General features: G+C 61.7%; 56 protein-coding genes and 4 pseudogenes. 18 read left to right on the top strand and 42 right to left on the bottom strand.

The annotated features are described in order from the left end of the window. Positions 1-142 precede the first annotated feature (142 nt). The 5 genes from NMB96_RS17935 to NMB96_RS17915 all read left to right on the top strand — a co-directional run bounded on the left by NMB96_RS17935 (position 143) and on the right by NMB96_RS17915 (position 3,921). Positions 143-418, top strand: a complete 276-nt coding sequence (locus NMB96_RS17935; protein WP_180334230.1) for a hypothetical protein — start codon at positions 143-145, stop codon at positions 416-418. 209 nt (positions 419-627) lie between these two features. Next, positions 628-1,158 (top strand): hypothetical protein, encoded by a 531-nt coding sequence (locus NMB96_RS17930; RefSeq protein ID WP_046833648.1) that lies wholly within the window; start codon positions 628-630, stop codon positions 1,156-1,158. Next, positions 1,155-1,814 carry a hypothetical protein gene (locus NMB96_RS17925; protein WP_046833647.1) on the top strand — a complete coding sequence of 220 codons (660 nt, stop codon included), beginning with the start codon at positions 1,155-1,157 and terminating at the stop codon, positions 1,812-1,814. The genes NMB96_RS17930 and NMB96_RS17925 overlap by 4 nt, the downstream gene beginning before the upstream one ends. Next, positions 1,811-3,193 (top strand): Tle-like phospholipase domain-containing protein, encoded by a 1,383-nt coding sequence (locus NMB96_RS17920; protein ID WP_180313557.1) that lies wholly within the window; start codon positions 1,811-1,813, stop codon positions 3,191-3,193. Before NMB96_RS17925 ends, NMB96_RS17920 begins: the two co-directional genes overlap by 4 nt. A gap of 206 nt (positions 3,194-3,399) precedes the next feature. Then, the gene (locus tag NMB96_RS17915; RefSeq protein ID WP_053054025.1) at positions 3,400-3,921 is read left to right on the top strand and encodes a DUF4189 domain-containing protein; all 522 of its coding nucleotides are present in this window, start codon (positions 3,400-3,402) and stop codon (positions 3,919-3,921) included. Between the two features lie 71 nt (positions 3,922-3,992). Here NMB96_RS17915 and mobH read toward each other — a convergent pair whose 3' ends face one another. Next, positions 3,993-5,921, bottom strand: a complete 1,929-nt coding sequence (mobH, locus tag NMB96_RS17910; protein WP_011269693.1) for a MobH family relaxase — start codon at positions 5,919-5,921, stop codon at positions 3,993-3,995. A gap of 315 nt (positions 5,922-6,236) precedes the next feature. Here mobH and NMB96_RS17905 point away from each other — a divergent pair, with 315 nt between their 5' ends. From NMB96_RS17905 to NMB96_RS17895, 3 genes are all read left to right on the top strand, one after another. Then, positions 6,237-6,863 (top strand): hypothetical protein, encoded by a 627-nt coding sequence (locus NMB96_RS17905; RefSeq protein ID WP_011269694.1) that lies wholly within the window; start codon positions 6,237-6,239, stop codon positions 6,861-6,863. 12 nt (positions 6,864-6,875) lie between these two features. Next, positions 6,876-7,508 carry an RES family NAD+ phosphorylase gene (locus NMB96_RS17900; protein ID WP_033836533.1) on the top strand — a complete coding sequence of 211 codons (633 nt, stop codon included), beginning with the start codon at positions 6,876-6,878 and terminating at the stop codon, positions 7,506-7,508. An 85-nt stretch (positions 7,509-7,593) separates the two neighbouring features. Further along, positions 7,594-7,971, top strand: coding sequence for a DUF3742 family protein (locus tag NMB96_RS17895; RefSeq protein WP_039588074.1), 378 nt, complete (start codon positions 7,594-7,596; stop codon positions 7,969-7,971). On the opposite strand, the pseudogene NMB96_RS17890 reads toward NMB96_RS17895, so the two are convergent. Beyond that, a pseudogene (locus NMB96_RS17890) lies at positions 7,941-8,506 on the bottom strand (conjugal transfer protein TraG N-terminal domain-containing protein); the annotation flags it as partial. The gene NMB96_RS17895 and the pseudogene NMB96_RS17890 overlap by 31 nt on opposite strands. A gap of 288 nt (positions 8,507-8,794) precedes the next feature. Here NMB96_RS17890 and NMB96_RS17885 point away from each other — a divergent pair. Then, on the top strand, positions 8,795-9,793 hold the full coding sequence (locus tag NMB96_RS17885) for a LysR substrate-binding domain-containing protein (RefSeq protein WP_057417709.1): 999 nt from the start codon (positions 8,795-8,797) through the stop codon (positions 9,791-9,793). Here the strand turns inward: NMB96_RS17885 and NMB96_RS17880 are convergent. Continuing rightward, positions 9,751-10,497, bottom strand: a complete 747-nt coding sequence (locus NMB96_RS17880; RefSeq protein ID WP_039433051.1) for an SDR family oxidoreductase — start codon at positions 10,495-10,497, stop codon at positions 9,751-9,753. The two genes, NMB96_RS17885 and NMB96_RS17880, sit on opposite strands and share 43 nt — an antisense overlap. A 228-nt stretch (positions 10,498-10,725) precedes the next feature. On the opposite strand from NMB96_RS17880, the pseudogene NMB96_RS17875 reads away from it, so the two are divergent. Further along, positions 10,726-14,358: pseudogene (locus NMB96_RS17875) on the top strand (AMP-binding protein); the annotation flags it as partial. A 178-nt stretch (positions 14,359-14,536) separates the two neighbouring features. Here the strand turns inward: NMB96_RS17875 and NMB96_RS17870 are convergent. After that, complete coding sequence (locus tag NMB96_RS17870; protein WP_183086593.1) at positions 14,537-15,517, bottom strand: IS5 family transposase; 981 nt, start codon at positions 15,515-15,517, stop codon at positions 14,537-14,539. A gap of 145 nt (positions 15,518-15,662) precedes the next feature. On the opposite strand from NMB96_RS17870, the gene NMB96_RS17865 reads away from it, so the two are divergent. From NMB96_RS17865 to NMB96_RS17845, 5 genes are read left to right on the top strand one after another with little or no spacing between them, the layout of a single operon-like run. Beyond that, entirely contained in the window at positions 15,663-16,157 is a 495-nt protein-coding gene (locus NMB96_RS17865) for a hypothetical protein (RefSeq protein ID WP_255085357.1), read from the top strand. Beyond that, positions 16,154-16,906 carry an SDR family oxidoreductase gene (locus tag NMB96_RS17860; RefSeq protein WP_024420815.1) on the top strand — a complete coding sequence of 251 codons (753 nt, stop codon included), beginning with the start codon at positions 16,154-16,156 and terminating at the stop codon, positions 16,904-16,906. The genes NMB96_RS17865 and NMB96_RS17860 overlap by 4 nt, the downstream gene beginning before the upstream one ends. 35 nt (positions 16,907-16,941) lie before the next feature. Then, complete coding sequence (locus NMB96_RS17855; RefSeq protein WP_039588099.1) at positions 16,942-17,757, top strand: 2OG-Fe(II)-dependent halogenase WelO5 family protein; 816 nt, start codon at positions 16,942-16,944, stop codon at positions 17,755-17,757. Between the two features lie 55 nt (positions 17,758-17,812). Next, the gene (gene serB, locus NMB96_RS17850) at positions 17,813-18,724 is read left to right on the top strand and encodes a phosphoserine phosphatase SerB (RefSeq protein ID WP_081025316.1); all 912 of its coding nucleotides are present in this window, start codon (positions 17,813-17,815) and stop codon (positions 18,722-18,724) included. Next, positions 18,721-19,623, top strand: coding sequence for a DMT family transporter (locus NMB96_RS17845; protein WP_218974180.1), 903 nt, complete (start codon positions 18,721-18,723; stop codon positions 19,621-19,623). Before serB ends, NMB96_RS17845 begins: the two co-directional genes overlap by 4 nt. Before the next feature lie 266 nt (positions 19,624-19,889). On the opposite strand, the gene NMB96_RS17840 is transcribed toward NMB96_RS17845, so the two are convergent. The 31 genes from NMB96_RS17840 to NMB96_RS17690 form a co-directional block, all read right to left on the bottom strand. Further along, on the bottom strand, positions 19,890-21,407 hold the full coding sequence (locus tag NMB96_RS17840) for a conjugal transfer protein TraG N-terminal domain-containing protein (RefSeq protein ID WP_046833643.1): 1,518 nt from the start codon (positions 21,405-21,407) through the stop codon (positions 19,890-19,892). 15 nt (positions 21,408-21,422) lie between these two features. After that, the gene (locus tag NMB96_RS17835) at positions 21,423-21,770 is read right to left on the bottom strand and encodes a hypothetical protein (protein ID WP_011269698.1); all 348 of its coding nucleotides are present in this window, start codon (positions 21,768-21,770) and stop codon (positions 21,423-21,425) included. After that, positions 21,767-23,161: an integrating conjugative element protein gene (locus NMB96_RS17830; RefSeq protein ID WP_011269699.1), complete on the bottom strand. Its 1,395-nt coding sequence runs from the start codon at positions 23,159-23,161 to the stop codon at positions 21,767-21,769. Before NMB96_RS17830 ends, NMB96_RS17835 begins: the two co-directional genes overlap by 4 nt. 10 nt (positions 23,162-23,171) lie before the next feature. Continuing rightward, positions 23,172-24,137: a TIGR03756 family integrating conjugative element protein gene (locus NMB96_RS17825; RefSeq protein WP_168952372.1), complete on the bottom strand. Its 966-nt coding sequence runs from the start codon at positions 24,135-24,137 to the stop codon at positions 23,172-23,174. Further along, positions 24,134-24,580 (bottom strand): TIGR03757 family integrating conjugative element protein, encoded by a 447-nt coding sequence (locus tag NMB96_RS17820; RefSeq protein ID WP_255085356.1) that lies wholly within the window; start codon positions 24,578-24,580, stop codon positions 24,134-24,136. Before NMB96_RS17820 ends, NMB96_RS17825 begins: the two co-directional genes overlap by 4 nt. 160 nt (positions 24,581-24,740) lie before the next feature. Then, positions 24,741-25,235 (bottom strand): JAB domain-containing protein, encoded by a 495-nt coding sequence (locus NMB96_RS17815; RefSeq protein WP_011269702.1) that lies wholly within the window; start codon positions 25,233-25,235, stop codon positions 24,741-24,743. Between the two features lie 184 nt (positions 25,236-25,419). Next, the gene (locus tag NMB96_RS17810; RefSeq protein ID WP_011269703.1) at positions 25,420-26,184 is read right to left on the bottom strand and encodes a DsbA family protein; all 765 of its coding nucleotides are present in this window, start codon (positions 26,182-26,184) and stop codon (positions 25,420-25,422) included. A gap of 15 nt (positions 26,185-26,199) precedes the next feature. Then, positions 26,200-29,064 (bottom strand): conjugative transfer ATPase, encoded by a 2,865-nt coding sequence (locus tag NMB96_RS17805; RefSeq protein WP_012438505.1) that lies wholly within the window; start codon positions 29,062-29,064, stop codon positions 26,200-26,202. Continuing rightward, the gene (locus NMB96_RS17800; protein WP_011269705.1) at positions 29,064-29,507 is read right to left on the bottom strand and encodes a TIGR03751 family conjugal transfer lipoprotein; all 444 of its coding nucleotides are present in this window, start codon (positions 29,505-29,507) and stop codon (positions 29,064-29,066) included. The genes NMB96_RS17805 and NMB96_RS17800 overlap by 1 nt, the downstream gene beginning before the upstream one ends. Beyond that, positions 29,488-30,918, bottom strand: coding sequence for a TIGR03752 family integrating conjugative element protein (locus tag NMB96_RS17795; protein WP_011269706.1), 1,431 nt, complete (start codon positions 30,916-30,918; stop codon positions 29,488-29,490). The genes NMB96_RS17800 and NMB96_RS17795 overlap by 20 nt, the downstream gene beginning before the upstream one ends. After that, positions 30,908-31,834, bottom strand: a complete 927-nt coding sequence (locus tag NMB96_RS17790; protein ID WP_011269707.1) for a TIGR03749 family integrating conjugative element protein — start codon at positions 31,832-31,834, stop codon at positions 30,908-30,910. The genes NMB96_RS17795 and NMB96_RS17790 overlap by 11 nt, the downstream gene beginning before the upstream one ends. Continuing rightward, positions 31,831-32,520, bottom strand: coding sequence for a PFL_4703 family integrating conjugative element protein (locus NMB96_RS17785; protein ID WP_012438503.1), 690 nt, complete (start codon positions 32,518-32,520; stop codon positions 31,831-31,833). Before NMB96_RS17785 ends, NMB96_RS17790 begins: the two co-directional genes overlap by 4 nt. Continuing rightward, positions 32,517-32,927, bottom strand: coding sequence for a TIGR03750 family conjugal transfer protein (locus tag NMB96_RS17780; RefSeq protein WP_012438502.1), 411 nt, complete (start codon positions 32,925-32,927; stop codon positions 32,517-32,519). The genes NMB96_RS17785 and NMB96_RS17780 overlap by 4 nt, the downstream gene beginning before the upstream one ends. Positions 32,928-32,937: 10 nt before the next feature. After that, positions 32,938-33,297, bottom strand: coding sequence for a TIGR03745 family integrating conjugative element membrane protein (locus NMB96_RS17775; RefSeq protein ID WP_015471975.1), 360 nt, complete (start codon positions 33,295-33,297; stop codon positions 32,938-32,940). Between the two features lie 16 nt (positions 33,298-33,313). Beyond that, positions 33,314-33,547: a TIGR03758 family integrating conjugative element protein gene (locus NMB96_RS17770; RefSeq protein WP_168952371.1), complete on the bottom strand. Its 234-nt coding sequence runs from the start codon at positions 33,545-33,547 to the stop codon at positions 33,314-33,316. Continuing rightward, positions 33,544-33,924: an integrative conjugative element protein, RAQPRD family gene (locus NMB96_RS17765; protein WP_011269711.1), complete on the bottom strand. Its 381-nt coding sequence runs from the start codon at positions 33,922-33,924 to the stop codon at positions 33,544-33,546. Before NMB96_RS17765 ends, NMB96_RS17770 begins: the two co-directional genes overlap by 4 nt. 98 nt (positions 33,925-34,022) lie before the next feature. Continuing rightward, positions 34,023-34,772 carry a TIGR03747 family integrating conjugative element membrane protein gene (locus NMB96_RS17760; RefSeq protein WP_011269712.1) on the bottom strand — a complete coding sequence of 250 codons (750 nt, stop codon included), beginning with the start codon at positions 34,770-34,772 and terminating at the stop codon, positions 34,023-34,025. Further along, positions 34,769-36,958, bottom strand: a complete 2,190-nt coding sequence (traD, locus tag NMB96_RS17755; protein ID WP_011269713.1) for a type IV conjugative transfer system coupling protein TraD — start codon at positions 36,956-36,958, stop codon at positions 34,769-34,771. Before traD ends, NMB96_RS17760 begins: the two co-directional genes overlap by 4 nt. Before the next feature lie 4 nt (positions 36,959-36,962). Then, on the bottom strand, positions 36,963-37,511 hold the full coding sequence (locus tag NMB96_RS17750; RefSeq protein ID WP_011269714.1) for an integrating conjugative element protein: 549 nt from the start codon (positions 37,509-37,511) through the stop codon (positions 36,963-36,965). After that, complete coding sequence (locus tag NMB96_RS17745; RefSeq protein ID WP_011269715.1) at positions 37,508-38,089, bottom strand: transglycosylase SLT domain-containing protein; 582 nt, start codon at positions 38,087-38,089, stop codon at positions 37,508-37,510. The genes NMB96_RS17750 and NMB96_RS17745 overlap by 4 nt, the downstream gene beginning before the upstream one ends. Positions 38,090-38,094: 5 nt before the next feature. Continuing rightward, positions 38,095-38,817: a TIGR03759 family integrating conjugative element protein gene (locus NMB96_RS17740; protein WP_011269716.1), complete on the bottom strand. Its 723-nt coding sequence runs from the start codon at positions 38,815-38,817 to the stop codon at positions 38,095-38,097. 15 nt (positions 38,818-38,832) lie between these two features. After that, positions 38,833-39,480, bottom strand: a complete 648-nt coding sequence (locus NMB96_RS17735; protein WP_011269717.1) for a hypothetical protein — start codon at positions 39,478-39,480, stop codon at positions 38,833-38,835. Next, positions 39,477-40,061, bottom strand: coding sequence for a PFGI-1 class ICE element type IV pilus protein PilL2 (gene pilL2 / locus NMB96_RS17730; RefSeq protein ID WP_011269718.1), 585 nt, complete (start codon positions 40,059-40,061; stop codon positions 39,477-39,479). The genes NMB96_RS17735 and pilL2 overlap by 4 nt, the downstream gene beginning before the upstream one ends. Positions 40,062-40,200: 139 nt before the next feature. Then, the gene (locus NMB96_RS17725) at positions 40,201-42,480 is read right to left on the bottom strand and encodes a helicase-related protein (protein ID WP_043877897.1); all 2,280 of its coding nucleotides are present in this window, start codon (positions 42,478-42,480) and stop codon (positions 40,201-40,203) included. Positions 42,481-42,621: 141 nt separating this feature from the next. Further along, positions 42,622-42,927: a hypothetical protein gene (locus NMB96_RS17720; RefSeq protein WP_033482588.1), complete on the bottom strand. Its 306-nt coding sequence runs from the start codon at positions 42,925-42,927 to the stop codon at positions 42,622-42,624. An 88-nt stretch (positions 42,928-43,015) separates the two neighbouring features. Next, a complete protein-coding gene (locus NMB96_RS23610) occupies positions 43,016-43,198 on the bottom strand; it encodes a hypothetical protein (protein ID WP_011269721.1) in 183 nt (60 codons plus the stop codon). 181 nt (positions 43,199-43,379) lie between these two features. Further along, positions 43,380-44,489 carry a DUF6094 domain-containing protein gene (locus NMB96_RS17710; protein ID WP_011269722.1) on the bottom strand — a complete coding sequence of 370 codons (1,110 nt, stop codon included), beginning with the start codon at positions 44,487-44,489 and terminating at the stop codon, positions 43,380-43,382. A 63-nt stretch (positions 44,490-44,552) separates the two neighbouring features. Then, positions 44,553-45,203 carry a hypothetical protein gene (locus NMB96_RS17705; protein WP_011269723.1) on the bottom strand — a complete coding sequence of 217 codons (651 nt, stop codon included), beginning with the start codon at positions 45,201-45,203 and terminating at the stop codon, positions 44,553-44,555. Between the two features lie 127 nt (positions 45,204-45,330). Beyond that, positions 45,331-45,654 (bottom strand): hypothetical protein, encoded by a 324-nt coding sequence (locus NMB96_RS17700; protein WP_011269724.1) that lies wholly within the window; start codon positions 45,652-45,654, stop codon positions 45,331-45,333. 92 nt (positions 45,655-45,746) lie between these two features. After that, positions 45,747-46,427 carry a DUF3275 family protein gene (locus NMB96_RS17695; protein ID WP_011269725.1) on the bottom strand — a complete coding sequence of 227 codons (681 nt, stop codon included), beginning with the start codon at positions 46,425-46,427 and terminating at the stop codon, positions 45,747-45,749. 61 nt (positions 46,428-46,488) lie between these two features. After that, a complete protein-coding gene (locus NMB96_RS17690) occupies positions 46,489-47,418 on the bottom strand; it encodes a DUF3577 domain-containing protein (protein WP_011269726.1) in 930 nt (309 codons plus the stop codon). A 186-nt stretch (positions 47,419-47,604) separates the two neighbouring features. Between NMB96_RS17690 and NMB96_RS23435 the strand changes: the two are divergent. The 3 genes and pseudogenes from NMB96_RS23435 to NMB96_RS17680 form a co-directional block, all read left to right on the top strand. After that, positions 47,605-47,949: pseudogene (locus NMB96_RS23435) on the top strand (hypothetical protein); the annotation flags it as partial. 65 nt (positions 47,950-48,014) lie between these two features. Then, a pseudogene (locus tag NMB96_RS17685) lies at positions 48,015-48,248 on the top strand (IS30 family transposase); the annotation flags it as partial. A gap of 304 nt (positions 48,249-48,552) precedes the next feature. Beyond that, complete coding sequence (locus tag NMB96_RS17680; protein ID WP_015471960.1) at positions 48,553-49,179, top strand: hypothetical protein; 627 nt, start codon at positions 48,553-48,555, stop codon at positions 49,177-49,179. A gap of 158 nt (positions 49,180-49,337) precedes the next feature. Here NMB96_RS17680 and NMB96_RS17675 read toward each other — a convergent pair whose 3' ends face one another. The 7 genes from NMB96_RS17675 to NMB96_RS17645 form a co-directional block, all read right to left on the bottom strand. Beyond that, positions 49,338-49,691, bottom strand: a complete 354-nt coding sequence (locus tag NMB96_RS17675; RefSeq protein WP_011269728.1) for a DUF3085 domain-containing protein — start codon at positions 49,689-49,691, stop codon at positions 49,338-49,340. Positions 49,692-49,834: 143 nt separating this feature from the next. Continuing rightward, a complete protein-coding gene (locus tag NMB96_RS17670; protein ID WP_024420136.1) occupies positions 49,835-50,647 on the bottom strand; it encodes a hypothetical protein in 813 nt (270 codons plus the stop codon). Positions 50,648-50,944: 297 nt separating this feature from the next. Further along, positions 50,945-51,151 (bottom strand): hypothetical protein, encoded by a 207-nt coding sequence (locus NMB96_RS17665; protein ID WP_011269730.1) that lies wholly within the window; start codon positions 51,149-51,151, stop codon positions 50,945-50,947. A gap of 221 nt (positions 51,152-51,372) precedes the next feature. Then, complete coding sequence (locus NMB96_RS17660) at positions 51,373-52,299, bottom strand: hypothetical protein (RefSeq protein WP_011269731.1); 927 nt, start codon at positions 52,297-52,299, stop codon at positions 51,373-51,375. Next, positions 52,299-54,419: an XVIPCD domain-containing protein gene (locus NMB96_RS17655; RefSeq protein ID WP_011269732.1), complete on the bottom strand. Its 2,121-nt coding sequence runs from the start codon at positions 54,417-54,419 to the stop codon at positions 52,299-52,301. The genes NMB96_RS17660 and NMB96_RS17655 overlap by 1 nt, the downstream gene beginning before the upstream one ends. Positions 54,420-54,660: 241 nt before the next feature. After that, a complete protein-coding gene (locus tag NMB96_RS17650; protein ID WP_011269733.1) occupies positions 54,661-55,053 on the bottom strand; it encodes a hypothetical protein in 393 nt (130 codons plus the stop codon). Between the two features lie 21 nt (positions 55,054-55,074). Continuing rightward, the gene (locus tag NMB96_RS17645) at positions 55,075-55,287 is read right to left on the bottom strand and encodes a hypothetical protein (RefSeq protein ID WP_015471956.1); all 213 of its coding nucleotides are present in this window, start codon (positions 55,285-55,287) and stop codon (positions 55,075-55,077) included. Positions 55,288-55,513: the final 226 nt, after the last annotated feature.

Below are 55,513 nucleotides of genomic sequence, written 5' to 3'. Positions count from 1 at the left end.
GCGCACAGGCATGGCACGCCCCAGGGTACTTCAGGTTCTACGAAGTAGGTAACTCGCACGTCATAGGAGCGATGCAGTGGATAGAGCGCTCTTCCCTCATGAGGCACGTTGGTATCGGTCTGCCGAGAGCCTTCGAAATCTGATGATCGTTGTTGTCTTGATGCTCGCCCTTACCATCACCCTGATCGCATTGGCCTATCGCACGACGTTTAATGTCCTGCTCGGGCTTGCGCACTATGTGGCCATTGTCGGTGCAATGCTGCACGTTGCCGTTGTCCTGCTGCTGACAGTGCGGATTGCACATGCTGCAATCGTCTGTAAAAACCTGTGCAGCCAAGGCAAACACACTGCGGGGGCGGCACTTGAGAAAGTTACAGCCCAGGCAGAAAAAGACTGTACCTCTGTAAATAATATTTAGTGCAGATTTATTTATTCCAACTGCTCGGATCCAATCTTTGAAAAGTTCTGATACATGCCTGAATGCACTGCCAGGTTCATCATCAAGCGAAGCTTAGATACGCAAGAGCCGCGTGGCCAATAAGACTTCCAACTGGTATCCCTAAAAGTTCATCCCGTGCCCCTGATCACGTTCGCCGTTAGTTAAATAGAGCTCGTAGGAGCGATGTAATGTATAGCGTATTTCCCTCCCCAAATGCACATTGGTACCGGTCACCCAAGGGCGTTCAGTGCATGTGGACTATCCTGCTGATGTCAACCTTACTGACCGCAAGCTTGGTTGTTCTGGCCTATCGAACTTCGCTCATAGTCCTGCTGGACCTTGCACAGTATGCGGCCACCATCTGTGCTGTATTGCACTTCGCTGTAGTGTCGATGCTGCTGAGTCTCATTGCAGGTGCTCTGAAAGTTTGGAAAAAGCTGCAAGCAAACGGGAAAAATACCTGTGAATTGAAACAGCTGCGTCGGGGCATCGTTAATGCAACTGCCATGACGGGTTTGATGTTTCTGCTAGCAGTGGGAGCGGCGTGTGTCCCCGTAGTGATGAAGATAATCAGACAAATCCCAGAGTTTGGGGTGGTGTTCGCTCTTATGATCATTGCCTTGCTGATACATGGCATCAACATCAACCGTGCCTGTCGGCGACTTACCGACTCAGTGACGGCCGCAAAGCATGCTGCCCATCGCACGATGGCGGCATGAACGGATATCTGAGAGTCAAGATTGTCGGCGGGTTTTTCCTATTTTTCCTGGCAGGATGCAATCCCATGAATGCTGCCTCTGAAAGACATGACAGCGGTGAGACCATGGCTGACGGCGACCCGATCTACCAGAAAAACCCGCATCCGACGCAAGCGTATCGGATCACAATGACAATCGAGGATGCGCCGGGTCCGTTTGAGTGGGTGACGGGGACTGCGTTCTACGAAATGACCAACCACAAGCAATGCACGCCAATCGAGCCGATTGCAGGTGTCTGGAGCAAATCTAAAGAAGATGGAATCCCCATCCATTTTAAGAAAATAAACGAATCTACATATGTGGCGACGATCTACGCAGATGGAATGGTGGATTCGGACTACTACGGCAAGGGCGTCTGCCGATGGGAGCTAACTAGCGCAGATGTTTCGTTAAGAGCTACCGGCAAGCATGAAGAAACACGATTTCAGCCAGGGATTTATAAAGATAAATTGCTTAGTGGCGAGCCGGTGGTGACATATTTCTGGTCTGGTGGATATCCGAAAGATGAAATGGATAACTATCCCGACTCTGGCCATTCGGACCCCACTCAGTTCAAGGAAAGTTTGCGCAACCAGTTGTTCAAAGTGACCCTGCTTTCCACTAAGGAAACGCCATGACTCTGACTGCGCAACAATATGCTGCTTTGGCGAGCGATGTTTATGACGAGCCACGCGAAACTGGTGAAAATAGTCGAACGGTAGATATCGGTGGTGCTCCATACAAGCGGCTTGAATACGTTGATAGGCCTTCTGGCTATCAGGGCATGATCTACAGGAGGGTCGACACAGGCGAACTTGTTGTAGCCCATCGCGGCACCGAGTTTGAGCGGCAACTCCAGCAGGATGGTGTGTCCGCGGATGGCGGGATGGTTGCAGCACGTCACAACAACCAGTCAGACGATGCAATTGAATTGACCCGCCATGCAATGGAGACAGCTGAGCGACTAGGCAAGCGTGACGGGCACAAACCCGACGTCTTTGTCACCGGCCATTCCCTCGGTGGCAACCTGGCCCAGGTCACCGCCCACCACTTCGGGCTCAGGGGCGAGACCTTCAACGCCTACGGCGCGGTCAGCCTGGATCGGCGGATTCCAGAAGGCGGCACCGACGTGATCAACCACGTGATGGCCGGCGATGCCGTCAGCGCTGCCAGCAAGCACTATGGCCAGGTGAAGGTGTATGCCACACCACATGAGGTTGCCACCCTGGAACAGGCTGGTTACGCCAATACCGCCAGTGTGCTGGATGCGCGCAATCCGTTTGTTGCCATCCCCCTGGGCGATTCGCACCGCATCCACAACTTCCTCCCAGTGGACGGCAACGGCAATCCAGATCGCTCGGTATTGGAAGACCCTAAAGCGCAGCAGTTGGCGCAAAAGTACTCACCGATGATCGACAAGTACCGCGACGACATAGCGTCGATGCGCCTCGGTGCCACGCTCGGTACACGTAGCATGCAGGCAATGACCATGGCCGATGGCATCGATCAGTTGCGCGGCACGCTCGCACCCGGCGCAGGGCGCGCGGACATGGCAGCGGCACGCTGGGAGGAGGTACAGCAGCGCATGCAGAGCGAGCATGCGCCGACATATGTCCCGCTAGGCTGGAAGATGCCTTTGGGCCCATCTGGCGGCGAAGTGGGTGCTCCGGCAGCACCGCGTGGTCGGTTCGACGAGCCTGCATCTGCATCGGTTCCCAACGATCCGCTTTACCAAGCCATCCACAGCAAACTCCCCGCCGGCACCTCTCCAGCCGAAGCGATGCACGCCACTGTCGAGGCCAAACGCGTGGGTATCCTGCGTGTCGATCAGTTGCAAAGCGTGACCTCGCATCAGGACGCGGTTTGGATCGTTGGCCAGACACCGGGCTTCCGGGTCAAGGTGGATCTGTCCGAGACCGTGCCTCCACTGCAGGAAAGCATCCGCCAGTCACAGGCCTTGGATGCTCAGCGGTCCCAGCCGGACATCGCTCAGCAGTCGCCGATGCGGGCGCTGTAAAGATCATTTAATAGAGCGCTATCACGTCAGTCGTAATGAAACAGGGTAGCCGCGTGTTCGCCGTTTTCGGCTTCAAGCTCATCAGATTGGGTAACCACCATCACTTTATCAGTAGCGTTACTGCAGATATGGACGAGACTGACGTTTGTGTGTTAATGAAACCGATGTACTTCAGATGAATTAATTTATATTTGGGTAATGCATCTATGAGGCTTTGTGTTCTTTTGGCTTTTCCAATTTTATATCTTCCTGTAATTGCTTGGGCTCAAGGCTGTCCGCCAGGGCAGTATCAAATTGGTGGGCAGGGAGCTATCGCATGTGCGCCTATTCCCCAAGGAAGCTCTCAAGAGACTGCACCAGCACCTCGGCCGCTAGGAAAATGGATCAAAACTTGGGGGGCTGTGTCGCTTGATAAATCTGATGTGGGAGCTTTAGGCGTTTCAGTAGGGAAACTTTCTAAGCGCGAAGCTCAGCGAGATGCGATAGCTGGGTGCATCAAGGCGGGAGGAAAGAACTGTAAAGATTGGGCGGCATATGAAAACCAGTGTGCTGCAGTTGCAGAGCCTTATAAAGATGGACGTTCTTCAGCAGGAAGCTTGCATTTCAGAACGGGAGCTTCAGCTGAGGATATTCAGCGCGAGGTCAGAGACATTTGCTCATCAGAGAACAACGGGGAATGTCGAGTTATTTACACTGCGTGCTCCGAGCCAATCTTTCAGAGGTATTAATTACATGTATCTTATTTTTGGGCATGCACCGATCAAATTTCAAATATTTTTGAGGCCTGCCCTTATCTGACTCAGTTATGCGTTGCGCGCGGATGATCATCCGCTTCTATCGTGGCTTCTGAGGCAACTTCCCGAAGTTTTAGGTAAGGGTTGTTTGGCGGAAGCTCGCCAAATACACCCTGCCAACGCTCAAGCAGGTAGCCGTGAAGCCGGCGCGATTTGCGAGGTCCGGTTACTTCGCACGTCCAGATGTTCAGGCCATTGGCTTGCTTACGGTGTAGATGCAATTTCTCAAATCTCTTTTGCGCCCACTGCCAATCTGCCATCTCCTCACGCTTGGCATAGTCAGCGATTTGAGGATGTTCTTGCGCATAGCGCTGAAACACACCTGGGCTTACCAGATAGACGGCATCCGCCACGATATGCACCAGCGCCTTAGCGTCGTTGATGACGAGTCGGCGCGATGCAATCGCCTGCTGCAGCCATGTCACAAAATGATCAGCTGACATTTGAGTTGAGGTGCCATTCGACTCGTCCCTGGATGGTTGGGTACTGGTCGACATTGGATTTTTTTTCGCTGGGACGGACTCGCTCACCTGGTGTGGCTTTCCGGGAGCTTCAGGCATTGGCTGAGACGATGAACTTCCTTGGTCATCGGCCTTCGGCGGATCTGGTGCCCCAATCATTGCCAGCAGTTCATCCATCATGTCCGGCGCGTTTTTCGCTACGGGTTGTGTGCTCAACGAAGGCTTCGATTCCAACGGCGGATTGGCTCGATCATCGGCGGTGTCCTGCATGGCCGAGTCAAGCAAGTCCGGCGCACTCTCGCCGGTTGTCTCGGCACCTTGGGCTGCTTCAACAAGCACCGTCCCCGCGTAGGCGGCCGGCCGCTCACCAGCCTCCCAGATCAGGGCCGGCGAGAGCCGCAGTAACGTAAAGGCATGTGACCAGCCGCTTGAGCTGGTCACCGTTGCGCGCCAGATCGCTTTGCCGTCCGGTGCGGGCTGGAGCATGCTGTGCTCTTGAAGAACGTTGAACACAGCTGAGTTGTTCGCTGGGATGCCGTCTATGCCTTGCGATAACAGGTGGGCACGCAACTTGTCCGAGACGGTCTTGCTGACGAGCCAGAGCGCATCGTGCGTCAGCCAGCCATCGGACGCCTGGGGCTGATTTAGTTTCAACTCTTCCTTGAGCAGATAGCGCAGGCCGTCAAGCAGCTTGCGCTGCAGAGCATGCTTCGGTGCGGCCATCGCCTTTGCCGGATCGCCTCCCAGTTCTTGGGCGACGGACGCACGGTCAGCCTTGATCACCAGTTCCCCGAGCACCCCGGCATGCTCGTACTGTCCTGCCATGATGTACAGCAGCGCCGCCCACAGCGATGGGAAGCCGCTGAGCCAGTCAAGGATGAAGCGATCGATCACCTGGTGGTACAGCAGGCCGGTAGCTGCACTGTGCAGGCGGTACTCGCGATCCTCTCGATAGCGGAATCGGTAGGGTTGCTTCAGCTGGCCATGCCAGGGGTGCCAGACACTGCCGTCGGCCTGCTCGACATGCAGATCAACAGCGATCTTGCCGATGTCGTGAAGCAGGGCGGCGTAGGCGGTGGCGGCGGTCCAGGCTTCGGCTTGTGCGGCCTGGTCTTCGGGTGTTGCGCCAGCGGGCAGCAGATAGGACTGCCGCAGCTTGAGCGCGTAGGCAACGATTTCAAGACCATGGTCGAGCATGCCGCCGTGGTAGGCATGGTGGTGGCTCTCTGAGGCGGAAAATTGCTGCACAAGCGCGGCGTAGCGCTCCAAGGGCGTGCGGTACAGCGTGTCGAACTGCTGGCGAGACAGCGACGTGCGCTGCCAAATGTGTTCCAGCAGCTTCTGACGGCGTGGGGTGGCGAGCAAGGACGCGGCCGTCTCCGGCCGCGTCAGCCCTTTCGGGAGGTCGGTGGTGGGTCCTGGCGACGCAGCGGCAGCGACCGAAGCCCTTTTTCGCTGGAACAGGGAGAGCATGTAGGTGTCCTGATAGCGGGCCGTGCGGGAGGCCTTTTAGCCTTTTCGGGGTAGGGCCTTTCCCCTTGCACCCCATTCCCTTGCCATTTCTGCCCTTTGGTCTTTAGCCGTTTCGGTATAGCGAGGCTCAGATTGCGGTTCCAGCGTCAATGTGGAATCCGCTTGTGTGGATTGGGCGGCGACCCTCTGTGCTAGCTCTGCCTATGCTGCGCGGACGCCGTTTCAGCCAAGAGGGTTTTATCAGGCGACAAAGTTGACAAAGACGACAGGGGAGACTAGGGTGATTCCTGTCTTAAACCTGCCTGGGAGATGATCATGTCCAATTCCACTGAGTTAATTGCCGACCGTTTGCCGCGCGTCACGGTGGAGGATGTGCGTCGCTTCGCCGCCATTGTTGATATCCGAGATGCCGGGGCTTTCGCGGCCGAGCTGCAGGCGTTCGTCCACGAGCGTGTAGAGGCGGTGGAGCTTCCCGCCCGCCTGGAAATGGAGACGATGGAGCAGACCTTGGCACGCAAGGCGGCCGCGCTGCGCGCCGAGACGCGCTGGGCACCGAATGAAACCGAAGTCCAGCGTGGCCGCACCGCGTTGCTGAAAACCTTTAACCAGCCGCATAACCTGCCGATCCCCGAATTCGCCAAGTTGGCGGACAAGTCGCGTCAGCAGATCTACAAGGACATCCTCGCCCGTCGGTTGCTGGCACTGAACGTGGGGCCGCGCGGCCAGAAGCTGCCCGACTGGCAACTCGACCCGGTGAAACAGCAGTTGACCCAAGCCGTCCTCCAGGAGGTCGAGGGCATCGACAACTGGACGATTTACGGTGCGCTTTCCGAACCGCTCGAAGGCTTGGGCGGGCGTTCGCCGGTAGATGCGGTGACGCCAGACTCGATCGACAAGGTGAGCGAGGCCGTGTTCAACGTGCTGGGCGTTCAGGTGCATTGAGGTGAAACTGCCATGAGTCGTGAGCTGCCGTCGTTCCTGATCGATGCGGGTGAACTGCTCCAGCATGTGAGCCGCGTCGTCTATCGAGGCAGTCCGCTGCACTATGGCCGCAGCAGCACCAACCGCTACGACGACCCGACGGGGGCCTACGGCGTGCTCTACCTGGGGCCCGACCTACCTACGGCGCTGATGGAATCGGTGTTTCACAAGCACCAGTGGCTTGCGGACACCACGCGCTCGATCGCGCTGCAAGAAGTCCAGGGTCGGATGGTGCGCGCCGTGGGCGTTTTGTGCGACTTGCGCCTAGCCGATCTCACGGCACCGGGCGTCATGGCGGGCTACTTCGGCTTGAACCTGGAGCAATTGGCCAGCCGCGACTACACGCACACACAGCAGGTGTCCACCCAGGTGCATGCGATGCTCGGCGACGACGGCCTGCCGCTGTTCGACGGGGTACTCTATCCGTCGCGCAACAACTATCCCGCCAAGAGCATTGCCCTGTTCGAGCGTGCGGAAGCGAAAGTCAGGGTCATCAAGGACATCGACCTGGTTGACCACGTGGACTGGCCGGGTTTCGTTGCTACCTATCGCATCGGTGTGGAGCCCGACCCTGGGCCGGTGGAACCGGATGACGAAGCGTCCTAAAGCAGCAAAAGAGTACATTGATGCCCCAAGCAGAGTGAATTGGACCAGACTGGAATAGGAATTCCTCGTGTAGCAGGAGACGATCATGAACACGACAACCCGCATCAGTACCGCAGAACGTCTCGGCCGCAGCGTTGGCCGTGGATGGCGCGCCTATGCGCGCGGCGAGCGAAGGTTGGCGAGCTGGCTCGCCTCTAAAGGCGTGCCTGTCGTTGGTGCCGCGTTGGCGTTGTGGGTGGTCAAGCTAGCTGTGCTGGGACTTCTGCTCTACGTTGCTTCCTGGCTGGCGGTTTTGCTGCTGTCGGGAGTTGCGGCGGCATGGATGGCAGGTAGTTTGGCTAGAAGGGACGACCGCTGGGCACAACAGGACGAACTGCGCAATGGGGAGGCGGGCTTCGGACTGTATTCGTCTTCCGGTCAAAGGATCGACCCTCACGACCCGAACGACCCGTTTGATGGCTGAGGTTTGGCTGGCCCGTCACAGCGCCTTCCGGCTACCTTGTTTACACCTGCCCCGGCGGTATCACGCGCTTCCTTGAAGCCGACGGCAAGGTTCTGCGCTATCACTCCAACCTTGACTCGGCCACCCCAAGGGCGCGACCCAAAGGTCGGTAGGATCAAGAACATCTTCCCGTGACGAAGTTCAGCAGCATGTCGCCGAATGCGTTGTTCAAGCCAATCATCGGATTGAAATTGTTGTGTGGCCGGTTCCAGCCCCATCGTAGAGCGCGTCCAAGATTGTGCTGTCGATCCAACGGGCCAACTGGAACTAGAAATCCAAGAGGAACAACCCGAACTGCGCCACGCTGACGGTGACGACTGTCTTGAGGTCGTAGGTGCCGACGACCAATACCAGCGAAATGCAATCACCAACGCCATCTTGAGCAGCACGAGCACCATGGGTAGGGCCAGGCGCGCTACGTGCATGGCCGGGAATATTGCGAGTTTCCAACGGCCATTCCCATGTCGTCTGCCGCGCGCGTCACGATGTTCGGCAAGATGAATAGCCCCGGAGGGATTCAGTGCTGCGTAGCTCAAGGACATAGAGTTCAAGAGGCGTGTTTGCATGACCTACGATCAGGAAGAAACCGGGTTTGCGAGACCACGCTGGACTATCGCGCAGACGTAACGACTGCCGAGTGTCCGAATGACGTGGTCGCAGGGAGGCAAGTTGTCTACTTTTAGGCAAGCACTCCGATATGGATTGTTGCGTATGGTAATAATGAGGTGGAATTTATAATTGCTAAAAAATATGAATTAAGCACTAATAAAAAGGATGTTTTTATATGTCAGAGCCTAGTCGTCATTCCCTCAAAGCCGTGTCAACCCTGCCTATCTCTGAACATCGACTGGAAATTCGCCATTTACGATATTTCAAGGCGGTCGCAGAAGAGTTGAGTTTTACCCGTGCAGCCGAAAAGCTGCATATGGCCCAGCCACCGTTGAGTCAGCAGATCAAACAACTCGAAGATGAGCTGAATGTGAAACTGCTTGAGCGCGACACTCGGCCCATCCGTCTGACCGAAGCGGGGGAGCAGTTTCTGCTCAGGGTCAATTCCATTCTGGCGGATATCCATAACAGCATTCGCGACGTAAAGGGCATCGCCGAAGGGCGCAGTGGGCGTCTGGTGATAGGGTTCGCGGGCTCGGCCATGTACAACGGTTTACCCGAAGTGCTGGGTCTGTTTCAGCAATGCTGTCCGGGGGTGGAGTTGGCATTCAAAGAAATGCTTGCCGCCGAGATATCCCCTGCGCTCCTGACGCGCAGCATCGACATAGGCTTCGCCCGCCCCCCTATTAACGAGAACCCGGCGATCCATCAAAAACTGCTGTTGAACGAACCTTTGGTCGCGGCCGTCCCGGCATGGCACCGACTGGCCGGGCGCGAGCGCATCAGCGTGACGGACCTGCACGGCGAAAAAGTCGTGCTCTACCCCCGTTATCCTCTTCCCAGCCTGACCGATCTGATCCTGAACACGCTCGACGCAGCGTCGGTCAGGGTGCACATCGTGCAGCCGATCGAGAACCTGCAAGCGGCCCTGGGGCTTACGCGAGCCGGAGTGGGGTTGACATTCGTGCCTCAGAGTGTGGGCGCCGAGCAGCGCCAAGGCATTGTGTTCTTGCCCATTGAGGGGGATCTACTGCGCTCGCCAATGAGCGCCGCCTGGCTAACCGAAAACTGCACGGCTGCGGTACACAATTTGTTACCGATGCTCGACCTGGCCGGTACATGGCTGCAGGCTCAACGCCCCCCAGCAACGGGAACAATAGCGCCGGTTACGTAAGTTGCTGCAGATGAGGCAAGCCAGGCAACGCAGTCTGCAACCTCTTCGGGTTGACCGGCCCTCTCCATGGGCACCGCCGTCGCCAGGGTGGCCGCCCGGTCGGGCTTGCCGGCGGCGGCGTGCAGGTCTGTCTCAATGAGCCCCGGCGCCACGGCGTTGACTCGAATACCATCGCCGGCTACTTCTTTAGCCAAGCCATGGGTGAGGCTATCGATCGCGCCCTTGGTGGCGGCGTAATGGATCCACTCGCCGCCGCCACCCAACTGTGCAGCACGCGAAGAAACGTTGATGATTGACCCCCCATGCCCGCCTCGGGAATAGCCCATGCGCCGGACGGCTTCACGTGCACACAGGAACGCGCCAAACACATTCACCTGGAAAACCCGCTGCAACTGTTCGAAGGTCAGCGCTTCGAGCCGGCAAAAGCCTTCAGTGATTCCAGCGTTGTTGACCAGCAGCGTCAACTGCTCGCCCTGTTGATCCAGCATATTGAACAGGGTAAGTACCTGTTGTTCGCAGGCGATGTCCAGTTGCATTGCCTGCGCCTTACCGCCTGCCGCAACGATGGTTTGGATGACTCGCTCGGCGGCGGTGGCGTCCCGGGTGTATGTCAGGACCACGTGATAACCGAGCCCCCCAAGCTTCAAGGCAATGGCAGCGCCGATACCGCGACTGCCACCAGTCACCACTGCAAGTTCTGCCATAAAAGACCTCTTCTACTGTAGGTAAGTTAATTAACTTCCACATATATAAGCGATTTGTTCTGGCTGTCAATAGGTCGCATACAGTATATGCCGGTTCTATAAAAACATACTTCATCAGTATTGGACGATCGCCTCGGCCCTGCCTAGCCTTTGTTGCCAGTTCGTTGCGTAGTTGCTTCCGCGCCCCGTTATTAGATCAATGGGGAAGTATTATTACAGGGAATAAATATGTCGGGACTACTAATTACTAAGTTAGCCAATTGGATAAACCGCACGCCTGAGCAAGTCGCCTTGTGTGATGCTTACCGGCAGATTAGTTGGGAAGTACTGGGCCTTGAGGCTAGGGCATTGGCCCATAGACTGGTCGAGTGCGGGGCAGGGCACGGCAAACTGGTGGCCGTGGTCGGGCCCAGAAACCTGGAGATCGTGATTGGGTTGGTGGCTGTCATGTTCAGCGGCGCGACCTACACGATAATCGAGGTGGCTGACCAGCAGGAGGAGGCCACCGCCCGGCTGGCGCAGATTGGAGCCGACCTCGTTATTGCGACCGGAGGCTATGGCCTGGAGTGTGACAACGTTGTGCGTTATCACTTTAGCGCAAGCCAGGCCCCTGTACCCTCCATCACGCTGCCTTGTACCGCAGACGCTGCCGCCTACGTGCTGTACACCTCGGGTTCCACCGGTACCCCTAAGGGCGTCGCGGTATCCCATGACAACATTGCGCATTATTGCCGCGGTATTACTCAGGTGTTGGGAATCCGCGATGGGCTGCGTTATGCCCACGTGAGCACGCTGGCGGCGGACTTGGGCAATACCGGGCTGTTTTTGGCGCTGTGGACCGGTGGCAGCCTCTATGTGGCAGACGACGCCGAACGCAAAGACCCGCAAGCGTTGTGCCGGCTATTGAGCGAGCGCAACATCGATATGCTGAAAATCACGCCTACCCATTGGCGCACAGTGCTTGAGCAAGCCGGGGGCGGTACAACCCGGCGCCCGGAATTGGGCTGGTTGTTGCTCGGGGGAGAACCGCTGAGCGCGGCGCTTGCGCGGGCCACGTTGGCCAGTGGCGCGGTAACCCAACTTTTTAATCACTATGGCCCGACTGAGGCCACCATCGGTATCAGTGTTCAAGCCGTGGAGCCGGGTGCCTGGCTCGATAGTCTCAAGGGCAGTGTGCCCATGGGGCGGCCTCTGGGTGAAACAGAGATCCGCATTTACAACCGTGAAGGCGTTCACTGTGCGCCTGGGGAAGTTGGCGAACTATTTATCGGTGGGCCGCAGGTGGCACTTGGTTACTGGAAGCGCTCAGACTTGGATGCCGGACGCTTCGTCGAGCTTGACGGTCGCCGATTCTACCGCTCCGGAGACCAAGTGCGATTGGACGCCCAGGGCCAGTTGCAATTTGTTGGCCGGGCAGATCGGCAAGTCAAGGTCAATGGTTATCGGGTCGAGCTGGGCCATGTCGAAGTGGTCCTGCAACGCATTCTGGACGCGCGCGCTGTGGTGGTTCATCACCGCTACGATGAGCGCGATTACCTGCTGTGTGCCTACGAAGGCGTGCACCAAAGTGCCGCGCAATTGCGTAGCGAACTTTCCAAGACCCTGCCCGGATATATGGTGCCGTTTCGCTTCGATCACTTGGCAAAGTTGCCGATGAACGCCAACGGTAAACTCGACATCGTCGCGGTAGAACACCAGTTACTCGCCAGCTTCACGGCGGCGCTGGCGGACGCAGCCCAAGCCCAGCCCGTTGGCGATAACCCGTCTGACAAGGTGAGGGGGATTTTTCAGCGCCACTGCCGGGCGATGACCGTGGATGCTACGAGCGATTTCTTCGATTTAGGCGGTGACTCTCTGGATGCCGTGCGGCTGATCTCTGAGTTACAACTCGAGGGGTTCGATGTCACCGCCCGCGCGTTTCTGGGCAACCCGACCCTCAACGGGCTGTTGGACCAATTACGCTGCGCCACGCAGCAAACGACCGACGACACTGGGAGCGAGCGTGAGACCAACCCCTGCAAGGCCGGCCCGGCACAAGAATGGTTCCTGCAGCAGGACTTTCGCGAACCGAATCGGTGGAGCCAGTCCATGCTGGTCGAAGCCGGCGTGCGGCTCTATGCAGACCGGCTGCAGCGTGCCTGCCTGCAAACGCTTCAAGCACATGAACTGCTGCGATCTCGCTTTTGCTATGACAGCATTGAACACGCCTGGGTGTTCGAGGCTGTGCCGGCTTACGAACATGTGTTTTCCTGCTGGGAAGCAGATGCAGCCGTGGACGACCTCGCTGCACTGCTGAATCAGCGCTATGCCGCCCTCGAACAGAAGTTGAATGTCAGCGCAGGTACGCTGTTTTTTGTAGAACTGATTCGTGCAGGGGGTAAGCAGTACCTGCTACTTGTGGCACATCACTTGGCGGTCGATGTAGTGTCCTGGAGTTTGATCCTGGATGAGCTGACGGTGCGTTATGTCAACGATGGCCAGGCGTGTCCGCTTCGCTCGTTGAGCTACGCCAATTGGACACGGCATTTGCACGAGCACCAGGCTCAGTGGGCCGCAGATGCAGGCTGGTGGCATCAGCGCCTGTCCGTCACGCAGCCGCAAGCCTTCGAGGCGGGTACAGAAGCGGATGCACACACCGCTTGGGTTTCGTTCAGCCGTAGCGAAACCGCACACATTATTGAACGTGCAGCCGCAGCGGGCATTTCGATCGACCAATACTTACTGGGCACCTACCTGCAATTGGCCAGCCTTCATTGGCCGGAGCCGGTTCTCAACGTCACAGTGGAAAGCCATGGGCGGCTCAGCCTGAGCGACGAGGTGGATGTATCACGCACGGTTGGCTGGTTTACTGCAGCCTTTCCAGTCGCGGTGCCAGCAAGCGATCTGCTACACGCACCGGCGCTGGTGGTCGGTCGAGCCTTGGCACAGGTTCCCAACCTAGGTCATTCCTATGCCTTGTCCGGGTTGCCGTCCACCGCCACCCGTCATTGCTTCAACTATCTGGGCAGAGCCCGGTTGGGCCTGCGCGACGATCTGCAACTGCGTCCTGCTGCCGTGGCCTACCAAGGGGTGCGCGGGCGCGATAACCATCGCGTGAATCAGTTCAAGCTGACCGGCAGGCTGCTGGAAGAACAGTTGATCCTGGACTTGAACTTCAATGCACGGATGAGCAGTCCCGCCCAAATGCAGGCGTTCGCGCAGGGGTTGCGGCATGCGCTGCTCGGGGCGGACGCCCAGCCAGCCGGCATTTATCTGAGTTCAAGCAGCTCCAGCGGCGCTTTATGGAACATTCCCGCGCAGGCGTTGCCAGCAACCACAGGCTTTGCGACCGATACGCCCGTCAATGCGCCCGGCACTATTTTGTTGACCGGCGCCACCGGCTTCATTGGGGTGCACATACTGCGCGAGCTGCTCGAGCAGAGTTGCGCGACCGTGCACTGTCTGGTGCGGGCTCCTTCGCAAGCGGATGCCCAGCAGCGGCTTACGGAAGTCTGGGCACACTTCTTCGGTCACAGCCAGCCGCTCTCTGCTATCGAGCGCGTGCGAGTGATTGTTGGTGACATGCGTCAGCCTCGTCTCGGTTTGGCGCAGATCGATTGGGACCATTTGGCCTCCACTGTGGACGCGGTCTATCACTTTGCAGCCGACACGCGCCTGGTGGGCAGCCGCGTGGACATGCAACGCAGCATCGTTGCACCCGCCTATGAGCTCATCCGCTTTGTGGAGGCCGGCAAGAGCAAGGTGCTACATTTTATGTCTACGTTGGCCGTGGGCGGTTGTTACCGAGGCAAGCTGGCGGCGCGATTCGATGAAGATGCCCTCGATGTCGGTCAAGACTTTCTGAATGAGTACGAGCGCAGCAAATTCTTGACCGAAGGCATTGTTCGGGAACTGGCCTATCGCGGGCACAGCGCGTTCATCTATGGATGGTCTGATCAACGGCATCGGAGGATGAGCCTAACCACATCGACCAGGCTGACGGCGCTCAGATCCTCGATTTTTTTGCCGTTTCCGGCGCGTTTGCAGGGTGTTGCCCGGGTTACAGGCGCACGTTCCCCATCGTCGGCAGTAACTGCTTTCGCTTCATCCACAGGTTCGATAGCGCAAACAAGGTCAGCACCTGCGCGGTGTTCTTGGCCAGGCCGCGATAGCGGACCTTGGTGTAGCCGAACTGGCGCTTGATCACCCGGAATGGATGCTCCACCTTCGCGCGCACGCTGGCCTTGAAGTGTTCCCAACGTCTTTCCCGAGCACGCTCGCGTTTGTTGCCGAGGGCTTGCATCGTCGAGGGCCTGGCGGCGATGAAGAATGCAGCCTTGCAGGCCTGCAGTTCTTCGCGTTTGTCCGCACCGGTGTAGCCGCTATCGCCGAACACGCTGTCTTCTTTGCCATGCAGCAACGTGTGCATCACCGTGACATCGGCGACGTTGGCGGCTGTGCAATGGACGTGGTGCACCAACCCGGAAAATTCATCCACGCCGATGTGCGCCTTCATCCCGAAATACCACTGATTGCCCTTCTTGGTCTGATGCATCTCAGGGTCGCGCGCGTTGTCGGCATTCTTGGTCGAACTGGGCGCCGCGATCAGCGTCGCATCGACGATCGTGCCCGACCGCAGGCTCTGGCCCTTGCGCGCCAGATGCGCGTTGACCGCTTCCAGCATCCGCGCGGCAAGGCCATGGGTCTCCAGCAGGCGCCGAAAGTTGAGAATCGTGGTCTCGTCCGGAACGTTGTCCAAGCCACCGAGCTGGGCAAACCGCCGCAAGGTCGGGATCTCGTGCAGTGCTTCTTCCATCGCCGGATCGCTCAGCGCATACCACTGCTGCAGCAGATGAATCCGCAACATCGTCGCCAGTGCGTACGGCTGCCGACCTGGCCGGCCCGATACCGGATAGTGCGGCGCGATCAGACCGAGCAGTTGCTGCCACGGAACCACCTGCTCCATCTCGGCCAGAAAGATCTCGCGCCGGGTCTGCTTGCGCTTGCCCAGGCCCTCAGCGTCACCGAACGTCAGTTGCATGGATCACTCCTCAACATCAGGCGGGTAGTGTCGCGTATCTGTGGTGCGTTGTTCAGAGGTTCCCTATCGCTCCGGGAATGTGACAGGGCATTCACAAACTGCTCTGTTCCAGCGCAATGCCGATGCCAACCGCTGGGTGCAGTGCGTGAATGCGATCGCCCATGCGGGAATGGTACCGGTCAACTACAACGAGCCTTTAGTGCTTAGTCCGGTCGATACCGTTGCCCGTGGCATCGTGGTGCTCTCGCTGGACAGCAGCCTTCCCAGCGGCACCTATCACGTCGAGTCACCCTTATCGATATCGCCCGGCCTATTCGTAGACGCGCTTCAAAAGCTGGGTATTCCCGTGGCACGCACCGTTGCAGGCAGCCTCAAGGAGGCGCTGGAACGGTCCGGGAAAACCGCTTTGGCGCCGGTCGCGCTCGGCTTGTTTTGGGCATCGCGAGAGCCCCGCAACATTATCTACGACCATTCCCGAACGCTGTCACGGCTGTCAGCCCACGGAGTGGAATTCACTGAGCTGTCGCACGACTGGGTATTGAGGTTCGTGAAGCGCCTGAGCGATCTGGGCCTATTCCGTCAGGCGCAGCCGGCAGCATTTAATGCAAGTGTTCAACGCAAGGAGTACAGCAGGACATGACTAACCACATGACAGTCGCGGTATCAGGCGGCACCTCTGGCATCGGCCGAGCGATAGCGCAAAACCTCGCGCAATCAGGTATTCAGGTGGCCATCAGCGGGCGTAATCAGGACAGCCTGGAGCAGATCTGCGCGGCTTCCCAGCAGCCCGGAGGCATCATCGGCGTAGCGGCAGACGTACGCGATGTCACCCACGTGGAGCAACTGTGGCGCGCGAGTGAACACAACTTCGGCGAGCCGCCGAGTGCCTTTGTGCTCTGCGCAGGTAGGGGCTTGCCCGGCTCGCTGCTCACCTCGGACCAGGCGCAATGGGAGGAGCTGATTGCTATCAATGTGCTTGGCGCGATGCAGCAATTACGCGCCGTGGCCAAAGCGTTCAGCGAGCGCGAGCGCAGCAGCGATACGGTGCAGGACATCGTCGTGATCGGCTCCACCGTTGGCCGCACGTTGTCCGCGGGCAACCCCGTCTATGGGGCCACCAAGTTCGCCCTGCATTCTCTGGTGGAGTCGCTGCGCCAGGAACTGGCCAGCAGCCTGATCCGCGTCACTCTGATTGAGCCTGGTTTCGTGCGCAGCGGGTTCCAGCAGTCCGCAGGTTACGACATGAACGCCTTCGACACGCTGGAACGTGACCTCGGCCCGTTCCTGAGCGCTGAGGATGTAGCCCGCTCCATCCGTTTCGTGCTTGATCAGCCGCCCCACGTGCATATCGATGACATCCGTCTGCGTCCCACCCGCCAGCGGGTTTGATCCTACGTATTTTTTTCCCAATGAGGACTAAAGGCATGAACGTACAAGTAAAACCGGCAAGAAGAGAAATCGCTCCGGCCATCGTCGCCACGGAATTAACGACCGACACGCTTCTCGAACTGTCGATGCGCGAGATCGGTGCCATTCATGTCAAGGGCTATTACCCGGTAGACGTTGCTGATCGGGCAGCGTCCCGGTGTATCGACCACCCGAAACTGGGCCACTACAACAAAAAGTACACCAGCAGCGTGGGACGCATCTGTACACCTCATATCGACTCGGAATGGGATCCGTTGGCAGCGCGCAAGTATCACGATGAAGCAGTGGAAAACATTCAGGACCTACGCACGCTGTTTGCTCCGCATCTGACGCCGGCCGACAAAATTCGCCTGCAATTGCAGGAGTTCTGGCCGGGCGGTGCAAACATTCAGCGCTTGCACGGACATAGCTGCTTTGTGGGAGCCATCCGGGTATTCAGGCCTTCCTCATCGCGCTTTTATCCGCATAACGACACCATCATCGAAGAGTCGGATGCGCCTGAACTGGCCGGTATTGAAGAGCAGATGGTCGCTAATATGTACTTACGCACCCCCAAGCAGGGCGGCGACCTGCAACTCTGGTTGCGCGACCCGACCCCCGAGGAAATGGTTAAAATCCGCGACGTTGAAGGCCTGCTGCCAGATGAGGTCGAGCAAGCTCCGCTGGTGATCCATCCCGATGCTGGCGATTTGATCATTTTTAGCTCGCGCATGCTGCACGCCGTTACGCCCAGCGATGAGAGTTATCGTATTGGCATGGCAGCGTTTATCGGTTGCTATGGCAGTGATCGACCGTTGACTTATTGGAGCTGAGTTTTCAGCAACGGCAGGGCGCCGCTACACCGCGCGCGTCACCTCGGCGACACTTATGAAACGATACCTGATCTTGTTTGGCTCAGATCTGCAATCACGTAGTGGCCTTGTGCGATGGATGAAAGAGGTCGGTTTCGCGGGGCCACGTGTTGGCCCCGGGTTTCTGTTCACTCCTTGGCTTGACCGCCATGAGGGGGGACGCGGGGATCTTTTCTTCGCGTTGCGCCAGCACGAAATCGACTTTGCGGTGGTACCGGGGGGCCTGACCTTGAGGCGCTTTCGCCTGTTAGCTTGCGACATGGATTCCACCCTCATCGAGAGCGAAACCATGGTGGAACTGGCCAACCTTGCCGGGGTAGGGCAGCAAGTCAGCGCACTCACCCTCCAGGCGATTACGGATCCTGGGCACGACTACGCCGCCAGCATGCGCTATCGAATCGGCCTGCTGCGCGGAACGGCGTTAAGCGATGTACACGAATTGATAGAACATTCCTGCCCGCTCGCTCCTGGTGCACGCGAGTTGATCCACGCAGCGGCAGCGGCCGGCCTTCGCAGCGCTATCGTCAGCGGCGGCTTTCAGTTGGTTGCGCAGCCGCTTCGCCAGGCACTGGGAATTGACGAGGCGTTTGCACATGAGTTGGAGATCGCCCATGAGACCCTTACCGGCACGCTACTCGGCGAGGTGATCGACGCCCAGGGCAAAGCTGACATCCTGGCCAGTCTTTGCAAGCGCAACGGCTTTTCGCCGCAGCAGGTAATTGCCGTGGGGGATGGTGCCAACGATCTGGAAATGGCCAGGTTCTGCGGCCTGTTTGTAGGTTTTCGGCCACAGGCAGCGCTGCTGCCGGCGTGCGATATCGTGCTGGACCACACTGGGCTCGACGGCATAATCCATGCCTTGGCGTGTAGCGAGCAGATTGGCAGTGAGGCGTTCCCTCACAGCCTGCATAATGAGGGTGTTGAGTGAGGAAATGCCTGAAGGCGTTACGCAAGCGTGCGGATCTGCTGATCTGCTTAGTGTTCTTGCTGCTGTGGTCGTCCGGGTTTTCCATTGTCAAAGTGGGACTGAACTACAGCAGTCCATTATTGTTTCTATGGTTGCGCTATGTGCTGGTGGTACTGGTGCTGTTGCCGCTGGTGTTCCTGCAAAAGCCCCCCTTGCCTAAAGGCCGGCAATGGCTTGGCCTTATCGCCATCGGCATGCTCATGCAGTGCGTTTACTTTGCCGGGACTTACCTGGCGATAAGTGCGGGAATTTCCGCAGGCCTTTTGGCGCTGATCGTATCGATGCAGCCGGTGCTGGTCGGTGTGGCCTCGCCGCTGCTGCGTACACCGCTGGCTCGTCCTCAATGGATGGGCATGTTGTTGGGGTTCGCTGGCGCAGCGGTGGTCATCCTGAGCAAGTCGCAAGTGGAGCGCTTCACCGCGTTGGGCATGGGCTTGGCGTGGCTGTCGTTGCTGGGTCTTTGTGGCGCCGTGCTCCTGGAGAAAACCCTGGAGCCGCAGCCGGTGCTGGTGTCGTTGACCGTTCAGTATGTGTTTGGCCTTGTGGTGGTAGTGCCATTGGTGCTGAGCCTGGAAACCACGCACCTCGTTTGGACTTGGCCGCTGCTCGGGGCGCTCGGTTATCTGGCGTTATGCAACTCGCTGCTGGCTGTGGCGCTGCTGATGTTGATGATCCGGCGCAACGAGGCGGCTAAAGTATCAGCGGTGTTTTTTTTGGTGCCTCCCTGCGCCGCGCTTTTCGCTCTCGTACTGCTGAATGAACCGATGCCAGCGCTGGCTTGGGCCGGCGTGGTGCTAGCAGCGGCTGGCGTGCGGCTGTGCACTAAGCCAACGGATGTGCAGCCCCAGGAACGGGCCTGATGATCACAAAGCCATCAATAAAAACAGAGGGTGCTGAGACGACGCTTACACACCGAAGAACAAATCGGCCTTGAATTCCTCTATGAAGATGTGCTTGCCAATGCTAAGCACAGCTAGGCTGTAAATGTCCCATTGGCTCTCCCTTTATCAGGTCTTCCATTTTGCGCCCATTACTCAATGCAATGGGCAAAAGCTTGCCCTCACGACGCATGTCGATCAGGGATGTGTTGGGATGACGCCTCGATGACTGAGGTTTGGCCTATCAGTCACAGCACTTTGCCAGCTACCTTGTTTACACCCACCCCTGCGCTATCACGAGCTTCCTTGGAGCCTACGGCAAGGTTCTGAGCGATCACCCCGGCCTTGATCCCGACCCACCCCAACGCTGCGACCCAAAAAGTCGGCAGGACCAAGAACATCGTCCCGGTGACGAAGTTCAGAAGCATGTCGCCGAAGGCATTGTTCAATCCGACCATCGGATCGAAGTTATTGTGCGGCCGGTTCCATCCCCAGCCCCATCCATAGAGCGCATCAAGGATGGTGCTGTCGATCCAGCGGGCCAACTGGAGCCAAAAATCGACGAAGAACAGCGCGAACTGCACGACGCTGACCGTGACGACCATCTTGAGGTCGTAGGTGCCCACGACCAATACCAGAGGAATGCAAATCACCAACGCCATCTTGAGGAGCGCGAGCACCATGGGCAGGGCCTGGCGCACCACGTCCATTGCGGGGAATGCTGCCAGTCCCCCAACGGCCATTCCCACGTCACCTGCCGCGCGCGTCACGATGTTCGGCAAGGTTTTGTCGATCTGGCCACCGTAGTCTGTATAGACCGAGCCTTGGTTGAGTTTCTGCTGACGCGGCGAGGCGATCGCGCGAATCACCGAATCATCCACGTCGGCGCGGCTCAGGAACCCAGCCCAGCCCGCCAGCCGCGTGAGCAGGTTTGGGTCCACCTGGCCCAGCAGCCGTGCCCGCAGGCCGTTGCTGCCATCGGCCCACCATTGCCGACAGTTCGGGTATCCGCCGCCGCTGGACACCTGCGCAAGCCCTGCATCTCGGTTGCTGTCGTAGGGCCAGTCCTCGCGCGGCGTGCTGGAGCGATAGCTGTCGTAGTAGCCGGCCGTGTCCGTCAAGAAGCGCGAGCCGATCCAGGTGACATCGTGCATCTGGTCTTCATCAAGTTGCGGGCGCTGCATGAACAGCTTGGCACGGGCCGGCCCGTAGCAATCGTGGCTGAAATCCGCCACTTCCTGGGCCAGCATTGGATCGTCGATGCGCGTGGCGTCAATCTCCATCCGCATCTGCCGCAGGTCGGTGCCGCAGGGGATTGCCGCGACAGAAGCGCCCGTGACAGCGCGCGAGAGCGCGTGGATGAAGGCCCACCACACCGGCAACTTTGCGCTTTGATTGTTGAGGGTCGAGAAGGACTGCGACCAACCTGTGTCGGCCGGCTGCGGCACGCTGACCTGGCACTGCGCGGAGCGTGAGCTGTCGTACTGGATGGTGTTGAGGTCGACGTCGATGAAAGGGATGCCAGCAAACATCACTACCACGATGGCGACGAACACTCGGTTCTCGATGCGCGCAGCCGAGAGCACGCCCTTGTTGCCTTCGTCGGCACCTTCCGTGCGGGCCTTGAGCCATTCCTGCACGATGATCGCCACAAAGGGCAGCGCAAATACCCCGCTGGATACCAACACGGCCCAGATGCCGTTATTGACGATCCAGGAGACAAGGGTGAGGTAGTACTCCAGGTAGTCGGTGGTGAAAAGCGTCATTGCCTGACTCTCCCCTTAGCCCTGTATCAGCAGACTGGTTTCCAGCGCCACGATGGCGAGGACGCCGGCGATCTCACTGCGCCCCAAGCGGCGTCGCGCCTGCGCATCGGCCTCGCGCGCCAGCAGCCGGCGGCGCATCCAGATCCATCCATAGGCCGTCGTCCCGTACAGGCAGAGCCTCCACACCAGGAAATAGCCTTCCGCGGCCGCCAGCCAGCGCTCCCAACCGGTAACGCTGCCGACCATGTAGATGCCAGCAATGTTGGTGCCCACGGCAGCGGCAATGATCACCACCGTCCACATCAGCGCCTTCGCCGCGCGCCTGCTGAACAGCCAGCGCGGCCGCAGCCCAGTCATGCTCATGGCCGGACTCCCGGATTGCCCTTCTGCAACTGGTCGAGACGGTCAGGCACCGGATCACCCTCGTAGATGCCACGCGAACCCGCCGCACGCGTGCCGTGGCGCTGGATGATGGCCATCGGCGAGTTGTTGGCCAGCTCGCGGCGCAGTTCCAGCTCGGTCTTCAGGTTCTGGATCTCGCGGTCGAGCGTGTCGCTCTCGTGGTTCACGGCCTCCACCGCGAGTTCATTGGCGGCGACGTTGGGCTCCTTCTTGCCCGTCAGCAGGGTCCGCTGGAGCAGCAGAGCTTTCTCCAGCACGGACGACAGCGCCACCTCGGACGCCAGCCGCCGCGCCAGCAGGTCTTGATCGGGCTCGTCGCGTAGCGCCTCGATGACGCCGCGCGTGATGGGCAGCGAGGTGCTGCCAGCCACGCGCAGGTTCTCGAACGTCGTGTTGCGCGTCCCCGAGATCAGCTCCTGCAAGGCTTCCAACTTCGCCTCGTACTCCTCCTGGATCAGCGGCGTGAGCCCCACACCGGGCACTGTCTCGGTCTTGGTGCAGGCATCGCAGATGCGCTGCTCTTTCTCGCCCAGGACCCGCGTCGCCCATTCGACCGCCTGTTGCGGCGAGGTCCAGGTCTGGCAGGACAGGCTTGCGCAACTCGCTTGGGCGATGGATGACGTGTCGGTCACGCTGCGGCCATTGACCAGGTTGTAGCCCGCCCGAGTGACATCGCCGACCACTCGGATGGCCGGCTGGCCCGCGCCACCGGCATTGCTGCCGCCCACCCAGGGCACGCCGTCATTGCCGCGCTTGGTTTCCGCTTGCTCGATCGCCGACACGGCATCCGTGCTAGACACCGCATCGCGCAGCGCCATGCCTTGTGCCATCTGGCTCCAGCCAAGCTGGCCGCCGGCCGTCTCGGCCATCTTCTCGGCCATGGCGCGGCACGTCAGCTTCGAGCGGTCGAAGTCCAGCCGCGCCTGCAGCACGCCATTTGTGAGCAGGTTGTACAAGCCTGGATCGGCGCGCTGGATGATCAGCGCAGGCAGGGATGCCACGGCGCTGGTAGCACTCTGGATCACGTTGCTCATGATCTGCTGAAAGCCGTTCGTGACACCGTTGAGCTGGTTCTTCAGCGTGGTCTGGATGTTCATGTCGCCGCAGATCAGGTTGCTGTTCCAGCCCGCACCGACTCCGATCGAACGCATGCCTGCCGCGCGGCCCATGGACACCGCGCTGCCACCACCAATCGAATACATGACCTCATCGCCGATGACGGGGCCGCTGGCCTGGAAGCCGTTCTGCGCCCATGCGAGGCCGCAGCCCAGGGCAAGCGCGCCGGCCAGCGCCGTGGTGCGCAGCAGGCGGCGTGCCTTGGTAGAGAGATTCATCAGTTCAGGACGCTTCATCGCCGTATCCTCAATCGAAATCGACGCTGCCGAGGAACACCTGGCCCCGGCGTTCGCAGCACACATAGGGCCGCCACAGCGCCCAGGCGTAGTCGCCTTGCTGGGCTTGAGTGGTTTGAGTGGCTTGAATCAGGGAGCCGCCGCGCGGGAAGACCGTGCAGGACGAGGACAGCGCGGGCGTGAGTTCCTGCCACTTGCCGGTCGAGGCATTACCCTCCATCAGCGCGCCGGCAGGCCAGTAGCCGGGCCGCGAGTTTGCCAGCAGCGGCTGATAGACATGGACCTGCCCGCGGCGCGTGACCACATCCCCCGCGCGTTGGGCCACCACGGCACCAGCCTTGTGGTCGTCCGTCTGGTGCAGGAAGCCGCCGCGCGGATAGACGTTGCCCCAGAGGTTCGACGTCGAGCGCGCGCCGATCTCGCGAATGCCCGGGGTCAGCGCCTCCGGGTAAGCCATCTCGGGCACGTTGTAGCGCCAGGCCAGTGTGTCCAGGGTGCTGAGCAGATACGGCATGAACGCCATGCCAGCGCCCTCGCAGAAATAGCCCGAAGACGACGCGAACTGGTTGAACACCTCGCCGCCGGGATGGCCGATGACATCGGCGTTCTTGAATCGTGCGAGATTGTTCTCGTGGTCGTCGTTAGTGATGCCGTCACCACCCGCGCGAGCTGTCGCGTTGGAGGCGCTCATCGCACGCACATCGGTCCAAGGATTTTCGCCAGTGTTGTTGTAGCTGGAGACGACCGCATCGGGAATGTAGTGGCGCACTTTGACGGACGTGCGCACCGTGCAGCCGCTTACAGTGCAGTAGAGCCAGTAGCAGATGCCCACCACCCGGTACTCCAGGCAATCTGGCGATGCCACTGAACCGACGATGGTTGCGGTATTCAATGCGTAGCTCGCTGTGGCGCTGACCAGCAGCAGCGAGGCCACCGCGACACGCAGGCGGCGCAACGGGTCGAATAGGCGGATCACGGCTGTGTCCTCCGATGCTGTTCGATTCGCGCGATGGCACGCGCCACGTCAGGCTCGCCATAGACCACATAGCGCCGGTCCACCACGACGGCCGGGATGCTGGTGATGCCCAAGCTCCATGCGTCGGTGACGCCTTGGTATGCGGAAGCGATGCGGTGCTGAAGGTCGGCACCGCCTTGGTTCAACCGGCGCCTGGCGATGGCTGTTGCCTGATCGGGATCGGCGGGCAGTGCCGCAGAAAGCTCAGCTTCGATCCGCGGCGCTTCGTCCAGCTCGATCAGCCGCTCGCCGCGCATGGTCCTGACCGGATGACGGCTGTCGGTGATGACCAGCACATCGGTAGCCAGTGTGGCCGGGCTGAATGCCACCAAGGACGCAGGCAGCACGACGGCTAATCCAAGGGCTCGCAAGCCTGGCGCGAACCTGAGAAAAGATGCTGGCATGTCGCGTGCCCCGGAAGTTGATCAGGGCGATAGTCAAACGCCGAACCCGATGCGACACGCACAAACAAAGCGCATCGCGGGCACCCCACATACCAGATTATCTCGCTGCAAAGAAAAAACGGGGGCCGAAGCCCCCGCAATGATCAATGAAAAAGATGGGCTACAGCAGGCCGCGCTCAGCGAAGGAAAATGGAGTTCCCTTGCCGATGATGATGTGGTCCAGTACCCGAACATCGATGAGCGCCAGCGCAGCTTCCAGTTGGTGGGTTAGCGTGCGATCAGCGTTCGACGGTTCAGTGGCCCCCGAGGGATGCTGGTGCGAAAGAATGACGGCGGCAGCGTTCAGCGCCAATGCACGCTGCACGATGACACGCGCGTGAACCGTGGCCGAATTGATCGTGCCTCTGAACATCGGTTCACAGGCCAGCACTTGGTGCAGATTGTCCATGAACACAACGACGAATACTTCGTTGGGCTCGTCGACCAGCTTCAGACGCAGGTAGTCCCGAACGTCTGCTGGCCAGTCGAGACGCGGGCCGGCTTTGAAAACACGCTGTTCCAGCAGCGCGATGGCTTGCTGGATGATCCGGTCCTCGTGCTGCGCAGCGACGAAAGGAAGTGACTCCACGCAGGAGTTATTAACGGCGAAAGGCATGACGAACCTCCAGATGTGAGATAGGAGGGCGCACGCCCCTGAAGGGCAAGCCCTCCGGGGGATAGGAATAACGGAACAGGATGCATCCACCACCGCGGCTGCGGTGATCGTTCGCGGCCAGGATGCGAGGCGAACGGGTAGCGGTCAGCGCAGCGGGCTGCGCCGTAGCCTCAAGGACCGCAGGCTACCTGGGCATGTCGCCGACAACGTCGGCAGGCATTTCGGTGGTGGGTGTGTCGGCCGGGTCGTCAGCCGACAAAATGTCCATGGCCGACAGCAGGGCGTCGCCCTCGATCGGCCCCTGCAGCAGGATGGTCTGACCGGTCTGGCGATCGTGCAGTCTGACCGATGGCGTGGCGGTCACGCCGCTCTTCGTCGCTTCCGCGGCCTGGGTACGGATCGCCAAGTCCGGCCGCTCGCTCGCCAGGCACTGATCGATAGCGGGCGTGAGGTCGGGATAGCGCAGGCCAACGGGCAAGCCCTGGCCGTCGCTGCGCGTATGGGCATAGACCCATTCGATGGTCTGCCAAAAGGCAGCATGCCCACCCACCTCAGCGGCGCATTCGGCTAAACGTGCTTCGGCTGACGCAGCCGGCTCATGCGCGGCCAGCGGCATGTGCTGCCATTGCAGGGCCACGTCCGCGTTGACGCCCACCCAGCGCTTGAGCAGCGGGAAGTAGGAGCGGCAGAATGGGCATTCGAGGTCCCCATAGAGCGTCATGGTGAAACGGCCCTCGGGGTTGCCCAACTGCCAGGGAGGCCCAGCCACCTGTGCGGTGTTGACCGCCACGGGAGACCGCGTCGTGGAATCGCCGGACCACCTGGACGAAAGCCAAATCAGCAATAGCGCGACCAGCGCGGCGGCCAAGCCCCAGAGCCAGCGAGGCCGCCAGCGCCTGTGGCGGAATGCCAGCACCTGTATCGGGATGGAAGGACGTCTGGGCGTCATGGTTCTCTCCGGCGGCTATTGGGGCTGGTCCAGGGCCGGCGACTCAATGCCGCGCGCCTGGTCAATCTTCTCGGCCACCTTGAAGGCGGCGTCCAACTCGCTGATGCCGAACTGCTGCATGAGCTGGTAGCGCTCGGCTTTTTCCTCGGGTTCGGTTTGCGCGAGGGCGAGGTAAAGGCTCGGTGGCACGGCCCGGAAGAGCACTTCCATGTTCTTGGACAGGATGACGCCCTCGGTGAACTTGCCGGCTTCCTTGCGGGCTGACAACATCAATGCCTTCTGCGCGGGCGAGAGTTCGCGGAAGCGCGCAATCTTCTCCACCTCGTCCGGTGGCATCGACAGGCAGATCCACCATTCGATCATGTTGAGCATGGGCTCCGCGGCACGCGGCAAGTCGTCGATGTTCTGTGTCGCCAACCAGAACCAAGCGCCCAACTTGCGCCACATCTTCGTGATCTTCACGACGTAAGGGGCAAGCAGCGGATTTTTGGTGATGATGTGCCCTTCATCGGTCACGTTGACGATCGGCCGCCCGAGGTATTGGTCGCGCTCGGCGATGTTGTTGACGGTGCTGATCAGACTGATGTAGGCGATGGAGAGCTGCGCGTTGTAGCCTTCGCGGGCATAGGTGGCGAGATCAACCAGCGTGATGTCGGCCTCGGGCCACGGCGTGCCGGGCCGGTCGAACATCTCGCCATCGTTGCCCTGGCAGAACATGTCCATTGCGTCGGCCATTTCCAGTAGGCGCACGCGCCGCGTTTCCGGCAACGTCGGGTCCTGGCCGCGGGTGCGAAGCGCGTTGCGCACGTCGCGCGTGAGTACCGTGCGCCCATCGGCCACGCAGTGCTCGGCCGCATCGAGGATGCACTGACGGATCAGCGAGCGATCCGCGCGCGTCATGCGCGCCTCCTCTTTGTCCTCGCCGCCGGTGATCATGAGGCGTGCGGTGATTTCCAGTTCGCCTAGCACGTCGCGCTGCTCGTCCGCCTCTGTGGCGTCGGGTGGCCGGTCCTCGTCCAGCGCATCGGCATCGAGCGTCTGCACGTCGCTCGGCGTCTCGATCAGGCGACGTGCGTCAGCAAAGGGAGCTAGGCTCACGTCCACCCCGGGTGCGAGCTTCACGCGGTGGACAGTCAGTCCGAGCTTGCGCGCGAACTCGGCGAACAGCCCGAAGCTGTTGCCAGCCTCCACGATGAACAGGCGCGGCCGGTAGATCGCCGTGACCTGGTTCAGCAGGTTGTTGAGCGTGGCTGACTTGCCCGAACCCGTCGGTCCGAACAGGAAGAGGTGGGCATTCATCTGCCTGTCAAACCTGTTGAGGGGATCGAAGGTGATCGGCCCGCCGCCGCGATTGAACATCGTGATGCCGGGATGCCCTGTGCCCTGGCTGCGCCCCCACACCGGCGATAGGTTCGCGGCATGCTGCGCGAACATCAGTTGCGTGTACCACTTCTTCCGATCCAGGCCAGGGTTGTAGCAACACGGCAGCCAGCGCAGATAGCTGTTGAGCGGCGCCACCTCGTCTTCCTCGCGCACCGGCTGCAAGCCGGCGTTGAGCATCACGTTCGCGAGATCGAGGCCGCGCCGGTCCAGTTCTGCTTCATCGTGCCCACGCAGATAGAACGCCAAGCTGCCTCTGTAGAGCTTATGCGCGCTGCCGATCATCGAGCGCGCCTCATGCACATCCTTGAGCGTCTGCTCGGACGCAAGCGTCTCGCCCACAGCCTTTCTCGCCAAGTGGTTCAGGTCTGATTCGAGGACGTCCTGCGGCGTGGCGACCATCGTCAGGCACATCAACGTGTCTTCGGGCATCTGGTCGAACAGCGTGTTGATCGCATCGCCCTTGCGGGTTTCGCCGGTCAAGTGCCCCGTGCCCGGTGGCATGCGAAGCCGGTCAGTGACGAGCACGCGGTGCGGCATCCCGTCGAAATACCAAGCGCCTTGCGCGACGTCGGAACGTGGTTGCCCAAAGAACATCCGCTGGCTGAAATCCCGCCCGCTCGCCAGTTCGATCTCGCCGTCCTCAGCTTTGTCGGGGTAGCGCGCCAGCGCGAAGAAGCGCTCGCGGTCCTCGGCACCAGGACCAAGCAACTTGGGATTCGGGTTGAACCACCGCAGTAGCCAGTCGTGAATGTCTGCGGCGACCATGCGCCGGGCCTCGATGCCAGCGTTCGCCAGTCCTCCGCACAGGCGGTCGCAGACGATGTTGAGCATCTGCTCCGGGGTCTGACCACGGCGGCTCGTCTGTCCGATGGAACGGCGATAGACCACCATCCGTACACGCCGAGTCTGGCCGCGCCAGCGCAGCCGCGTGACCACGGTGTCCTCGAACAGGCCGCCCGGCTTGGCCACCGCGCGCAGGTGATGGCTGAAGAAGCGTAGGTAGAACTCGGTGAATGCCGTATCGCGGGCACTCGGCCGCACGTAGTCGCGCAGGGTCTGCATGTACTGGTCGAAGCTGGGCTCGTCCTGGGCGTAGAGCTGGAGCACCCAAGGGTTCTCATCCAGTTCATCGAAGCTGTCCTGGAGCGCATTCTCCAACGCGTCGCGGGCATGCGCGAGCCAGCCGGGTTCCCGGCCCTCGGTGCCCAACGGCACCAGCTCATAGAAGGCTGCCACCGATTGCCCGTCCTCCAGCAGCATCGACTTCGACTCGGGCAGGAACTCCACCCAGGGCAGCAGTTCCACAAAGGACGGCGCAACGTCGTACAGCGCCTGCTCGTCGGCCACGGTCGCCGGCCTGTGGCCCTGGACCGCAGCACCGGGTTCGGGCAGGCCAGCTTGGCGCAAGGCCTCGACATGGCGCAGCCATCCGTCAGACGGCTCGTCGTTTCCGTTTGCTGCGGCGGCCAGCTTGGGCCAAGGGAGTTTCCACCGCATCAGTAGTCCTCCACGCGCTCGCCCGGCATGGCGTATTGGATGCGTTGGTACAGCGGAAACACGGTGCTGTAGCCCGGAACCGGCACGGGGTCCGTGCCGGCCAAATGGGGGAATACGTACATCACCAGGTCGGGATTGGGCAGGCGCTGGAACTGGCGATAGACCTCGTTGCGCGCCGTGCGCGTGTAGCGCATCTGCTCGGCGGGTGCGGCCTGCACGTCGGCGTCGGTCAGCGGCCGACGCAGGCTCTGGCGCGCGTCGAGCAGCAGGCGGTGAGCCACCTGGCCGGCACCACCCACCGCGCCGTCGCCGGTTTCCTGCTGCCAGATATCCATCATCGAGCGGTCGCCGTGGGTCAGCAGATCCTCCTTGCTGGTGGCGCAGCCGCCCAGCAGCGCGAGGAGGAGGGCCGACGCAAGGCCCTTAGTCAAGTTCGAGAGCATGGTTTTCTCCTGCGCGGTGATCAACCTTGCGACCTTCGGGATCGAAGTCGATGGCGAGCGGCTTGTCGAGGTGGACGGCGACTTTGGCGCCGGGCTGGACATACACTGCGGCGAATGCCTGGCCGTACAGCTTGTTGACCCAGTTCGACATCTCCTTGACACCGCCTGCGAGAATCCGGCCGACCGCTTCCTGACCGCTGATGCCCACGGTGCCAATAGAGCCGTCCGAGCCCACGTAGGACATCTGGCCGCTGTCGCTTTGGATGAGCGAGGCCACGCCGGCGCCGGCCGCCGTGATGAGGGCTTGCGAGCCGATGTACTGCTGCGCATTGCTGCGCCGCTCTCCGCCGACGCACGGGATGCCGTAGGGATCACTGATCCAGCCCAGGCCCCCACTTTGAGCGTTCTGCTGCTGGTTGTTCTGCTGATTGCCCTCGCGGTCCTCGGGGATCGTGCGGATCGTTCCATCATGAAAGACGAAGGTGATGCTGCGCACCTGGCCGCGCACGCATGACAGCGTCCAGTCCCCCGAAGCCGTGCCGCTGAAGACCGCACCGGCCACGTCAGGAATGTCGATGCCGTTGGCGGTGAGATTGTCGGGGCCGACGAGGACTTTGAAGGGGTACGGATCGTTCACGGTTCCGTCGATCGGGACGCGGCCAATCAGCGCCGTCATCGCCACCGACCCCATGAGCGTCGAGTTCGTCGGCACGGTATAGACGGGTTTGGTGCTTTTGGCCCGGGCGGAGCCCTCACTCGCCTTCGGCACGGTTTCCGCCGTGGTGTCCAGCGTGCTCTGCGCCGGGCCGAAGCTCGTCGGGAAGTTGTTGCCGCCACCCGTGCCACGGTTGCCATTGCGTCCATCGACGGGCTTCTTATCGTCTGGATCCACCCAGCGCATGCCGCCTTCCATTCCGGCCTCGTCGCCGTCGCGCAGCCCCAGGCCCACAGGCATATCTGTATGGCCGCCCCCGCGTCCGCCGATGCTGTCCAGACGCTGCTGCAAGTCGGCGAGCAGGCCCTCGGTCTGCTGGCGTTCACTGGCCGCCTGTTGCTGGTCGCGGCGCAGGTTGGAGCGCTCGGTCTCCAGCGCCGAGTTGATGCGCTGGTCGATCGAGTTCTCGCGCTGGCGCAGCCGCTGGTTCTCCTCGCGCTGGGACTTGTTATCAGACAGCGCGGTCTGAAGCTCGGTGCGCAGTTGCTTTACCTGGGCGACGAGCGTTGCCACGGTGTCGCGCGGGGTATCGCCTGCAATGCCCAATGCCTTCATTTCTTCGGGCGTGAGTTGGCTACCCGTCTCGGCTTGCGAGGGTGCCGACGACCCTCCGCCCGAGAACAGCCGAATGCCGAAGAACAGCACCAGCAGGGCCACAGGAATCATCAGCCACTTCAGGAGTCCGTTACTGCGCATGGGGAGCCTCCTTGCCGTCCTTCGGATCCTCGACGCTGGCTTCCGGCTGCGGCAAATGCGTGGCCGGGTCGAAGCGGTGGAGGGCGGGCAAAAGCGACTGCGTGATGCCTCGCCCGCGCGTCATCAGGTACAGGACGGTGGTGTCCTCGGGCGTGCCGCGCGGGCCGAGTGCCTCATGCTGGAAGGTGGCAGTGAGGAAATCGCCTTGCAGCACGCGCGGGTCTAGCGTGATCCAGCCGGCGTCGGTGTTGGTGAGGCGCACGGCCGTCACCCATTGGTCTTCCAGCCGCCACGAGGCGAGTGCGGTGGCGCGCACCGGCAGTGTCGGAATCAAGGTGCCGAGGTCCAGGTCACGGCGCAGGTTGACCCGCATGACGCCCGGCAGCGGCTCGACCGTGCGCAGCGGTGCGTATAGGTTCTGCGCGGCAAAGCGTGTAAGGACTACCGAGATTGGCGTTTCGCGCCGGGCTGACTGCGCGGCCGCCTGGCGATTGGCGGGTGCTGGCACTTCGTCGGCATCGGTCGGCTGATCGCCGGAGCGCGCGGAGGGCACATCGCCCTCGACGATGCGCACCGGCTCCAGCGCAGGCTCGCCACCCTTGGCCGGCTCGGCAGCAATGTCCAGCAGGATCAATGCCCCGGTGTCGGTGTCTTGCAGTTGCAGCCGCGTGGGTTCGATCGGCTCGTTCGCGCGCAGATACACCGCGCCGCCCGCGCTCTGCACGCGCAGGCGCTCGCCCACACCCGCAGGCACGCCCACGCGGACGTTCCGGTCGATAAACACGATGCGTTCCTGGCCGACCTTCAGCGCCACCGCAAGCGGCATGCGTTCCCAGCGCATAACCTCCAAGGCCTGGGCGACGGGAGCCGAGGCCACGGCCAGCAGTCCCAGCAGCGCGAGTACAGGGTGCTTCATGGTGTTTCTCCTTGGGGCGCTTGCGGAGACAGGCCGCCAGCCGCTGGGCGGGAGGCTTCCGGTGCGCTGATGCGCTGGGGCGTGCCGTCGTAGCAGTCCAGTGCCAAGCCGAACGGGTTGTGCGAGGGGTCGACGTCCACCCGCGTGACTTTGATGGGGTAGCGCACCAGGGCGCGCTTGACCTGCTCGGCGCCGTAGTACTCGTCGGCGCTGATGTCCAGCGTCACCACCCAGTCGCGGTCGGAGACCACGCGCACGCGGGCGTTGGGATCATCGCCATAGCCGCGGCCAGGGATTTCATAGATGCCGCGCACGCGGTGCCGCAGTTCGCCCGTGCTGCGCCGGTAATCGAAGTCGGCACGCAGAAAGGCGTGGCAGGACGGTGTGAGGTACGGCGAAAGTGCGTGCAGGTTGCGCGGGTAGTCTTCCTCGCCATTGGTCGGCCAGCGATTCAATTGCTGGAACACGTAGAACGTGAAGGAGTAGACCGATTCGGGCGGGACCTCCCACCACTTGCGGGTGCTCCCCGAGCGCAAATCCGGTGGGACGTGGATCGTCAGGTCGCGCGGTGCGCTCCACCAGCCGCCGCCCATCACGAGGGCGAGGATCACCAGCGCGCCGGCGCCCAGTCGCAGCGTCTTGATGTGCGCCTGCAGGTGGGTGATCTCGTTCTTGAAGCGGCTCATCGCGCCCCCCTTGGCATGGACCTGCGGGTGGACCAGAAACCCGAGTGCGAGATCAGCGTACGGCCGCCCACCCAGTTGGCTGCGAGCGGATGGCGCATGGTGATCCGCCACTGCAACTGCCGGTATAGCCAGGTATCTGGCCGCCCACGCTTGAGTCGACGGAGGATGCCGCCGCCGATGAACACGCCGAGGGCCACGCCCAGGACGACGAACGTGGGCGCGAGTGCGATCGTGCGGAACACCCAGGACAGCGGCGCGCCGACCAGCAGGCCGGCGCCGCCGGACAGACCGCAGCAAATCCACAGCTCGTCGGCGGTGAGTCCACGCACAACAACGGGATGGCGGTTGAGCCGGTGCGGAAGGAACGTCACCGTCCCGTCGGCACGGACGTGCTGGTGTTCGGACATGGCCAGCCCCTTACAGGATGCCGGTGGCTTCGGTGAGCAGCCAGATGCCGATCACGAGCAGTACGGCACCGATGGCGACCGTGAGGCCGAACTGGCCCCAGGTCTTGCGACCGGTGTGGATTTCCGCGTAGGTGCCGTATGCGTGGTAGCAGACGCCGATGAACATCGACGCCACCACCAGCAAGGCCACGAGCATGATGATGTCGTAACCGTAATTGCGGATGGTCTCCATAATGCCGTTGCCGGTACCCCTGGTCGGGTTCTCCAACTGAGGCAGGCCCTGCGCGAACGACAGCGCGGGCAGCGCTGCGGTGCCAAGGGCCACCATGGCGCGTTGGGCAAGACGAGTCGTGAGGATACGGCTTTGCATGGTCAGTCCTTTCAGGTCAGGAGAGGAGGAGGAAACTCAGGACGAGGTACATCGCGACAAAGCGGATGCAGACGCCGAGGAACTGGCGCTGGTTGAGGCGGCTCTCCGACCACCCCACGTAGGCGGTTCGGATGGCCCAGACGCCCCAGACGAGCAGGACCGCAAACACGACGCCGACCAGCACGGTCGCCATCGCTGAAGGCGCGATGCCGCTGTTGGCTTGAAATGCCGAGATCTGGGCACCGTTCATGGCTCGCCCTCCGCGGTCGTCCGCGGCAGCTCGGTGCGCTGCTCGGTGCGGTAGTCACCGGCCAGTTCGGAGGAATCACGCGGCTGGGCACGCGATGGCGTGAGGTGGTCCTGGATGCCGACGCGCACGCGCGCCAGATCAGCCAGGAGACGCGGGTAGTCGAAGTGGTAGCGTTCGCCCGGTGTGATGGGGGTATGCGCGGCGCTGTTCGCGACGGTGCGCTCCAGGGCATCAAGCTGGCGCAGCGCGGCGACCAGTTCCTGGCGCTGTGCCGGAGATTCGGCCAACGCCATTGGGGACTGCCCCATCAAGAGGGCCGTCAAGAGAAAAGTGGGCACGCCGCGATGCGCGGCGCGTAGCCAAGTTGAAGCCACCATCGCGCCATTCCTGTGTGTTCAGCAATGGCTTGATCGTGGAGATCAAGGCGACTTCAGGCCGCAAACAATCGGAACTCGTGGGCGACCGGATTGATGGTCTAGAGGTACTTTTTGAAGCTCCCGGCGGTCAGACTCACAGCCCAGCCCAGCAAGGCTGCGCTGGGCAAGAGGATCAGCAACGGGTGCACTGAGATCGGCAGCGCGAGGTAGGTCACCCAAGGCAGCACGACCAGCGGCATCAGGCTCGCTTTTGCCCGGTGATAAATAAAGCCAGATTCCCGACCCGCACCGAATCGACGCACGTCGCGCCGCACCAGGCCGTCGATCAAACCAACGAATGCTGCCGTGAAGATCAGTGGCAGCGTGAGAACCAGGACCAGCAGACGCACGATGAAGGTCAGCATCGTGAAGGCAGCAGCGATCAGATAGCTCTCGGTCAAGACGTAGACTTGGCTAATGTAGTAGCGAAAGTTGCGCGTCTGTCCGTTGCTTGGCGCGTGGGCGCGCTCGGCGGTCTGGCTCATCCGTTCCAACAAGCCTGAGCGCACGAACACCCATTCGTAGCCGGTATCCACCAGCTCGTGCGCCGTGCGCCCCGGCTCCTGCACGACCATGCTGCGCGTGAAGTGACTGGAGAGGTGCCCCAGTTCGGACTGCAACATCTGCTGGGAGTGGCGCCATCCCTGGTCCTTCCAGAACAGGTGCATGCCGACACACTCCACGACGATCGAAAACAGCAGCGAGCCGATCAACACCGCGAGCAGCCGAAACGGTAGCGTAAGGGTGCCGACGATCAGGCCTTGGCTCTGGTTCTGCTCTCGTTGCGCGGTTGAGGCGACGTCTCTCATGGCGAGGCCTCGTTGCCGCTGTCATCTATCGCGCCGGCGTCGGCGATGGGCACAGCGGTGACCACCTCATCAAGCAGGTCGCCAGGCAAGGCCGCGTCCTGCATAACCGAAGAGCTGGTGTACTCCCACCACTGCGTGGCGTCGGTGTAGGTCTGACGCATGTAGCCCGCGAGCTGTTGCAGATCCTGCGGCATGACCTCATCGGGGGCAGGGGCAGGCAGCGGCATTCTGATCTTCCAGAGCTGACCGCCCTGCAGCAGCGCGAAGCACTGTCCTTTGGGCAGGCCGACCACGTGCGATGGCTCGATCATAGGCACGCTGGACATACTGATACGGTCCTGGGTGTTGGACGTGAAGTCTGTCGCGCCGCGAATGTCCGAACTGTCGGTGGCGCCCGAGACGATGGTGGTGCTATAGACCTCGACTTTGGGCAATTGCCGGGTCAGCAATTCAGCAGTGGCCGTCTCCCGGACCCGCAGCATGAACAGGTTGTTGAAGTTGCCGATAACCTGACCGGCCTTCGCGCGGTTGCCAATTCGGGCTTCAATGTCGGAGAGCGTCTGCGTGTAGGCGGTGACTTGCAGCCCGGCGCCGCCGCCCTTGTTGATGAGCGGTATGAACTCATCGCCCATCAGCTCGTTGAACTCGTCGGCATGGATATTGATCGGCACCAGCGCGCTCGCCGATGCATCCGGCAGGCCATCGTTGATCCCATGCTTGTAGATGTGCCCAGCAACCGATACCAAGTCGGAGAACATGGAGTTTCCGACCGCTGCGGCGACCTCGGCGTCGGACAACGCATCCAGGCCCACATAGACCACGGCACGCTTCCTGATCACCTGCATCCAATCGAAGATTGGCCGCGGGTCCGCCAGGTCTGAGTAGTTCGGCGCCAGGAGCTGCGCGATCTTGCCGCTGGTGAGCTTCTCCAGCAGAGGCAGAAGCGATGCGACGATCTTGTCGAAATACGTCTTGTCGTACCGGACCGCCGAGCGCAGGCCGTCGAGCACTGGATCGTAGTTGCGCGCCTGGGAGAGGTATTGCTCAAGCGCCACGACGCGCTTCTCGCGTCCGATCATGTTCCTCGGGATGTTCTTCTCGTTGAGCTTGGCCTCAATCTGGACGATCACCTCCCAGGCCTTGGGCTCGGTCTTTGCGAAGTAATGCTGGGCGTACTCGATAAACAGCGCGTCGATGTTGATGACGTGCCGCTGGATCAGCATATAGTCCGGGCGCTGTCCCAGCTCCACCAATGCCCGCGCGATGATGTTCACGAAGCGCCAAGCGAACTCGCGGAAAGCTGCGCTGTTGCCTTCACCAGAGAGCTGACCGGCAATGCGGGTGGCGACTTCCGAGATGCGCCCGAAGCGCCCCACGGCGTTGTAGCGCGCGGAAATCTCCGGCCATCCAAGGTGAAAGATGTAGAACTCGCCTTCGCGGCCCGCGCGTTTGGCCTCGACGTACATGCGCTTCAGGAGATCAGCATCGCCCTTGGGGTCGATGACGATGACGACTTCATGCTCGCCTGCGGCGTTTTTGCGGCGGATGTCCTGGGTAACGAACAATTCAGCGAGCCGTGTCTTGCCCACGCGCGTTGTACCCAATACCAGCGAATGCCCGACGCGCTCGCCCAGCGGCAGGCTGACGTCCACTTCCTCCGGTTCGATGCCATGCAGTCGCGGGAGGCCACCCACGGGCGGCAGCGGCCGCACCGGATTGAAAGGCACATCCCAGCCCGTGAGCCCAGGCAAGCGCGAAAGCGGAAACGGCGCGAACTCCAATCTTTCTTCCAGCCGCCTTGCCAGCCGATATGCAGGAGTCGGTTCAACGTAGCGGCGGAACTCCGGCCGGTACGTCTGCATCAGCCGATGAGTGTGTTTCTGCTCCCACAGAAAGCCCTTGCCGATGAAGAGCCGCTGCTGGCTGACCGGCACGTCCTTGCTCGTCATCACATAGCGCGGCAGGCGGCGGATGTTGCGCCGGTAGCGCAGTATGATGCGGGCATCGCGGTATCGAATCGCGCCGTAGGCACTGAATGCCAGCGCGCTGCCGACGCCCATGCCCGGACTCAGCGCAAGCGACCACGGGGCCACCAAGGACAGAAACGCGGCGCCTGCACACGCTGCGACGGTGTATAGCTCCACTGCTGGGCGAAGTAGAACTTCAACCGGCTGTTTGCCCGACATGGGTTCATTGCTCGATGCTGGTGGCGGTGATCAGCGCCGGGTAGTGCCGCAGGCCCAAGCGCTCTGCCAGGTCGTCGCCGGCCACGGGGGCCATTTGAACGCCGGGCGCTAATGCGCGTAGCCGCGCCAATGCCTGCACGGTCTCGACATTGACCACCAGGCCGACCGCGCCGCGCTCGTGCAACGAGGCCGCATTGCGCCGCAGCCAGTCTTGGGAAGCCTTGTCGTCGCCGGCGACCACGAAAGGCCGAAGGCCAGGGGCCTCGATCACTCGCCGCGCGACGGTGCCGGGCGTGAGCTTGGTGCTGCGCACCGGCAGCATCGCGGCCTCGTCTGCGGGGGTGGCGGGAACCTGGGGCGTCGGGATCTGCGGCCGGGCAGGGGAGTTGACACGCGGTTGGAGGTTCAGGGCTTCGTAGTACGGTAGCGCGGACGTGCCGCCACGGTCTTCGACCACGATCAGCGACTCACCGGCACGCGAGGTCAGCGGCAGACCCGCCAACAGCACGAGCAGGCCCTTCGCCGCGAGATGGGCCAGATGGGATTTCGTCATGGGGAGGTCTCCTGCCGCGCGGCGAGGACTGCGGTGGTTGGGCGCGTGCCCTGCACGCGCGCGAGGTGGCGGGACACGCTGCGCCGATAGCGGGCTGCGGGCTCGCCACCGGCGGGGCGGTGGTAGCGGCCGATCGCCACCAGCCAGTTTTCGCCGGGGGTGTGCTGCTCTTGCAGGATCTCGGCGGCGATGGCGAGATTGCGGTACGGGTCGAGCAAGTCGCACGCGCTGGCGTAGCGCTGCTGGTGGTAGCCGAGGTTAATCTGGCCCAGGCCAGCGTCGATGCGCGTGTGCGGCGTGGAGCGGATGGCTTGCTGCAAACCGGCGCAGGCGTCGGCGCGGGTCGCATAGCGGCGCGATTGGCCGGCGATGTTGAGGGACCACGGCCATGGGACGACGCGCCCGTGGCGCCGGATGCCGCTCTCCTGCAAGGCCACGGCGTAGAGCACCGGCGAAGGAATGCCGGCGCTCTGCGCGGCAAGCTGGTAGGCCGGCGGCGGCATCTCCTGGGCCTGGGCGGCGCAGGCGTACAGGCCCGCAGCTAGCACCACTGCACGCAGGTGCGGCAAGACGGGCATAGCGGCTACGGCTGACGCTGCCATTGACCGTTCACCTCGCGCACGGCGGCCGGCAGATCACCGGTTAGGCCGAGTGACAGCCAGCGGCCGCCGTCGTGGTTGAGCGTGATGCTGCCGCTGCGCACTCGTGCTGGATCGATCTGCGCGCGCTTGGCCCAGTCGCGGATACGCGCGTCTTCCTGTCGGCTGCCGACCATGTACAGATCGAACTCGGTGCCCGAAGTTTGCAGGCGTTGCACGAGCTGCCCGCATGCGGCGCAGCCGTCCTTAATGAATACTGCCATGCGGCCGCTGCTGCGCACGGCGGCGCCTGGTTTGTCATCGGGCAGGTTCACGCGCTGCATGCCAGGGTTCAGCCGCTGCCAGGCTTCGTCGTAGGCGCGCTGGTACGCCAGCAGCTTCTCCACGCGACGCGCTTCGACCTGCACCTGCAACTCTGCGTAGCGCCGCCGCTCTTCGTCGGTGCGGGCCTCGATTCCCAAGGCCGATAGCGGGTCCAGGTTCGGTGAGTAGATGCCGAGTGGTCCCTCCATCAGCTCGCGGTAGCGCGCCCAATCCTGCGGTTGCAGGCCCCAGTCGCGCGCCACGCGGTCGTCCAGGATGCGGCCTGCCAGGGGCCGCTCCTGGTTGGGCATATTACGGGACTGAGCGGTGGCAGGCTGCTGGGCCGAAGCCGGCAGGTGCAGCGCTGCCAGCAGCGATAGAATGAGAACGGGACAGTGTTTCATCGCATGGTCTCTGCGTCAGGGAATCGCTAGGCGGCGGGTCTGCTCGCCCGCCTGGAACACGGCGGTATTTCCTTCGATGCCCTGCAAGCGCCACAGACCGGCCGCGTCGCCGGGCAGCAGTACCTGCACCTGGTCGGCGGTGAAATTCCCCTCGGCCGGGGCGACGGATACGCTTCGCTGGCCGGCACGCAGTTCAGCGCCTACGATGCGGAATGGCAGCGGGGCCAGCTCAGACTTGGCGGCAGTGGGCTTGCTCTGTGGGCGCGGCTTCACAGGCGTAGCCGAACGTGTCGTCGCCTGTCGTGTCTTGATCTGCTCGACCTCGACGCGCAGCGCCTGAAGGTCGTCCATGGAGGCAAGACCGAACAGCGTCTGCTCGATATGTGCGATGCGGGCGTCCAGGGCCTGGCGGGTGTCTTGCAGTCCTGCCGCCGTTGCCGCTGCCGGCCGCTGCTGCAAGGCTTGGGTGGTTTCGGTGAGCCCGGCGACCTGCGCTTGGAGGCGCTGCAGACCGGAATCGACCTGCTTGAGGTCGGTCAGGTCGTTCATCGCTTGATAGTTCACGGCAGTGAAGACGCTCAGGCTGATCAGCCCAAGCCAGAGCAGGCTTTGCACGACTACGGCGGCAGTCGCTCGCCGGGAAGGCTGCGAGGCGTTGTTCATGGTTGGCCTCCCGCGAGGGGAAACGTCTGCATCGCGTCGGTGGCAGGCGGTTCGGGCATCGGCGCGGTAGCGTCGCCGTGGACCTGCTCGAAGCAGACTTGGCGCGTGCGGTCATCCACGTGCAGCTCCCAGGACGGGCCGGCCAGAGTGAGCAGCGCATTGCGCAAGGTCATGGGGCCCAGATTCAGGTGCGCCACCGGCAGCGGCAGCGGGTATAGCTCGATCACGGCGTGCGCCGTCTCGCAAAGCTGGTAGCCGCTGCGCTTGAGCACGTGCCGGAGTCCGTCGCCGACCGTGGCGCGTGCATCTGCGGGCATGGATACATCGACGGTCTGCAGCAGCAGGTCGCGCTGCGCCGCCATCGGGGCCAGTTCCACCAAGGTGTAGCGTCCATAGCGCACGACCGGAATGAACTGCGGTGCCTCGAGTTCCGGTGCGGGCGAGGCTTCCTTGATGGCATCGGGCGCGTGCGGCGCCGCAGTCGTCGCGCAGCCGCCAGCCAGCACCGAACAGAGCAGGCCGAGGGTTCCCGCCAGCAGGCGGCGTTCGGGATGATGAAACCAGAGTGGAAAAGGGCACATAGCTCGGCGTCCTGAAACATCGAGCCCTCACCATCACCGCTAACGACGTGTGCAACAGCAAACAATGCGAATCACGCCGCGTCTGATTTGCCGGTAACGGTTAAAAAAAACGGCCCCGAAGGGCCGTAAGTGGAGATAGTCAGGCGGCGACAAGCTGTCGGGCCAACGCGACCTCGACAGAATCACCGTCCTGGTTCAGGACATCCAGCCCCGATTCGGGCACGTCGCCCGAGGTGGACTGCGATACCATGATCTTCTTGGCCATTAACTCCAAGCAGGTCATCTGCGATGAGCCGGCGTAGCCGAGATAGATCACTCGCACGGGTTCTTTCTGCCCGATGCGCCAGGAGCGGCGTGCCGCTTGCTGGAGCGAGTACACGTTGTAGCCCGACTGCATGAACACGATCGTCGGGAAGTCCAACAGGTCCAATCCCGTCTTGACGAGTTCGGGGTTGGTGATGAGCACATCGATGCCGCGGTCCAACTGCTCGGCGATCCAGTCTTCACGGCGGCTGGCATCTACGCTCGCGCGCAGCACCGCCACCTTGAAGCCTTCCTGCTCCAGCAGCACCTTCAGGCGTGACGTGGTGTCGCGCTTGCCGGTATAGACCGTGTAGGTCAGGACATTGCGCCCCTGCGCCTTCTCCTGCTTGCAGATGTCGATCAGCTCACGCTCCTTGGGGCTGATCTCGAACTCGTGGAACTGAGCCGGGACGAACGCCAAGGTGTCGCGCGTGCGCGGATGTAAGACGGTCTCCGACCGGAAGCAGCAATCCGGCCAGGCCAGCAGTACGTTGAGGACCACCCCCAATAAAGTCGTATCGCGTCGCGCCAGAGCCTGCTTCAGCTCTGCGGTCAGCCGACCCGCCAGGTCGCGGTAGGCCGCGACTTGTGCCGTGTCCATCGCGACTTCACGGAACTCCTCGTCATACGGAGGCAGGACGTTGCCACCGATGTCCTTGAGCTTGAGGAAGACCGTGAACGGCAGGATGCAGCGCAGCACGCCCTTGGGGCCGAAACCTGGGGCCTTGACCGTTCTGACACTGACTTTCGAGCCTTTCGCGGTCTTGTGCGCCGTACCTGTGCTTTCCGAATAAATATCCTTGAGGACTCCGTGGTCCCTCATGAACGCCATCGCGGCCGAGGCCATGCTGCCGCTCGTGGACGGGCGGTAACCGTCTTCGATCATCCGCCCAGGCAGGGCGCGGAACAGCAGGTAGAACAGGTCGTCGCCGTAGCCGCCCATCAAGGTGCCGGTGAGGAGCAGCGTCTTGCGCGCCTTCGCCGCCAGCACGCCCATGGCCTGGCCCTGGGCACTGCCGCCGTTCTTGTACTCGTGCGCTTCATCAGCGATGAGCAGGTCGAACGTGCCTTGCGGCAGGTAGCGTTTGATGAACTCGGACGGTTGGTAGCCACCCTCGCCAAACCCGAACTCCATGTTCGCCATCGCCCGTTCCATGCGGGTGGCTTGGCGGTCGGAAAACACCAGCTCACCGTTGCCGTCCATGAGGTTGATGAACTCATGCACGTTGTCTCCCAACATCGAGGCGAGGAAGCCGTCACCGAAGCGTTTCATGAGCTTCTGCGCGGTGACTTCCCCGATCGTGGGAATCCGTTTCAAGGCTTTGAGGACGGCCGAAGACTGGTCGCTACCGGACAGGCTTCTCGGGCGGATCAGCGTCCACAGGGGTGCGGCGCAATGGCTGCACTTCCTGCGGTACTCCTCGGCGTCGAGTTCGATCGGATTGACCGGCTCGCCGTCGAGGTCTGTGATGACATGGCCGCAGTCCGGGCAGGCTGCCACGTCGCCGTGGCGGGTGCGCCGCCGGGTGAAGACGGGCCGCCAGTGGAAGCCCATCCGCATCCGCACACGCCCCAGGACGAAGAACTCCTGGCCCGTGGGCTGCACACCCAACTGCTCGCGCAGTTTGATAAGTTTGACCAGCGTGTCGGGGCCGTTGAGTACCCAGACCCTGGCGCCGGCCACTGTCTCCTGGATCTCGCGCCGCCACTTGTAAACCAGATGCGGTGGCGAAAGAACCAGGGTGCGGCGGTAGCCCTCGGCGTTGAGAACGGCGGCCGTGGCGATGCCGACGGTCGTCTTGCCGCAACCCATCTCGCCGTTGACGATCGCGGCGCGTTCGCCACGGTCGATCAGCAACTCGGCGGCGGCATGGACGACTTCCGCCTGGGCCTCAAACAGTTTGCGCTTGAGGCTGGCGACGATGAGCTGACGGCGCGTTTGCGGCTGACCCGTATAGACCGGCGGGTTGGCGCGATTGAGGGAGTCGAGCAGTTCGTCGCCGAACTCACCAACGAAATCCTGAAGGCTCAGGGTTAAAGGGGAAGATTCCGCGTCGAGCAGTTCGCTCTGCACGGGCGTGGCTTGTGCAGCAGTAGATTCAAGATCGAGGGACATGGTGATGCTCCATAAAAAATGGGGCATCACCATCCCCAGCGGGGCAATGGCATGCCCCGGGTGGGAAGATCAATCTCAATCGGCACACGGCCGACTGTGGATGGAAAACGCAGGCGCTGGCGGCCTGCGGGGGAAACGTGCTCAGTCCTCGGACGGCAGCACGATGAGGGTGAAATGGCGTTTCTCATCGGTGACGATGCGAAGGCTCAGATCAGGGCTGACCAAGTAGCGCGATTCCAGCAAGGCACCCGATTGCAGTGCGATGCCGTTGGCGTGCCATTGCTCCTCGGTAACATCACCCCAGTCGCCACGGACGTGGCGACGAAAGTACGGAAGCGGATCCAGGCAGCCGGCGCGAACCAAGCGGTCGATGTCTGCGCTGAGGACGAGTGCGCCGGGGGTAAACAGCAGCTCCCGGCAGTACGTTTCGATTCGATGTGATGCCATGGGCTCCTCCTTGAAGAAACTTTGAGCCACGACCCCCTGGCGGAGTGAAGTGGCTCCGTCAGGTGGATGGGATGACGATGGACTGCCTTCAGATCATGTCGCGCTCTTCGGAAAGCTGGACAACCGTGGTCTGGTGGTCTTCGCTGGTCTTGACGATCAGCACCAGTTCCGACGTGATCCGGTAGGAGGAGATCATCAGGTTGTCCTGTTGGAGTGCGACATCGTTGGCTTGGCCGGTCGCCTCGTCGATCTCTCCCCAATCGCCGCGCACATGGCGCTGCAGCCAAGGGATCGATGAGGCCTCTGCGGGCCAGCCAATGCACCTTCTCGCTCAGCTGCAAGGAGGCCGGTGCGAACAACGGTTGCTTTTGCGGCGCACGCCGCTGGAACAGACGTGAGAGCATGGTGTTTCTCCTTTGATGAAGTGCAGCGGGACGTCAGGCGTCCGGGGATTAGCGAATGGTCAACACCTCGCCCCGTGTCGGGGAGCCAGGCGTCATATCCCATGCTCGGATGACGGGGACGAACTTGTCGGTGAGGATCCGGGTTTCGGCGATGGAGCCGTCGTCGCGTTCGGTGAATTCCCTCTGGAGCGTCTTTTCCTTGTGGGTGTCACCTTTGACGACGAGCAGGCGCCCTTTCTTGGAACGCACCACACCGGATATCGCGCCCGCGGCCAGGGCCAGAGCGAGATGCCAGTGGGAAAGAGCACGCGCCGGTGGACGCAGCAACTGCTGCGCGGCCCCCAGGTGCGTGTCCAGCGACGGCCAGAGGCCTTGGAGCCGACCAACCTCATCGGCGAACTGCTCCGGCTCCATCGTCACGCGGAAAAAATGCTCCGGCTCGGCCGGACTGGCGGGGACGATGTAAGGCAGAAACGGCCATTCGCTTGGCAGCTCCTCGGCTTCGACTTCGCCAAGCCCAACCTGCAGCAGCAGATTACGCATGGCCTTGACGCCATCCGGCGCCTGCTCGCGCTGGCGCATCCTGCGGCCGAAGATCACCACCTGCTTGAACTGCGTCTCCACTGCTCGGTAGATCCGAAGGTCCGTGTAGTGACGCGTCAGCCAGCCGACCAGCTCCGCGTCGAGCACATAGCTCGGAACGATGAAGACCAGCACACCGCCGTACTGCACCAGCGACAAGGTTCGCTGATAGAACAGCTTTTCGAGACGGGCGCGGCCCTGGCCCTGGTAACCGATGTTGCCGTTGACGTCCTTGGACAGGTCGCCATATGGAGGGTTGAGCCAGAGCAGCCCGAAGGACTGCTTGGAAATCATCGTGTCCATCAGGTCCGCGTGCAGGCAGTGATCGACCAGGCCGCGGGCATGGTGCGCCCGCTCCGCGTCGAACTCGACAGCGAATGCCTTGGCCTGCTCGCGCCCGAGAGCATGGGCGGCTTCGGCGATCGCCACGCCTTCGCCTGCGCAGGGATCGAGGATGCACATCGGACCATCGCTGGGCATCAGTGCGTTGAGGGCTCTTTCGAGCGTGGGTTCATCCGTGGGGAAGTACCCGGTTTTCACGAAATTGCGGGCTAGCCGCGGGAACATGAGGGCCATGGAAATCTCCTGGTTGGCGGGGATGAATGACGGAACCACGCCAAGGCGTGCTCCACGGGTGGGTCAAGCCGCTACCGCTTCCGGCGTAGAAATCTTGGCCGGATGGGCATAGGCGGTGAGCACATCACTGCGGATCAGGGAGCCCAGCGCCAGAGTCAGCGTCGGCACGTCGATGGCGAGCCGATGGCCTTCCAGCGGCCCGAGGGCGAACGGAAGGCGGGCCAGCATCTCGCGGGTTTGCAGCAGTTCCAGCACGGTCTCGCGCCAGTGATCGAGCAGCGGCAACGGGCAGGTGTCCCGCACTAGCATCCACAGGCGGTCGAGCCGGTGGGCGCTGTCGCGTGGCAGCAATGCCAGCGCGCTGGCGTTGGCTTTGTCGGGCTTGACGCAGCGCCGGTCGAACAGCCACACGTTGGAGAGAGAGCCGAACCGCGTTCGCCGATAGGCGCGCGTGACGCGTTTTTCCAGGCGATCGACGTTGCCGATGAACATCGGGACGCTGCCGCCCTGGTCAGTGATGACGTGGAACTGGTCTAGTCCCTGCTCATCGCGCCCGAGGGTCAGGCGAGCGAGGAACTGCTGGACGGCGGTGTCTCGCGCCCATATCGACAGGAAGATCAGGTTGCCCTGGTCATCGCCGACGCAAGCGTCGGCCATCACGTCCGGGCATTCGTCAATGCGGTACAGCGTGGTGGAAGAAGTGTTTATAAACATGGTGGTGTCCTCGGATGAGCGGGGACAGCACCGCCCGTGGGGCAGGTACTGCCCCACGGGGTGGAAGAAAGTCGCTCAGTCCGGCTCGAACTGCCGAGTGTGCGGCTATGAAACTCACTGCTAGTTCTCAGTACGAATCGCAACCGGCCGGGCAGTAACCCAGTTCGATGCCATGCGAGCAGTAGCCGTTTTCAGCATTCCAGTCCTGGGCTTCCTGCCGAGCGGCAGGTGTTGCGTAGTCCCATTTCTGAGCAATCTGCAAGGCCTGTGCGCGCTGTGATTCGGGCAATCGACCAACTTGCGTGTCGATTGCCGAACTGAAGCGTTCAACGTAGTAGTCGTGAGACAGACCGCAACCTTTCATGGCTTGTGCGGCTGCCGTCTCGCAGAGAGCCCGCCACGCGGATTCATCCAGCGCGCAACGGGGTGTATCGCAAGTGATAATGGACATGAGACCTCCAGGAAAAAAACCGGGAGCCTCCCCGCATGGGGAAGTAACCCCCGACGGGTGGATGAAGGACACCACGGATGCGGTGCTTGTGATCACGCAGGTTGCAGCTCGGCCTGTCGGCTCCACTCTTGCGTCTTGAAGTCCAGCGCGAAACCCAGCTCGCCAAGGCGGGCGATCTGCGCGCGCAGGGCGCGGCGGTCGATGGTCGAATCAAGCTTCACAGATTCGCCCAGCGGCCACAGCCCGCCGAAAAGCGTGGCGTCCGGATCTTCGGTGCTGCCGGGGGCGGCAGACGTATCGAGCGGCTGCGCATCCACACCGAACGGCGTGGTATCGACCAGCGGGTCTGCCGATGCCTGCACGGGGGCAGGTTTGGCGGGCCGGGATGCTCTGGCCGGGGTTGCCACCGGCTGCGTGCCCAGTTCCTCATCGAGGGGATCGACGTCATGGGTGGCGAAGCTGCGTGCTTCGTCACAGCTCAGTTTATCGATGCCGTTGAGCGTCATTCCGTCGAGGCTGGCGCGGATCTCAAATCGCATGCCGCCGCCGACCGGGTAGGACTTCGGGAAAATGTACCTGATGACGAACTCCCCGTCGTATTTGCCTTCGGGGTACTGCTCTAGTTCAGGGTCCTTGACCTCGAACACACCAAGATGTGTGGAGAGGCGACCGACCGGGAACGGGCCGTTTTTACCGCGGATGATGCGCAGTGTGAGCTGGCCTGGGACGACGATGGGCGATACCGATCTATCGGGCACCGATGTGACTGCCATGATGGCTCTCCTTTGAGAAACTAGGAAAAAGCGGCAAGGCCCCGTGAGGGGCCAAGCCGGATCAGAACGAAGCAACCAATGCAGGCTCCTGCTCCTCGACTGCACCTTCGGACTCGCGCTCGGCGGACTCGATAGGCTGGTCGGAAACGGTGTCGGCGGCCGTGTCGATGACGTTGTCGGCTTTGGGCGCGGATGCGTCCTCCGCCGGCGGCGCCTTGGCTTGCGTCTGGCTCGTCGGATAGACCTGGGTGCCGTCGATCTTGATCAGACCGATGTGAACCAACGTCGATTCAAGGCTCGCGGCAGGTTCCCCAGCGTGCTCGCCCTTGGTGCGGATGTACGGATCGATCTTCATGTCGTTGAGACGGAAGGCGATCAGCACCTTGCGATCCCCTTCGATGGCCTGCACGCATCGGCGAACCAGATGCTCGGCTTCAGGGGTGGAGACGATCGTGTCGAAGTACCGATACTCCGGTTCATCGACAGGTCCGGCCAGCGCGGCGATGGAGCACGACAGGAACGGATCGCCATCCTTGGGGGTGACGTCCTTCGGACGGTTGAGGTAGCCGATGCCGCGGGTGATCAGCTCGTGCTGTTTGATCGAAGCCAATTCGTCCCGTTCAATCAGCTCGGCCTTGAGCAGTCGCGCCTTGAGGGACGCTGCGGCCTTGCCCTGGTGCTCGCCCTTGTCGCGGATGTACGCATCGCCCCATAGGTCGCCGAGGCGGAAGCGCACCAGCGGGCGCTGCTTGGGATCGTCAACGCCGATGTAGCGCTGAACGAGCTTCTTGGCCTCGGCACCCGAGACCTTGACATCGAAGTAGCGGTAGCTTGGGTCCCTGGCGGGGCCGACCAGCGCGGCGATGGTGCATGCCAGGAAAGGCTGCGCACGGCGGCCGCCCCTGACGGGTACTTCACGAGCACGTTGCAGATAGCCGATGCCCGAGGTGTGCAGATCGAAATACGATTTCTCGTTGGACGTGGTGTTCATGGTGATCTCCATTGGGAAAAGCGGAGGCACACCAAGCCACGCAAGCGGGGAAGGGTGCGTAACCCCGCGATGGGTTGATAAGGCGAAAGCATCCGCCACCGGACAGGCCGGTGGTCGCTCGCAGATGGATGCGGTGCGAGCTGGCTCGGTCACGCAGTGGGAACTGCGCCGCAACCTCGAAGACCGATGGTTGCCTGGCATGTTGCTGACAACGTCAGCAGGCATGGGGGCAGCATGGCCGGGCCTCATGTGTGGAGCAGCAATGAATCGGTAACCGAGCGCCTCCCTTTGTCCACGGCGACCAACGTCTGCCACATCAGTTACAGCGGTAGAGATGACATAATCAGAAAAATATTAATAAAATTGGCGGCTCCAACTGTGGATCGCAACACCAACGGTTGTGAAGTGGTGCAGGCGACCAGACCTGGACGACTTCACCGCCAAGTGGAGTTGCCCATGTCATCCCGCCGCCTGGATCTGGCAGAACGATACCGTCTGCATGCGTTATATGAAATTTGTATGTCGATGCGGGCCATCGCCGGCGCAGTGCCGCGTGCGCCCAGCACGATCAACCGCGAACTGCGCCGCAACCAGCACGCTTCGCTGATCATCGGCTCATTGCTGCCTGCTTGCAGAGCGATTTCTATTTTGCAGATCCGTGCTGCGCATAGCAGCGAGGAAGCAACGAAAATGCCAACGGGTTGACCCGCCAGTACTTGCCACGACAGACCGATTTCAGCACCATCACCAATGCGCACCTGCGGTCGATTGAGCAGCGGCTCTACAATCGTCCGCGCAAGATGCTCGGATTCAAAACGCTCCTTGAATAGTTGGAACGTGGTGTGGTCCCGCATCGTTGGGGGATTTTCTAAAGTTGTGGTCAGTTACATTTTCGGTAAAGTGATGCGGCGTGAGCCTCATTCTTGAGTACTCATGGCTACTATGCAGATGCTCAAGCGCAACACCCACGTTCGAGCGGAACAGTTGGTACAGACGCTTCACCGCACCCTCGGACCGCTCCGTCCGCTTCTACAAACCGACTATAAGCTACCCGCCATGCCGAGAACCGCGCATCGCCTAATCGCGTTGCCAAAATGAATAACCGCTTGTCTTAACCTACAGAGGAAGCTCGTTTTGCATACCGCCATCAAAATCGTCGCCATTAGCAGTCTTGCCCTTACGCTTGCCGCGTGCGGCAGCGCCAAAGACGCTAACAAGAGCAACTTTAGCAAGGCCATCCAGGCGTACCTGGACACTCAGAAGGGTCTGTGCGCTGCGATTCCTGCAAAGGGCTTGCCGTTCACCCTGGCGAACCAAGATATGATGGGCGGCCAGAACAAGAAGCGCGCCGATGCGCTGGTCGATGCGGGGCTGCTGACTAAGCGAGACACCGAAGTCAAAGCCATGTTCGGCAACAAGATGGAGCCGGCCACCGAATACCAAATTACTGATACCGGCAAGAAATTTCTCGTCGCCAACGGTGCAAACACGCTGGCTGCACAAGATGCCTTCTGCACCGGCAAGTACACCGTCGTGGAAGTGGACAACTTCACCGAACCCAGCGACATGATGGGCGTAAAGCTGTCGCAGGTGAACTACCGCTACAAGGTGGACGGTGCAGATGACTGGGCCAAATCGGAAGTCATGCGTGCCAATTATAAGAATTTTGCGGAGCAGACTCAGGGAGATGTACAGGCCAAGGCGGCAGTCATCCTGACCAACGATGGGTGGATGCACGAACGCCTGTTCAAGCGTGGATAAATAGCTCTGAATCCATTCAGAAAAGAAAAGTCCTTACTCAATGAGTGAAGGGCCTTTTTTCTTCTGGAATACTGCATTAATGCCTGGGCCGGTCCGGATATTCGCTCACTCGGGACATTGCCGACCGCTCGATCGCAAATCTGACTCAGCAAGCCGCGCTATGCGGAAGGCACTACCTCCAGCGACAGATGCGTGGCGGTGGCGGACAGTATCAGATCGTCTGCGGAGTGCAGCATGCGATTGAATACGCCATCCTTCGGATCGAAGTACTCCGCGAAGTCGTCGCCGCCTAGTTCGTCGCGCGCCAGTTCCCACCAGTTGTCAAACGGATCGGTGTCCGGGTTGCAGCCGACGGCATAGGCCAGCAGCTTCACGCGTCCACCCGGGCGACGCTCCCCGTGCTCGGCAAGGAAGTACACGCCTTGGTCCTTGACTAGGATGACGCGGCATTGGTTGGCGATCGCCTCCGTCAACACGGGGCGCAGGTCGGAGCCTTTGAATCGCAGTGACATGGTTGAAATCTCCTGTGTCGGATAGATAAAAGGCCCTCCACCCGAATGGATGGAGAGCCTGTGGGGCACATGGACAGAAGGGCTGTAACGCCGTGACGGCGGCTCGGATCAGCCGAAGAACCGTCTGGCTTCGGTGCGGGGCGTCATGCCGGCAGCGCCTGGCGTGGTCGAGCCGCCTTCGCTTTGATGACACTCACGTCGATCAGGCGCCAACGCCCGTCGTCGATGAGTTGCTCTAGCACTTCGCCGAGCATGTCGAAATGCACTTCGTCATGCCGATCGACCAATTCGCCGTCTCGGTGCAGCTCCACCACGTAGGTATCCCCCGCGCGGTCGTACAGCACCTTCACCTGACCCTCGAACTTCGCGGTCGAGACCGTGAAGGTGATCGCCGGAGGCGTCTCGATGATCTTGGACGGCTTCGGATCGACCCAGGAGAAATCGCGAGCGCCCGCATCGACCAGCATATGGGTAATGCGTCGGAAGCCATCGGGCGCCGGCATTTCCTCCAGTTGCTCGATGAGCTGGCCCAGCTCCATGCACTGCGGCGTGGGGATGGGAAGCTTGGCCTGCGCGGATCCAAGAAGGTGCGTCTTGACGGTGTAGGGGACGCCGTCCGACGTCATCTCGGTGCGTACTTCCGGAGTGTCCGCGCGCAGTCCGTCGAAACGGCGCCGCGCGTAGGGTTGGACATGCACATTGGCGCCTTCGGTGGGAACGACGGTCACCAGTTTGGGATCGAGCACAGCGAACTCGCTGGGCTTGAGCTTGACGACGATGGTGTCGTCCGTCACCACGACCACGCGCCCATCGAAGGGTAGGGGATCGATGGCGAAGCCCAATGTCGAAGACTGCGGCTGATCATCGAACACGCGGTACTTGAACGACCGCACGTTGCGAGGGACATGGCCTGCGACAAGCGAAGGCATCATGGATTTGACGAGGGAACGGTCCATGGGAAATCTCCTTGAGGAACAAACAAGGGATTCCCCGCCCGCAAGGGAGAGGTCCCTTGTGGGTGGCGTTGATGGACGCGGACGCGTCCTTGGAATGAAACGACCTGTGCGGTTTCCCGCACTTGCAGCCTTGAAGGTCTCGGCTGCCTGGGCATGTGTCGGCAACGCCGACGAACATGGGGAAAGGATGGCCCTGGAGTGGGCTACCTGCTCGCAGGAAACGGCACGTTGCCGCACCCATATTCCTGCGCGACGGCAAGAAAAAAGCCCCTCGAAAGGGGCTGGTGGTGGGCAGGCCTAGTACACGAAGTAGTGTTCGCGTTGACGCGGGAAGAACACGTGCTTCCACGTGTCGCCGCTTGTGTTGCCACCGTCGAACACGACCATTTCGTAGTCATCAATGTCGGCGTCCACTAGGTCGGCGCTGGCGATTTGGCGCATGTGCAGCGTGCCGCTCATGCGCGCGAACACCAGGATCTGGCCGATGGAGTCGTGCTGGTTCATGGCGTTGACGCAGGCTCCAAGCTGGTGCTCGAAGTCGGATGCGGTCGCTCACGGGCGTGTTCGTCTCGACCGTCTTCCTTAGTGCCGGCGGGCGCGTAGCGCTCTGGGCATGTTGCTGACCGAGTTCAGCGGAACATGGCGGCAGCGTCGCACCAGCCCACTCCGGCGGCCATGGGAAATCTGTACTGGCTCATCGCCCCATTGTGTCTGGGGTATTCGCTTCAGTTGTAATCCGGATAGTCCCGGCGCACCCGCTCTTCCACCGCCATAGCGAGCGGATGCGGCGGGCACTCGGGCAGCTTGCTCAGGATGGCCCACGGCGTGTCGATCAGCAGATGGCCAGTATCGAAATGTGGCAGGCCGTCGCGCTGGCGCAGGGCCTGCACGGCAAGCAATTCGGCGGGGTAAACGCCATTGAAGCTTTCATCGAACTCATAGGTATTGCGCTCGGTACTGTCTTTGCTGCGGGTGATATGCCAGTCGGCCGCGGCCTGCATCGCGGTCTGGAACACCGCTGCGTCGGTGCTGCGCCACTGGTCGAGCACCGCCTGATACTCGGGGATCAGCGGATGCACCGGTTGGTAATGGGTGGGGATGCCGAAGGCCTGCGCGAACAGGAAAATCAGGAAGGCGTCGTTGGTGCCTTTGCCCCAACCCTCGCGACGCCACTCGTCCGGCTTCAGGGCCTGGTCCTTGTGCGCGACCTGGATCAGGAAGCGGGCGCCGGCCTCGGTGGCGTCCCATTGCGAGAGCATCGCGGTCGCTGCCACTTTCATGCTTGTCCCGAACGACAGCAACGGTTGCCGCTCGGTGGTCCAGGCCAGGGTTACGGCGGCTTCGAAACGAAATGCGATGGAGCGCATTGCCACTGCCCAGCGCAGCGGCTGGGCGAGTTCGTCCAGTCGGCCCTGGCCGCTGAGGGCGCAGGTTTGCATGGCGTAGGTGTGACCGGCTTGGCCTAAATCCAGCCAGACCTCGCCTTTCAGGATACCAGTTTGCGCCAGGCACCCTTCGATGCGTTCCAGATATTTCGTCGGCCTGCGATCCGTGGTGAGCGCCCACTCAATCCATCTGTCACAGGACTTGAATAGCTTCTTCAGCGAGGGATGCCATACTGGCAACTGTTTGTCGCTCTTGCCTGCCGCCATTAACTCATCCTCGGGCCGCGCTGGGCTTGGTTCTGCTGTTCTGTTTCCTGGGCCAGCGCCTGTTGCTGATTGAGCTGCTGGACCTGAGCGAAGCTCTCGGACACCGGGCGCTGTGCGGCATGCTCCGCTTCGACGTGGACATGGAAATCCGGGCCTTTCTCGCCGTGCGGCGAACTGACCGCGAAAACGCGTGGCGCATCGGCGCTGCCGCCAATGCGCACCGAATCCAGGGTCTTGCACAGCGCGTCGGCTTTATACTCCTGCAGCAGGCTTGCGGCAATGTTGTGGCTCTGCCCCTCGTTCCAGCGGCCGTCGCGCTGCACCGTGCGTAGCATCTTGTCGAACACCGCATGGTCCGGGTGGCCGGCATCGCCAGGGGTCAGCATGGTCTGTTTCGGTGCTGTGGGCTTGACCCATGGGTCAACCTTGCGTTCGATCTGCAGGTGCGGCGAGTCTGGGCTGCGACTCAGATTGAGCCGCACCCACGTGACGTTGATGTTCTCGGCCTCGGGGCCGATCTCTCTTCTTATGCCATCGGCTATGTCATTCAATCCGGGAATCGTGTTTTTCGGATCCCAGTGCTTTTCCGCACGGATCGCCAGGTCAATTCGCTTGGCCACGAATTCTTCCGGATCCCCATGTTGCGCCGGCGCGATCCCCTTGGCCGAGGTCTTGATCTCGAAGAACTCCAGATCACCGTCGGGGTTGCGGCCGACCAGGTCGATGCCGTGGCCGGAGCGGTTTTTGATCGCGACGATGTCGCTATAGCCTTGCTTTACCAGTTCGTGGGTCTGGATGGCTTCGCCGATGTCGCCGAGCTGGCGCGTGGTGAGCCGGGTCAGGTCCACGCCCTGCGTGCTGTGGTCTAGCGCAGTCGGGAAGTCGATCCTGCCATCGAAGACATCCGGGTTGCGCTTGAGGATGGCGGTGAGTTCGCGCGGTGCCAGTTCGCCGCTGCGTAGCAGGCCTTCGACATTATCAGTGGCGCGGGCGGCGCGGACCAAGTCGTCCAGGTGGCCGTCCTGGCGCGCCTGGCCGACCAGCCCGCGCAGCAATTGCTGCGCGCCTTCGCCCGCCGCACCGCCGCGCTGCGCGGCCTGGCCGACTTCTTCCAGCGCTTCGGCGTAGGCGCCGGCGCGGCCGGGCAATGCCGCGCCCCGCTCGGGTGCGAGTTCGCCCGCGTCGCGCGCGCCGGTGCCGACGCGCTCGGCACGGGCGGCATCGGCCAGACCCTCGCTGGCTTCGCCGGCTGCGCGCGGGGCGATGTCCTCCATGATTCGCGCGGCCTTGCCGAGCTTGCCCAGTTTACTGGCCGGGACCAACGTGGCCAGGATCTCCACCCCAGCCGCGCCGGCTGCGCTGCCGACATATTCGTGCTCGCGGCCTTCGCGTTGCGCCTGCGCCAGCCCCTGCTGCCACTGCTGCAGCGCCTGGGTGGCGGCGCTGCGGGCCTGGTCGATCGGCTTGTGCGGGTCGGCGACGACCTCGGCCGCATAAATACGGACCATGCCGACCACCACATCGCGATAGTTCGGGTCGGTGACCAAGCGCGTGCCCATGCGCACCAGGTCGACGGTATCGCCGAGCGTGGACACGGCATGTCCCGCCCCGCCAGTGACGAAGCCATAGCCTTGCTGCACATTGCCGACCAGATTGTTGCCGGCCTGCGCTTCGGCGCGCAGGCCGGGCAACACGCCAGGAGCGGCCGCAGTGTCGCGGGTGCTGCGTTGCGCGGCGGCCAAGCCGTCACTGACCTGGGTATCGGCCCAGCGCACTGCGGTGCGGGTACTGTCATAGGCCTGGCCGCCGACCTCGGCCGCCTGCTCGCCCAGCCGTTCGAGCCATCCGTCGCTGAGGTTGGCCTGGTCCAGCGCGTCGGCGAAACGCTGCCGTTCCTGCGGCGTATCCAGGCGCTGGTCGATGGCGGAAAAGAGCGTGGTGCGGTCGAAGGCGGTAAAACCCGGCGAGGCCGGCAGGGCGCGCACCAGTGCGGCCGCATCTACGCTACCCAGACCTTGATGCTGCAGGATTAGGCGCTGCGCTTCGTAGGCCAGCGGATCGACGCGGCCCTGCGCGTCGGTCGCAGCCAACAGGGCAGCGATTTCGGTGGTGCTGGCCATGTGGCTGTCTCCAAGCGTGTGAGCTGTGCTCCTTCGGCCACGGTTTTAGCGCGGCGGGGCCAGCCCTGCAAGTTCCACTGTAGCGTCTGACCCAAGCAGCAGATCAAGACAGTCAATATCCTGCTAATAGCCCAAGGCTAGTGGCGCTGGGTGATGGGGAAAAAAATATGAGGAACAGGGCCTTGCGGGCGCATGTTCCTCATTGGGGGGACGAGAAAGTAGTGGTATGCCGGAGAGATGCTCACCAGCCGCTGTAGTTCACCAGCAGATCGGCGATGACCTTGCGGCGTTCCAGGTCGAGACCGTCGAAATCCGACAGCCCGTGGAACTGGCAGCGCTTGAGCATGGCACCGCCATCGCGCGCGTTGTAGAAGCTGACCATGGCGGACAGGAACATGCGTTCCCCGCTGCTCAGGACGCCGAGGGCGTCGTTGATCCGCAGCACGTTGGGACGCAAATCCCATTTGCTCTTGGCCTGGTTCAGGCCTTCAGGGGTGCCCTCGCCGAACCACTCGGCGCCAGCGATCTCGACGCCACGCTTCCACGCCTCGAAGAAGGCTTGGGGCGCATCAGCGAAATGCTGCACTTCCTGCATGATCTGACCGACGATTTCCAGAGGCAGATGTGGGTTCATGATGTGGCTCCTCTAGTTGGATCAGGGATTGGCCAGCTGGGACCAGCCGCCACTTTCGAGGACACGTTGAGCCGCGGCGTAGCTGCGGAAGTACTCGCGAGATTCCCGCGAAACGGGTCCCTCGCTATTGCGTGTGCCGATGTAGTGGCCTGCGGCGCTCTGCAGGACTTCGAGCGGCAGTAACTTGCCGCAATAGATCAAAGCCAATTGGCTGAAAGAGGCTTGCTGGGACATGGATAGGCTCCTAGGAAAAGCGGGGCCCTGTCCCTAACGGGATGGCAGCTCCCGCTAGCGGTTAAAAAAAGCACCGGCATCACGAGGACGCGCGTCCGCAGACTCGATGCGATGGCGGACTGGCGGGTAGCGCGGAGAAACTCCGCGGCAGCCTGGAAACCCTGGCTGCTGGCATGGTGCTGACGGATCAGCGACACATGCGGGCAGCTTGATGTGCGAGGCGAGC

Source organism: Xanthomonas hortorum (assembly GCF_024339125.1).
Lineage (GTDB): Bacteria > Pseudomonadota > Gammaproteobacteria > Xanthomonadales > Xanthomonadaceae > Xanthomonas > Xanthomonas hortorum.
This window is presented reverse-complemented; position numbering and strand designations above follow the sequence as displayed.

Excerpts from the sequence above, each read along its gene's own strand:
- NMB96_RS17935 (WP_180334230.1), top strand. The coding sequence starts at position 143 with ATGATCGTTGTTGTCTTGATGCTCGCCCTTACCATCACCCTGATCGCA.
- NMB96_RS17930 (WP_046833648.1), top strand. The coding sequence starts at position 628 with ATGTATAGCGTATTTCCCTCCCCAAATGCACATTGGTACCGGTCACCC.
- NMB96_RS17925 (WP_046833647.1), top strand. The coding sequence starts at position 1,155 with ATGAACGGATATCTGAGAGTCAAGATTGTCGGCGGGTTTTTCCTATTT.
- NMB96_RS17920 (WP_180313557.1), top strand. The coding sequence starts at position 1,811 with ATGACTCTGACTGCGCAACAATATGCTGCTTTGGCGAGCGATGTTTAT.
- NMB96_RS17915 (WP_053054025.1), top strand. The coding sequence starts at position 3,400 with ATGAGGCTTTGTGTTCTTTTGGCTTTTCCAATTTTATATCTTCCTGTA.
- mobH (WP_011269693.1), bottom strand. The coding sequence starts at position 5,921 with ATGCTCTCCCTGTTCCAGCGAAAAAGGGCTTCGGTCGCTGCCGCTGCG.
- NMB96_RS17905 (WP_011269694.1), top strand. The coding sequence starts at position 6,237 with ATGTCCAATTCCACTGAGTTAATTGCCGACCGTTTGCCGCGCGTCACG.
- NMB96_RS17900 (WP_033836533.1), top strand. The coding sequence starts at position 6,876 with ATGAGTCGTGAGCTGCCGTCGTTCCTGATCGATGCGGGTGAACTGCTC.
- NMB96_RS17895 (WP_039588074.1), top strand. The coding sequence starts at position 7,594 with ATGAACACGACAACCCGCATCAGTACCGCAGAACGTCTCGGCCGCAGC.
- NMB96_RS17885 (WP_057417709.1), top strand. The coding sequence starts at position 8,795 with ATGTCAGAGCCTAGTCGTCATTCCCTCAAAGCCGTGTCAACCCTGCCT.
- NMB96_RS17880 (WP_039433051.1), bottom strand. The coding sequence starts at position 10,497 with ATGGCAGAACTTGCAGTGGTGACTGGTGGCAGTCGCGGTATCGGCGCT.
- NMB96_RS17870 (WP_183086593.1), bottom strand. The coding sequence starts at position 15,517 with ATGCAACTGACGTTCGGTGACGCTGAGGGCCTGGGCAAGCGCAAGCAG.
- NMB96_RS17860 (WP_024420815.1), top strand. The coding sequence starts at position 16,154 with ATGACTAACCACATGACAGTCGCGGTATCAGGCGGCACCTCTGGCATC.
- NMB96_RS17855 (WP_039588099.1), top strand. The coding sequence starts at position 16,942 with ATGAACGTACAAGTAAAACCGGCAAGAAGAGAAATCGCTCCGGCCATC.
- serB (WP_081025316.1), top strand. The coding sequence starts at position 17,813 with ATGAAACGATACCTGATCTTGTTTGGCTCAGATCTGCAATCACGTAGT.
- NMB96_RS17840 (WP_046833643.1), bottom strand. The coding sequence starts at position 21,407 with ATGACGCTTTTCACCACCGACTACCTGGAGTACTACCTCACCCTTGTC.
- NMB96_RS17835 (WP_011269698.1), bottom strand. The coding sequence starts at position 21,770 with ATGAGCATGACTGGGCTGCGGCCGCGCTGGCTGTTCAGCAGGCGCGCG.
- NMB96_RS17830 (WP_011269699.1), bottom strand. The coding sequence starts at position 23,161 with ATGAAGCGTCCTGAACTGATGAATCTCTCTACCAAGGCACGCCGCCTG.
- NMB96_RS17820 (WP_255085356.1), bottom strand. The coding sequence starts at position 24,580 with ATGCCAGCATCTTTTCTCAGGTTCGCGCCAGGCTTGCGAGCCCTTGGA.
- NMB96_RS17815 (WP_011269702.1), bottom strand. The coding sequence starts at position 25,235 with ATGCCTTTCGCCGTTAATAACTCCTGCGTGGAGTCACTTCCTTTCGTC.
- NMB96_RS17810 (WP_011269703.1), bottom strand. The coding sequence starts at position 26,184 with ATGACGCCCAGACGTCCTTCCATCCCGATACAGGTGCTGGCATTCCGC.
- NMB96_RS17805 (WP_012438505.1), bottom strand. The coding sequence starts at position 29,064 with ATGCGGTGGAAACTCCCTTGGCCCAAGCTGGCCGCCGCAGCAAACGGA.
- NMB96_RS17800 (WP_011269705.1), bottom strand. The coding sequence starts at position 29,507 with ATGCTCTCGAACTTGACTAAGGGCCTTGCGTCGGCCCTCCTCCTCGCG.
- NMB96_RS17795 (WP_011269706.1), bottom strand. The coding sequence starts at position 30,918 with ATGCGCAGTAACGGACTCCTGAAGTGGCTGATGATTCCTGTGGCCCTG.
- NMB96_RS17790 (WP_011269707.1), bottom strand. The coding sequence starts at position 31,834 with ATGAAGCACCCTGTACTCGCGCTGCTGGGACTGCTGGCCGTGGCCTCG.
- NMB96_RS17785 (WP_012438503.1), bottom strand. The coding sequence starts at position 32,520 with ATGAGCCGCTTCAAGAACGAGATCACCCACCTGCAGGCGCACATCAAG.
- NMB96_RS17780 (WP_012438502.1), bottom strand. The coding sequence starts at position 32,927 with ATGTCCGAACACCAGCACGTCCGTGCCGACGGGACGGTGACGTTCCTT.
- NMB96_RS17775 (WP_015471975.1), bottom strand. The coding sequence starts at position 33,297 with ATGCAAAGCCGTATCCTCACGACTCGTCTTGCCCAACGCGCCATGGTG.
- NMB96_RS17770 (WP_168952371.1), bottom strand. The coding sequence starts at position 33,547 with ATGAACGGTGCCCAGATCTCGGCATTTCAAGCCAACAGCGGCATCGCG.
- NMB96_RS17765 (WP_011269711.1), bottom strand. The coding sequence starts at position 33,924 with ATGGTGGCTTCAACTTGGCTACGCGCCGCGCATCGCGGCGTGCCCACT.
- NMB96_RS17760 (WP_011269712.1), bottom strand. The coding sequence starts at position 34,772 with ATGAGAGACGTCGCCTCAACCGCGCAACGAGAGCAGAACCAGAGCCAA.
- traD (WP_011269713.1), bottom strand. The coding sequence starts at position 36,958 with ATGTCGGGCAAACAGCCGGTTGAAGTTCTACTTCGCCCAGCAGTGGAG.
- NMB96_RS17750 (WP_011269714.1), bottom strand. The coding sequence starts at position 37,511 with ATGACGAAATCCCATCTGGCCCATCTCGCGGCGAAGGGCCTGCTCGTG.
- NMB96_RS17745 (WP_011269715.1), bottom strand. The coding sequence starts at position 38,089 with ATGCCCGTCTTGCCGCACCTGCGTGCAGTGGTGCTAGCTGCGGGCCTG.
- NMB96_RS17740 (WP_011269716.1), bottom strand. The coding sequence starts at position 38,817 with ATGAAACACTGTCCCGTTCTCATTCTATCGCTGCTGGCAGCGCTGCAC.
- NMB96_RS17735 (WP_011269717.1), bottom strand. The coding sequence starts at position 39,480 with ATGAACAACGCCTCGCAGCCTTCCCGGCGAGCGACTGCCGCCGTAGTC.
- pilL2 (WP_011269718.1), bottom strand. The coding sequence starts at position 40,061 with ATGTGCCCTTTTCCACTCTGGTTTCATCATCCCGAACGCCGCCTGCTG.
- NMB96_RS17725 (WP_043877897.1), bottom strand. The coding sequence starts at position 42,480 with ATGTCCCTCGATCTTGAATCTACTGCTGCACAAGCCACGCCCGTGCAG.
- NMB96_RS17720 (WP_033482588.1), bottom strand. The coding sequence starts at position 42,927 with ATGGCATCACATCGAATCGAAACGTACTGCCGGGAGCTGCTGTTTACC.
- NMB96_RS17710 (WP_011269722.1), bottom strand. The coding sequence starts at position 44,489 with ATGGCCCTCATGTTCCCGCGGCTAGCCCGCAATTTCGTGAAAACCGGG.
- NMB96_RS17705 (WP_011269723.1), bottom strand. The coding sequence starts at position 45,203 with ATGTTTATAAACACTTCTTCCACCACGCTGTACCGCATTGACGAATGC.
- NMB96_RS17700 (WP_011269724.1), bottom strand. The coding sequence starts at position 45,654 with ATGTCCATTATCACTTGCGATACACCCCGTTGCGCGCTGGATGAATCC.
- NMB96_RS17695 (WP_011269725.1), bottom strand. The coding sequence starts at position 46,427 with ATGGCAGTCACATCGGTGCCCGATAGATCGGTATCGCCCATCGTCGTC.
- NMB96_RS17690 (WP_011269726.1), bottom strand. The coding sequence starts at position 47,418 with ATGAACACCACGTCCAACGAGAAATCGTATTTCGATCTGCACACCTCG.
- NMB96_RS17675 (WP_011269728.1), bottom strand. The coding sequence starts at position 49,691 with ATGTCACTGCGATTCAAAGGCTCCGACCTGCGCCCCGTGTTGACGGAG.
- NMB96_RS17670 (WP_024420136.1), bottom strand. The coding sequence starts at position 50,647 with ATGGACCGTTCCCTCGTCAAATCCATGATGCCTTCGCTTGTCGCAGGC.
- NMB96_RS17665 (WP_011269730.1), bottom strand. The coding sequence starts at position 51,151 with ATGAACCAGCACGACTCCATCGGCCAGATCCTGGTGTTCGCGCGCATG.
- NMB96_RS17660 (WP_011269731.1), bottom strand. The coding sequence starts at position 52,299 with ATGGCGGCAGGCAAGAGCGACAAACAGTTGCCAGTATGGCATCCCTCG.
- NMB96_RS17655 (WP_011269732.1), bottom strand. The coding sequence starts at position 54,419 with ATGGCCAGCACCACCGAAATCGCTGCCCTGTTGGCTGCGACCGACGCG.
- NMB96_RS17650 (WP_011269733.1), bottom strand. The coding sequence starts at position 55,053 with ATGAACCCACATCTGCCTCTGGAAATCGTCGGTCAGATCATGCAGGAA.
- NMB96_RS17645 (WP_015471956.1), bottom strand. The coding sequence starts at position 55,287 with ATGTCCCAGCAAGCCTCTTTCAGCCAATTGGCTTTGATCTATTGCGGC.